Origin of the sequence: Plectonema radiosum NIES-515, assembly GCF_025753815.1 — a bacterium.
GTDB classification, from domain to species: domain Bacteria; phylum Cyanobacteriota; class Cyanobacteriia; order Cyanobacteriales; family Nostocaceae; genus Hassallia; species Hassallia radiosum_A.
The window spans coordinates 1-46,572 of record NZ_JAOWRF010000002.1 but is presented as its reverse complement, the minus strand read 5'-3'; the positions used below and the strand labels follow the sequence as shown (position 1 = coordinate 46,572).

The following is a 46,572-nucleotide window of genomic DNA, read 5'->3' as shown; positions in this document are numbered from 1 at the left end:
TAAAAGCCGTCCCCGACTGGAAGGAACGGCTAAGAGAATTTGTTGATAGTCTCATTGAAAATGTAGACGAATAGTTGTCAATAATAGTCTAGACTTGTCTATGCTATTGAGGTCTTAGGACTAGCTCTACCCCCTCAGCAATGTGTGACAAAGAAGATACAAGCTGACAAACCCATTGCGTGAGAAACGGTTGTCCCCCCGTCCAAAGCAAAATTTCATGAAGCACTGCACGGGGATTGCTGGTGATACCAATAAATCCCTTTTCTAACGGTGTTGCTTCATCCAATTGAAAACCAGTTAATTCGATTGCTTCGCTTTCGATATTAAACGGTGTATGGGATGAATCTGCAATTAAATCAGCCGGAGTTGCTACCCCCAACAGTGCAAAAGTGAGGCGATTATATTTAAGTTTATCAGCACGTTTGTTATAACAGGAGCGAATAAAAGCAAAAAAATCGTCTTGAAAACTTAAATTTAAAACGCTATCAATTTCATCGACAAATATAATAATACTTTGCGTAATTTGTTCTAGTAGTATTTCTTCGATAAACTTAGTTAATCGTTGTCCGGGATGAATTAAATTCTGCCCATACCACCAGCTTTCAAGTTCAATATCTAAATTAAATTCACTTACTAGATAGCTAACAAAACCACCATAAAATTCATCTTCTGTCACTTCATGTAAGCATAATTCACGCATTTCAAATGCCACGCAAGCAACCCCTTCTTTTTTGAGACGTGCCATTGTGTGTACGCGCAAACTCGATTTACCCATTTGTCGGCAATTTAATAAATAGCAGAATTTACCTGTTTTTAACCCTTCATAAAGTTGAGAATCTGCTTGGCGGAGAACATGAGATGAAGCTGATTCGCCGAGGCTTCCTCCTACTTGATATCCGTTACTTTGTTTTGAGTTGGTCATAATTCAATACCGTTCATTTCAGCCCCAAATTCTCGTAGAGACGTAGCAATGCTACGTCTCTACATACAATTTTTACCACCAATTTTTTAACACCAAGCCTATTGGGTCATAATCTTATATACATTAAATATGCTTATGCACTTTGTAATTTCGGGAGCGTCCTGTTTTGCAAAATTGCCCTCAGGCTATAAGCCTGGGGCTACACAGACGAAGTTTGCCGACCCAGGCTTTGTTCGTGTAGCAGTACCCTTAAGAAGGGTATTTCTTCCATTCAGGGAATACACCCTTAATTCCTAACTTCCTAACCGTTCTCGGAAATATAAACGATAGATTTTATAACGTGACACTGCACTATTACTTTGCAGTTCTACCAACCCAAAATCATATAATTTAACTGCATCGTCTAAATTTTAATTTTAATTTAATTCAACCGGACTATCTGCTAAAACTATTGTTTTAAATGCTGTGAAGAGTGGAAGATTTTTCTGTAAATAATGCCAGTGTCTTTCTAAATGGTTACGATAAATTCCCGAAACTGTGGGTGCTGATTGCAACAAGCTTTCTAAAGTCATTTCTTGTCGCGATACTACCTGTATGGCTTTTGTTGCCAGATACGGATGTCCTCCTACCATTGCCATTAGTTGTTCTATTTGAGTATTTTGCAAGTTTAATTTATACTGACGTGACAGAGATTCCACTTGTTCGCGAGTAAAATCTGTTAATTTAATTTCTGTCCCGGCATTAAAGGGTGACTGATTGATATTTAGCTGAGTATAAACTTGTGTGTGCAACATCAATAACCGCAATTGGCGCCAAAGAGGTTTAGTTTTTGCGTCTTCGTGCCAAGTTCGTAGCATTCCTAAAAACTCTCCAGCGATTTCCCCATGTGGGAACAGTCTGTCTACCTCATCTAAAGCGATCGCAACGGCACTATCTCCTGGTAAGAGATACTTTTCAAAGTAGGTTCGGCATTTTATCTTACAATTACCCAAACTTTTGCGCCAGTGTTCTTCTACAGGTTGCTCTAACTCTAATATTTCGGCAATACTGGTAAGCGCTTACTACAAACCAATTTTCAAACTTTATTTTTCTTTACATAGTTCGGTTTATTCTCGCCGACCTACTTAGTAGGTGCAGAAATGCGGATGTAAATGAGGAAACCCAACCAATGCTAGTACAAACCCTAACCACATAAGTAAACCACGCTCTTATTGCCTTTATTTATCTTCGCATGTGTGCTTTTGTCATCCGTGATCAGTAATCAAACATATTAGACAACCTATTTGAAAATGAATGTAGAGACGTAGCAATGCTACGTCTGTTAAGGTTTGGATAACGCATATTTAATTTTGACGACGTTTGTCTATTAGATCGTCCAAGTGGTAATTTTGCGGCTTTAATTTTATGAGAGCGATCGCCCTTCCTGAAAGTAAACTATTTGAGCGATGCATCCACCTAGCCTTATGGTAGTTTAAAGTGACGCACGTACATCGCCATATGACTGGAGAGCTAAACTTTGGGAATAGAACTACGCAGTTTCGTCTTTCTCGACAGCCTGCAACCTCAACACGCAGCATATATAGGAACAGTAGCCCAAGGTTTCTTGCCATTACCAGGAGATACATCGTTGTGGATTGAAATCTCCCCTGGTATCGAAATTAATAAAATTACCGATGTAGCCCTCAAATCGGCTTCTGTCCGTCCGGGAGTCCAAGTAGTCGAACGACTCTACGGCTTATTAGAAGTTCATTCTGCCTCTCAAGGAGAAACGCGAGCTGCTGGTCAAGCGATTTTAGCGATGTTAGGAGTTAAAAAAGAAGATTGTCTGAAACCGCGTGTGGTTTCTACTCAGATTATCCGCAATATTGATGCTTATCAAACACAACTTATCAATCGCACGCGACGCGGACAGTTACTACTTGCGGGACAAACGCTGTATGTTTTAGAAGTTGAACCTGCTGCTTATGCTGCACTTGCCGCGAATGAAGCTGAGAAAGCGGCATCGATTAATATTCTTGAGGTGCAAGCTGTAGGCAGCTTTGGACGGCTTTATTTAGGTGGACATGAACGGGATATTCTCGCAGGTGCTCAAGGAGCGTTAGCAGCGATTGAAAGTGTCCCTGGTCGAGCAAATCTTCAGGGTGGGCGTCAGGAGTAACGAAATATCATGGCAAATCGAGAGCATCTAGCTTTACTCACAGCAGGTGCAGTCACATGGACTGAGTGGAGAAAGAAAAATCCCCAGGTTGAACCAGACCTCAGCGCTGCGAATTTGCTTGGGTATAATCTCAGAGGCGCAAACCTCCAAGGGGTAAACTTGAGCAGGGTGGATTTGAGTAATGCTTTACTTGTGCGAGCAAACCTCAGTGGTGCTAACTTGAGCGGTGCTAACCTTTATAAAGCTAATTTGATTGAAGCTAATTTGAGTGAAGCTAACTTGAGTGTTACGAACTTGAGCGGTGCTACATTGACACAAGCAGATTTGAGTTATGCGAATCTGATTGGAGCGTCTTTGAGTGAGGCAAATCTGAAAGACGCTGCGATCGCTGATGCTAATTTAATTGGGGCTGACTTGAGCAAAGCTAATTTGAGAGGTGCTGATTTGGCTTGTGCAAAGCTTCACCGAGCTAACTTGAGTTTTTCTAACCTGATGGAAGCTAACTTGAATGAAGCTGACTTAAGCCAAGCAAATCTGTATGAAGCGGAAGTAATTGGCGCTTATCTTTATAAAACTGATTTGTACAAAGCTAATTTGAGTTATGCTCACCTGGGTGGTGCATATCTGAGCAAGGCTAACTTGTGTGAAGCTGACATGGGTGGAGCTAACTTGAGATGGACTAACTTGAATGGTGCGAACTTGGCAGGAGCTAACCTCAAAGGCGCTAACCTCAGAGGTGCTAAAATTAGAGGAGCTAACTTCATCGGCGCGAATCTTCACCAAACAATTATGCCTGATTAAAAACAAGATTAGTTGGATTGGATATTATAGTATTAAAATACCAAAATTCAATCTTTCTCTTTGCGTCTCTGCGGCTCTGCGTGATATTTTCATACTTTTATTTATCAACGCCGATATTATCGGACATATTTGATACAATTACGCCCATATGCTTTGGCGGCATACAATGCTTTATCAGCAAGTTCCAACATGTCGTCGCTGGTATTTCCATTATCAGGAAATACGCAAATCCCACCCGAAACTGTTGTATTTATTTCCCTGTCTGCAAATTTAACTCGCGCAGCTTGAAAGGATAACCGAATTTGTTCAGCATATTGAAAGGCATTATTTAGTGTCATACCGGGCAAAGCTAATACAAACTCTTCACCCCCATACCGACACACAATGTCGCTAGAGCGGCTGTATTGGCGCAGCAGTCCTGCAAATAGTTGTAACACGCGATCGCCTGCCTGATGCCCAAATGTATCGTTAATCTTCTTAAAGTAATCAATATCCATTAAAATAACCGCAACTGGATAAGACTCTTGTGTTGCACATACCAGTTCTCTTGGGAATGTCTGGTCAAAATAACGCCGATTGAACAAGCCAGTCAGGTCGTCCTGCATTGCTTGTTCCCGTAGTTGAGCCTGTAAAGTCTCAATTTGCACCACTTGAAGACGCAGACGTTCGTTAGCCTGCCGAAGTTCAACCTCAACCTGATAACGTTGAGTAATGTCACGCAAAATAAGCAGATATCCTGTTAATTGCCTGCGGCGATCGCGTAATGGCGTAATTTGTAGCTCCAGATAACGAAGTGTTGACAAATCCATTAATATCTCTGTGTTAACGCTTTCATATTCGTGGTAGGATATGATTTTTTCTTGCCATTTTGACATAACTTGATCGGCAGATTGTCCAATCAGATGTGCTGTCGTCCCAATCAAATTTTGTGCCGCAGGATTAATGTCAAGAATGCGGTTTTGCACATCCAAGACAAGCACACCATCACTCATTCTGTCAATCAAAATGTCCCGCACTACGGGAACAAGGTCAAACATGCCGAAGCGAAAGACGCTAACAGCATAAATCAGTCCGGTGAGCATGAAGCTCATCGGGGTGATGTTCAAACCCGGGGGAGTCAGACATAGCATATACGCGCTACCCCCAACCAGTGGTATCAACCCACCAACTAATGCTATGGAAGACTGCTGGCTATACAGAACAGAGGGGAGCAAAGCTCTTTTGGCAAGCAGCAATATGCCTGCAAATGTGTAAACATAAACACACCCCATCACCCAAAAAAAGCCAATACCATGTTGGTAAATCATAATATTAGTTTGATGAGGATGGCGCAAAAAGCCAGTCCAAATCAGATTATGCCATTCGTTGGTGGCAACCATTGCCACATTGAAGGCGGGAATAACCCATAACAACGCTATATTCCGAGATGTCAGCCACTGCCTTTTGCTGGTAAAGTGCATTGTGAATATCAAGAAGAGTGTAATTACACTATTCGATGCGACGTATTCGAGCTTTGACCAAAATATTTTATCCTCTAGAGCGATCGCACCAGCTTCCATTGCCGCAACCAAAGCATAAAGTGCGATCGCTAGCATCATCAAAATAAACGGTTTGCTAACAGCAGAAGTTTGACGACGCTGCCAAGCATCAAAAGCAACAATAGCTGAAATAATTGCAGTTAGACTAAGAACGAAAAAGTAGAGATTGTACTGAAAAAGCATTTTGGATGGGCTATTCAAGAATTTATCTTACATTCTTAGAGATAAATTTTAGCTATACCATTAGAATCACCCAAGCCGCATCACATTTTGTAACTAAAGATATATTTTTCCAGCGGTTTCTCTTAACCAAATATGGTCGAATTTGAGTCAAATGAGCAATCCAAAGTCCCGAAAAATGTCATTATAGTTATAGTACGAAAATACTGGAGATAAGACAACGGTTTACGCACGTCCTTTAGCACGGTTAATTGAACAACTGCAACGCTTACCAGGAGTGGGTCCCAAAACTGCCCAACGTCTAGCGCTGCACATCTTGAAGCGTCCAGAATCAGAAGTAGAAGATTTAGCACAAGCTTTAATCGAGGCAAAAAAACAGATAGGCTTGTGTTCTGTCTGCTTTCACCTTTCTTCTGAACCTGTTTGTGAAATCTGCCGCAACTCCAACCGCGACAACAGTACTATCTGTGTAGTGGCTGATTCTCGTGATGTGATTGCACTAGAAAAAACCCGCGAGTATAAAGGCAAGTATCATGTCTTGGGTGGGGTAATTTCTCCCATAGATGGAATTGGTCCAGAACAGTTAACTCTGCAAGCTTTGGTGCGACGGGTAAGTAAAGATAAGCCCAAAGAAGTTATTCTGGCAATCAGTCCCAGTGTCGAAGGGGAAACGACGACATTATATATTGGTCAGCTAATCAAGCCATTTACGAAAGTGACGCGGATTGCTTTTGGTTTGCCTGTGGGTGGCGAATTGGAATACGCTGATGAGGTGACGCTGGCAAGAGCTTTGGAAGGACGCCGAGAGTTAGATTAGTTAATGAACTACCTCTAGCTGGCTTCGCCTGAGCTAGAGGTTTCTACATCCTCTAACTTGTTTTTAGCGAAATTGCTTTGAGATTTCTGACGCTTCTTTTCCCCCAGTTGCCTCATACTTCCTGCTTGGAGCGCTCTTTCGTGAGGTAGAGCTAGCAAGATCAGCGTCTACGAGGCTCGTTCCAAACCCCGGCAGACTACCTTTAGTAAGGTTCTCGAAGACAAAACAAAGCGATAAATCGCTGACTACGAGCTAAAGTTTTATGCAAATCCCATACGCTTTTTGGGCAAGACTAGCGGGTGCAATACTTAAGTTTAACACGAACTCATGCTCAAAGTCCCTACGGTCAAAGAGTGTTTCACGAAAAGTAAGAAGGAAGAAGAAAGACCGAAGTTGTACCCACGTTTTTAAACGTGGGATTGTAACAAGGACGCGACGTTGCCTGCCTCAGAAGCTTCTGTCCGTCGAACCGGCGCGTTTTATACTGGAAGTGCAAGCCATCTTGAGTATAATTATTTATTTTACTTCATCTCTACACTCACAAAGTAAGTTTGTATTTATACTTTTTACTTCTTCCAACTTCGGTCCTAACTTCTTCCTTCTTTGTAATTGCATCTTCCCCTTGATGGGCTAAATCCACCGGAAATTTTTGCTTTCGGTCAAAGCGAGCGCGATTTTTTCGGAAGAAAGTCCTATCACTTTTCAGTCCAGGTTCACCAGTTACAACATTAACGATATCTTTACCATCTGGTCAGATAATTATCTGACTTTTAAATGTACGATCGCTCTTTTTTCCTGAATAATATTTTTCTTGCTCTTAATTGTCCTCAGGTCTTTCACCTCCACCCAAGATAATTCTAATTTTCTTTGATTATAATAAAGCTTGTAATTCAAAAGTGTAATTGTTCGGCGTTTTGAATTAATTATTGTAGATCAGGGTATCCCAGACCAATTAATCGTAGGGTTTCTTGAAAATTCGCTTCGATGCGATCTAGTACGTAACTCATAATTCTGGTGTAAAAAACTTTATTATATTCTTTTACCACAGAACATTACTATTTCGGAGATGTCTATAGACCATGTTTGCCGCGCTCAAACATCTATTCATCTTACTGAACAACAAACGGGGAACCGAAAATTTATCAGATGTACCCTTGGTGATATACTCAATGGCATTGCTCCCCCTTGGAAAGACAATAGTAAAATTGCTGTACTTAGTCCTTTTGGGCTGGTGGGTACACTCGACCTCGCTTTAGGTCAGCTAGCCTACAAATTGGCGTCGGAGCAAAACTTCGGAACTGCGATCGCACAATTTTTCGCAGTTTCTTGGTTACAGCACCAAGAATACGAAGTCACTGGGTGTCAAGATACATGTATTATATATACATAACATTTAAATTATATGGATATATATGGATCTGATTCGTCTTCTTCTAAGTTCCTCCTGGAAAATTCTTATCCTTGCAGGTATTGTTAGCTTAGTAAGCGGAGTAACTACTACAAGTCTAATCGCTTTTATTAATCAAACTGGACTTAATTATTCTACGCTAAATGCATCAGTTATTTGGACATTTTTTGGTCTCTGTTTTTTGCGTTTTATTAGTAACTTTCTTTCTCAAAGTATATTAATTTATATTTCTCAAGAGGCAATTTTAAATCTCCGAATGCTTATAAGTCAAAGACTTCTTGCCTCTCCATTATATCAATTAGAGAAACTTGGCAATAATCGTATTATGGCTACACTGACTGATGATGTTCAATCAATCTCTAACACAGCTCTCATTCTGCCTAGAGTTTGTGTCAACAGTGTTATAGTAATAAGTTGTTTGCTTTACTTATGTTGGCTTTCTCCAACAGTGTTTCTGATTATACTTTTTTTTCTAGTAATAGGAATAACTAGTCATCAGCTAACAGGTAATAAGGCAAGCTCAAACATGACCTTGGCTCGGGAGCAGCAAGATAAACTATTTAAGAATTTTCGCGGGATTACCGACGGAACAAAAGAGCTGATGCTTCACTACAAAAAGCGCGAAACATTTTTCAAAGATCTTCAAGCAAATGCAGAATCTTACAAACATGAAAATGTAGTTGGTATGAGTATCTTTGCACTGGCTTCTAGCTGGGCACAAATCATGTTTTTTGTAGCGATTGGTATCGTTATTTTCATACTACCCGCTCTGAAGAATACTCAGACTCAGGTTTTATCTGGCTACGTACTGACAATTACTTACCTAATTGTGCCTTTAGACGCTATTATTAATTCCCTGTCAGCGTTCAGTAAGGCTTTTGTTGCTCTCGATAAAATTAAATCACTAGATTTGAAATTAACAACTCCAGCTAAAGAGATTGGTTTTGAAGACAATTTGAAATTATTAACTCCATCTCCAGAAAGTGGAGAAGAGAATTTGAAATTATTAACTCCATCTCCAGAAAGTGGAGAAGAGAATTTATTGAGTTTCTCAGATTCAGAACTCTTTTGTCAGCGTCTAGAGCTTTTAGATGTCACTTATAAATATCAGAGTGAAGATAAATATCTCTTTACCGTAGGACCTATTAATTTCACGTTTTCTGCTGGGGAAATTGTTTTTTTAATTGGAGGTAACGGTAGTGGAAAATCTACTTTTATTAAGCTGCTAATTGGTCTGTATATTCCGGATACGGGAAAGATTATTATCAACGGGAAACTAATCACTGCTGAAGAACGCGAGTGGTATCGACAGCATTTTTCAGTTGTGTTCTTCGATTTTTATCTCTTTGAAAACTTGTTAAATTTAGGCAAAACTATTTCTGACGAGCAAATTTCCGATTATCTGGTAAAACTTCAACTTAACAACAAGGTTCAAGTTAAAAATGGTGTACTTTCAACCACAGCGTTATCTCAAGGTCAACGGAAACGTCTAGCTCTACTAACTGCATATTTAGAAGACCGAGCTATCTACGTATTTGATGAATGGGCTTCCGATCAAGATCCTATATTCAAGAATATTTTCTATACACAAATACTACCAGATTTAAAAAGTAAAGGCAAACTTGTAATCGTTGTTACCCATGACGATCAATATTATCACTTATCAGATCGGATTATCAAGTTGAATAATGGAATTGTCGAATATGATAAACTTCAACAACAGCCTTTGTAGGGTTACCCACTTAACCTAAACTCGTTTTATTTATTAGCAGCAAATTTTATGAACCTCTTTGAAAACCAGATTCAAAAGTACGAAGAAGATGGATTGTTATTTTTCTCTGAGTATTTCTTAGATGGAGAAGTCAGCATTCTACAGAGGGAACTTTCACGGTTGCCTGAGGATGCTCCAGGGAAGGTTGTAGAAAACGACAATAAAACGCTGCGTGCTCTTCATCGTTGTCACGAGTACAGCGAAATCTTTAGGAGTGCAGATAATTATTACCTATAGGAGTGTCAAAAATATTCCAATTTCTAAGAGTCAGCCTCCACCAGCATTCTTAGTTTGCCAAGATTATGTTCCATTACAACCAGCGAAAGATGATGTTACTATGCAGCTAAATACGATATAATCTGCTCTTGATGAGAGTTAAAGGAGGGTAGTTCTTACTCTAAATATCTCCAAATTAATAATTACTTATAGATCAACGTGACGGTATGTTTACTCCAACATCAGAAGAAGTTTTCATATTTCCCTTATCTTTTGCTCAGGAACGGCTTTGGTTTCTTTATCAGTTAGATCCAAAGAACACCTCTTACAATATTTCTAGTGCTTTGCAGCTAGACGGTCAACTAAATATCGCTGCTTTAGAAAGAGCAATACAGGAGATACAGCAACGTCACGAAGTTTTGCGAACTACCTTTAAAGTTATTGATGGAGTGCCATTTCAAGTCATTGCTTTTGCTGCCACCCTGAGTTTACCCATACTTAAACTAGACCAGATGGCTCCAGAGGAGCAGTTTGCTTGGGTAGAATGTCAAATAACTGAAGAAGCCAGAAAACCCTTTGACCTTTCCACAGACTCCTTACTGAGAGTTAATCTATTAAAGCTGGCAGAACACTCTCATGTTTTACAAATAACAGTACATCATATAATTGCAGACGTTTGGTCGATAGGGATTTTCATTCAAGAGTTGACAGCACTTTACGAAGCTTTTTGTCAAAGAAAACTTTCTCCCTTGCCAGAGCTACCCATTCAGTATGCAGACTTCGCTCAATGGCAACGGCAGTGGCTGAGTGGAGAAGTGCTAGAGTCGCAACTCAACTACTGGAAACAACAACTGGCAGGAGCACCAGCACTGCTAGAATTGCCTACTGACCGAAATCGTCCTGCTGTGCAAACTGGACGGGGTAGCAGCGAAACTTTTGAACTGAGTGCCGAGTTGACCCAGCAGATCAAACACTTAAGTCAGCTATCGGGATCAACTTTGTTCATGACCCTGTTAGCAGCATTTTCCCTGTTGCTATCGCGTTACAGTCATCAAGAGGACATAGTTGTCGGCTCTGTTATTGCCAACCGCAATCGGCAGGAAATAGAACCAGTCATTGGCTTTTTTGTCAATACCTTAGTTCTCCGGACAAACCTAGAAGGCAACCCCAGTTTCGGTGAGTTGTTGCAGCGGGTGCGGCAAATGACACTAGATGCTTATGCTCACCAAGACTTGCCCTTTGAACAGCTGGTCGAAGTTTTGCAACCAAAACGGTCTTTGAGTCATCATCCGTTGTTTCAGGTGATGTTTGTGCTGCAAAATGCACCAATTAAGACTTTGGAACTGCCAGGGTTGACCTTAAAGCCATTAGAACAAAAGCGGAGCATTGCCAAATTTGATTTAACTTTGACGATGCAAGAGATAGAGTCGAAACTGGTGGGGACTTGGGAGTACAACAGCGACTTGTTTGAAGCCCAAACCGTTCATCGGATGATGGGGCATTTTCAAACGCTTTGTCAAGCGATCGCTAACAATCCAGAACAGCCTGTTAGTCAATTACCGTTGCTAACAGAAGTTGAACGACATCAGTTGTTGGTAGAGTGGAATCAGACAGCAGCGGATTATCCACAAGATAAATGCATCCATCAGCTATTTGAAGAGCAGGTCGAGCGATCGCCTGATTCGGTCGCTGTGGTATTTGAAGACTGCACATTAACCTATCGAGAGCTAAACAGTCGTGCGAATCAATTAGCTCATTACTTGCAGACTTTGGGAGTCGAAGCAGAAGTCCTAGTAGGGATTTGTGTCGAACGCTCCTTAGAAATGGTCATCGGACTTCTTGGTATTCTCAAAGCCGGTGGTGCTTATGTACCCTTAGAACCAGAATATCCCCTAGAAAGATTAGCCTTCATATTGCAGGACACACAAGTACCGATACTGCTGACTGAACAGCACTTAATCAAGAATTTGCCGCAACATCAGACCAGGGTTGTTTGCCTAGATACAGATTGGGAAGATATTGCCACACAAAGCCAACAGAACTTAATGAGTGAGTGTACAACTCAGGACTTGGCTTATATCATCTACACATCAGGCTCAACAGGTCAACCCAAAGGTGTCTTAGTCAATCACAGCAATGTTGTCCGTTTGTTTGCAGCAACGCAGACCTGGTATAATTTCAACCAACAAGATGTTTTTTCACTATTCCATTCAATTGCCTTCGATTTTTCCGTTTGGGAACTTTGGGGTGCGTTAGTGCATGGTGGACGGTTAGTGATAGTACCCTACTGGCTGAGTCGCTCACCCGAAGACTTCTATAAATTATTGTCACAGCAGCAAGTGACAGTACTCAACCAGACACCTTCAGCTTTCCGACAACTCATTCAGGTAGAGGAATCTTTAGAAACTGCCAACCAATTGAGCCTACGACTAGTGATTTTTGGTGGAGAAGCTCTGGAACTTCAGAGTTTAAGACCTTGGTTTGAGCGTCACGGCGATCAGTTTCCACAGTTAGTGAATATGTACGGCATTACGGAAACAACCGTGCATGTGACATATCGTCCATTGACGATGGCAGACTTAGAGATGGCATCAAAAAGTTTTATTGGTCGTCCAATTCCTGATTTGCAAGTTTACTTGCTAGATCAATATGGACAACCAGTACCTATTGGAGTTAAGGGTGAAATGTACATTGGTGGTGCTGGTGTAGCGCAAGGTTATCTAAATCGCCCAGAACTAACTGCCCAAAGATTTATCCCGAATTCCTTTAGTGAGAAACCAAACGCACGCCTTTATAAATCTGGTGACTTAGCCCGCTATTTGCCAAACAAAGACATCGAATACTTAGGACGCATCGATCATCAGGTGAAGATTCGTGGCTTCCGCATTGAACTTGGAGAAATTGAGGCTGTGCTTGGCGAACATCCTCATGTTCGGGAGGTTGTAGTTATAGTACATGAGGATGTACTTAGCAACAAGCGCCTAGTGGCGTATCTAGTTGCCAAGGAGCAGTCAGAACCTTCCATCAGCGAAATCCGCCACTTTCTGAAACAGAAGCTCCCGGAGTATATGGTGCCGTCGGCTTTTGTGCTGCTGGAGGCTCTGCCTCTAACCCCCAATGGCAAGGTTGACCGTCAAGCTCTGAGCGCACCAGAAAGTGAACTGGGACAAAACGAGGACTTGGTAGCACCTCGCACCCCCACTGAAGAAATTATTGCTAATATCTTCGCCTCGGTTTTAGGTCTCCAACAAGTAGGAATTTACAATAACTTCTTTGAACTTGGGGGACATTCTTTACTAGCAACTCAAGTTATATCGAGATTACGGGAAGCTTTCCAAGTTGAGATACCCCTGCGGACTTTGTTTGAAGCCCCCACAGTTGCGGAACTTGACCAAGCCCTTTGCGCGTTGCGTCAGACTGCTTCAGGATTAGTAGTTGCGAATATTAAACCGTTCGCCAGGAATACTGAACCTTTACCTTTATCATGGGCGCAAGAACGGCTGTGGTTTCTGGATCAGTTAGAAGGTTCTAATTCAACTTACAACATATTCGCAGCACTTGAAATTACTGGACAGTTCAATATAGTAGCTTTAGAAATTGCCTTAAGTGAACTTGTCCGACGCCACGAAGTTTTGCGTACCACTTTTGTGACAGTCAACGGTACAGCAGTGCAGGCGATCGCTCCTCCCACACCAATGACCATTCCCGTGATAGACTTGGGCTTGACGAACGCAAGCGAAGCGCGATCGCTACCCACTGTGGAGCAAACTACACAAGTTAAACGTTTGGTCACGGAGGAGGCTGAACGTCCTTTTGATTTAGCTACAGGTCCCTTGCTGCGCGTCACCATACTACAGCTTGGAGAAAACTCCTACGTGCTGCTGGTGACAATGCATCACATTATCTCTGATGGCTGGTCAATTGAGATATTCATCCAAGAGTTGTCTACCTTATATCAAACCTCCTCTCCCTTGCCTGAGCTACCTATTCAGTATGCAGACTTCGCTCAATGGCAACGGCAGTGGCTGAGTGGAGAAGTCCTGGATTCCCAACTCAATTACTGGAAACAACAGTTGGCAGGAGCGCCAGCACTGCTAGAATTGCCTACTGACAGAAACCGTCCTGCTGTGCAAACTGGACGGGGTAGCAGCGAAACTTTTGAACTCAGTGCCGAGTTGACCCAGCAGATCAAACACTTAAGTCAGCTATCGGGATCAACTTTGTTCATGACCCTGTTAGCAGCATTTTCCCTGTTGCTATCGCGTTACAGTCATCAAGAGGACATAGTTGTTGGCTCCCCCATTGCCAACCGCAACCGTCAGGAAATAGAACCCGTCATTGGCTTTTTTGTCAATACCTTAGTTCTCCGCACAAACCTAGAAGGCAACCCCAGTTTCCGGCAGTTGTTGCAGCGGGTGCGACAAATGACACTAGATGCTTATGCTCACCAAGACTTGCCCTTTGAACATCTAGTGGAAGTTTTGCAACCGGAACGGTCTTTGAGTCATCATCCGTTGTTTCAGGTGATGTTTGCGCTGCAAAATGCACCAATTAAGACTTTGGAACTGCCAGGGTTGACCTTGAAGCCACTAGAACAAAAGCGGAGCATTGCCAAATTTGATTTAACTTTGACGATGCAAGAGATAGAGTCGAAACTGGTGGGGACTTGGGAGTACAACAGCGACTTGTTTGAAGCGGACACCATTCGTCGGATGATGGGGCATTTTCAAACACTTTGTTCAGCGATCGCTAACAATCCAGAACAGCCTGTTAGTCAATTACCGTTGCTGAGTGCATCTGAACGACATCATCTGTTGGTAGAGTGGAATCAGACGAGCGCCGACTACCCACAAGATAAATGCATCCATCAACTATTTGAAGAGCAGGTCGAGCATACCCCAGACAATATTGCTGTTGTCTATGAGCAACAACAACTAACCTACCGGGAGCTAAACACTCGTGCCAATCAACTAGCACATCATTTGCAAAAACTGGGAGTCGCTCCCGACGTGCTAGTGGGAATTTGCGTAGAACGTTCTCTGGAAATGGTTGTTGGTTTACTTGGAATTCTTAAAGCTGGCGGTGCATACGTACCAATTGACCCGATGTATCCAAAAGAATGGATAGCTTTGCTCTTGGAGGATTCTCAACCACCTGTTTTGCTGACTCAACGACGACTGTTAGAAATTCTTCCCAAATATCAAGGACAGACAATTTGCTTGGATGCAGACTACGAAATCATTGCCCAAAATAGTCAAGTTAACCCAGTTAGCAATGTTAAGATTGAAAACCTTGCCTATGTAATTTATACATCTGGTTCAACAGGTAAGCCCAAAGGGGTGATGTTAACCCACCGAGCAATTTGCAATCATATGCTCTGGATGCAAACTGACTTCCCCTTGACCGAAACAGATAAAGTTCTCCAAAAAACTCCCTTTAGCTTTGATGCTTCCGCTTGGGAATTTTACCTACCTTTGTTAGCTGGAGCACAATTGGTCATGGCTCGACCAGGAGGACATCAAGATAGCGATCGTCTCATCCAAACAATAGTCGAACAAAAGATTACGACTTTGCAACTTGTGCCCACCTTGTTGCGAATGCTCTTGGAAAATGATAAATTTGCGAACTGTCAATCTCTAAGAAATGTATTTTGTGGCGGAGAACCTTTAACTGTTGAGCTGCAAGAACGCTTCTTTGCTCATCTCAATGCAGAATTGCATAATCTCTATGGTCCCACAGAAACTTGCATTGATGCCACATATTGGACTTGCAAACGTGGACTCAATCAACAAATTGTGCCTATTGGGCGTCCCATTGCCAACGCACAAGCTTATATTCTAGATAAACAACTGCAACTAATACCCGTTGGTGCGATCGGTGAATTGCACATTGGCGGTGCTGGTCTAGGCAAAGGTTACCTCAATCGCCCAGAATTAACTGCCCAGAAATTTATCCTTAACCCCCATAGCAAAAAAGCAGCGCGTCTGTACAAAACAGGTGATTTAGCTCGTTATTTACCGAATGGAGAAATTGAGTACGTTGGTCGCATTGACCACCAAGTGAAAATTCGTGGTTTTCGTATTGAACTGGGAGAAGTTGAAGCACTTTTATCCCAACACCCAGCAGTTCGAGAAACTGTAGTTGTCGTTCGCTCAGATTCAGCAGATTCTCAACGGTTAGTAGCCTATGTCGTCCCTCATACAAAGCAGACACTGACAATTACTGAACTGCGAAACTTCCTAGAATCGAAACTGCCAAACTACATGGTGCCACAGGCTTTTGTGATGCTGGAAGCACTACCACTCACGCCCAATGGTAAGGTGGATCGCAAAGCTCTACCAGCGCCTGAGCGAATACGCCCAGAACTCGAAAAAGCCTTCATTGAACCTCAAACGACTGTTGAAAAGCAATTGGCTGCGATTTGGACGCAGGTACTCGGTTTAGAAAAAATAGGTATAAATGACAACTTTTTTGAATTAGGCGGAGATTCTATCCTCAGTCTGCAAATAATATCCAAGGCAAACCTTGCAGGGCTGCACCTAACTCCGAAGCAATTATTTCAACACCAAACGATCGCTCAACTGGCAGCTGTGGCTGGCACAACTAAGAGCATTCAAGCTGAACAGGGTGCGGTAACTGGCTTATTACCACTAACACCTATTCAGCACTGGTTTTTTGCACAACAGCAACCCGATCCCCATCACTGGAATCAAGCAGTGCTGCTAGAAGTTAAGCAGACCATCGACCCTGTTGTCTTGGAGCAAGTGGTGCGGTCTTTACAAAAGCATCACGATGTCCTACGTTTGCGATTTATACCACAGGAATTTGGCACTCAGGGGATTTTTGCTAGTTTTGATGATGTTGTGCCAATAACACATTCAGATTTATCAACACTGCCAAAAGAGGAACAAGCCGCAGCAATAACAGCGATCGCTACTAAACTCCAAGCCAGTTTAAATCTGTCAACAAAACCATTATTCCAGATTGCCCTTTTTGACCTGGGTAGCGATGAACCAAATCGGTTGTTTTGGGTTATACATCACTTAGTTGTTGATGGGGTTTCTTGGCGGATTTTAATTGAGGATTTTCAAACAGTTTATTGGCAACTTTGTCAAGGCAAGACAATACAATTACCACCGAAAACAACTTCTTTCCAGCAGTGGTCTCATTGTCTGCAAGAATATGCAAATTCATCTTTAGAGTTGCGCTCAGAGCTTGACTACTGGCTGACAACAGCAGGTCAAACTGTTAAGCCTATACCCAGAGATTTTTCACACGGGGATAATACACAAGCAACAGCTTGTCAAGTATCAGTATCGCTGGGTGTGGAGGAAACTCAAGTTTTACTACAACAAGTACCAGCAGTTTACCAAACGCAAATTAATGATATATTACTAACTGCACTGACACAAACATTCGCTCAGTGGACAGGAGAAAATTCTCTACTTCTTGATTTAGAAGGACATGGGCGAGAAGAACTGTTTGAGGATGTAGATTTATCGAGGACTGTGGGCTGGTTCACATCTATATTTCCAGTAAACCTGAGTTTAGAAAACCCGAAGGTGCCAGGAAAAGCCTTGATGGCAATTAAAGAACAACTACGGGCTATTCCCAATCGAGGTATTGGTTATGGAGTGCTGCACTACCTCAGTAAGGAGGAGGAAATTACCGAGCAACTAAGTTCATTGCCTCAAGCAGAAGTTATTTTTAACTATTTAGGACAGTTTGACCAAGTTTTACCAGAATCTTCTTTATTTAGTCTCGCTCAGGAGTCTATTGGTTCTGCTCAGAGTTTAAATAGCAAACGATCTCATTTGTTGGAAATTAATAGTAGTATTACTCAAGGACGGTTGCAGGTGAAGTGGACTTATAGTGAGAAGCTGCATCGGCAAACTACAGTTGAAGCACTTGCTCACGGGTTTATTGAGGCACTGCGATCGCTTATCGCTCATTGTCAATCACCCAATGCAGGCAGTTTCACCCCTTCGGACTTTGCAGAGTTTGAACAAAGCCAATGGAACCAAGCTGATCTTGATGCCATTACACAAGCAATTGAAGGTATGTGAAATGGGTGTGAAAAACAAAAACATTGAAGATTTTTATCCCCTCTCACCGATGCAGCAGGGCATTTTCTTCCATTGTCTTGCAGCTCCTGATGAGAGTATTTATTTTGAGCAATTTAGCTGGACTATCCAAGGAAAGCTGAATATTACAGCATTCCATCGCGCATGGCAATATATTGTAGAACGACACTCAATTCTGCGAACCTGCTTTGTTTGGCAAGGTTTAAAAGAACCAGTGCAAATTGTGCATCGACAGGTGAAGCTACCGTGGGTAGTACACGACTTGCGGGAGATATCTTCAGTTAAACAACAAGAACAGGTGGAAGCTTTTTTGGAGAGCGATCGCTCTGTTGGCTTTGAACTGACACATCCTCCGTTGATGCGGTTCACACTTCATCATCAGAAGGAAAATCTTTATCAGTTTACTTGGAGCCACCATCATATCCTATTAGATGGATGGTCTGCTGCCATCATTTACAAAGAAGTTTTTGACTGTTACCAAGCTTTTAGTAATGGTCAAAATATACACCTAGAACCTATTCTTGCTTATCGTGATTACATCGTCTGGCTACAGCAGCAAAATTTATCTCAGGCTGAAGCATTTTTTAGACAACTGCTCAAGGGTTTTACCTCTCCTACACAGATTAGGTTAAACAAAGGTTTTGGGCAATTGCTCAATTCACAAGATGGTAATAATCAGCAGAAAATTCAGCTTTCAGTAGAACAAACAGCCGCATTACAGTTTTGGGCACAGCAGCACCAGCTAACCGTGAATACAGTGGTACAGGGAGCTTGGGGTTTGCTATTAAGCCGTTATAGTGGTCAGGAAGATGTGGTTTTTGGAGCGACAACTTCTGGTCGTCCTCCTACTCTAGCCTCATCTGAGTCTATGGTGGGATTGCTGATCAACACACTACCACTAAGAGTACAGGTATCATCCGCAGAGTTTCTTTTGCCTTGGCTCAAACAGATTCAAACTCAACAAATAGAAGCACGTCAGTATGAGTATAGTCCGTTACTAAAAATCCAAGGATGGAGTGAAGTTCCCAAAGGTCTGCCCCTGTTCGAGAGTATTGTGGTTTTTGAGAACTACCCTGTAGACGCTTCCTTGCAGAAACTGGATCTAAATTTAGAGATTAAAAGTTTTAGTACCTTTGCAAAGACGAACTATCCCCTGACTTTACTTGCAAGTCCAGGTGAGGAGTTGTCGCTGAGAATTACCTACGATGGTGAACTTTTTGACGCCGATACTATCAGTCAGATGGGAGGGCAGCTTGAGTATTTACTGCAACAAATCGTAACTGAAGGCGATCGCTCCATACAATCCTATTCTCTAGTAACACCACAGTCGCGCTCCATTTTACCAGATCCCAGCGCTGGGCTTGATGAACCTGACTACGAACCAGTACCTACCCTGTTTGCAGCTTGGGCACAGCAAGCACCACAGCAACCTGCTATCCGCCAGAAGGGTAAGATATGGACTTATCAAGAATTGGCTCAAAGTGCCCATGACATTGCCCTGGCTTTATTGAATTGTGGCGTGCAACCCGGTGACGTGGTAGCTTTGTCAGGTCAGAAAAGCTTTGGACTGATTGCCAGTATGCTCGGCGTCTTCAAAAGTGGCGCTGTGTTGCTCATGCTTGAGATGAAAGAGCCAAATCACCGCCAGCAGTTGATGCTAGAAGAGGCTCATGCTAAGTATATCTTGAATGTGGGCAGTGAGTCACCACAAATAGAAAGCTTTTTGAAGATAATTCATGTTGATGCTCAGACTGCTAGAGTAATGACTCCTGCAAAAGATACCCCGGAAATAACTTCCCTACCAACTATTACTCCAAGCGATCGCGCTTACATCTTCTTCACTTCAGGTAGTACAGGGACACCCAAAGGGGTATTGGGTACTCATAAAGGTATTTCGCATTTTCTCCAATGGCAACGGCAAACTTTTGAAATTGGTTCTGGGGATCGAGTAGCTCAATTAACTAGTCTCACTTTTGATGCTGTACTCAGAGATGTGTTTCTGCCTCTAACTAGTGGAGCGACATTATGTTTGCCGAACCAAGAGGATGACTTCGGGATGGATCGGGTTTTAAGCTGGTTGGAGACTGAGCAAATCACTATAGTGCATACAGTTCCGGCACTGGCACAGTCTTGGCTCAAACAAGTCCGAGAGGGAATTCACTTACGGTCATTACGCTGGATTTTCTTCTCAGGAGAACCCTTAACTCAAACTTTAGTGCATCAATGGCGACAGACTTTTCCAGAAGCTGGGGAAGTGGTAAATCTTTACGGGGCAACAGAGACTACGATGGTCAAATGCTTTTACAAAGTGCCTAAAGATATTCCCACAAATGTGATCCCAGGAGGGTGGGGGCTTCCCCAAACCCAAGCATTAGTATTAAATCAAATAAATCAGTTGTGTGGGATTGGTGAAATTGGGGAAATTGTGATCCGCACCCCGTTCCGGACTTTGGGGTATATCAACGCTCCGCAAGAGCAGCAGCAACGGTTTGTACCCAATCCCTTGACTAATGACCAGCAGGATTTATTCTACTATACAGGCGATCGCGGGCGCTATCGTCCTGATGGAACTTTAGAAGTTTTGGGTCGAAAGGATGACCAAATTAAGATTAGAGGCATACGTGTTCAACCAGGAGAGATTTCCACAGCTTTAAATCAGCACCAGGCAGTGGCAGAAAGTGTAATTATTGCAACAGGTGAAACACTAGATAACAAACGCTTAGTTGCCTATGTAGTTCCTAAACAGAATCAGACAATTGACAAAAATGACCTACGCTACTTCCTGAAAAAACAGTTGCCGGAGTATCTGATCCCGTCATTTTTTGTTGTATTAGACGCTTTGCCTCTGACTCCTAATGGCAAAGTTAATCGTCGTGCTTTGCCTGAACCAGAGCAAAATCTGAGCCAGGATGATCGTTTTGTCCCTCCTCGCGATAGACTTGAATTGGATTTGACACAAATCTGGTCAGAAGTACTCAACGTTAATCAAGTTAGTGTCCTTGATAATTTCTTTGAGCTAGGTGGTCACTCCCTGTTGGCAGTTTCCCTGATGACTCGAATTCAGCAGAAATTCGGTCAATCCCTACCCTTGAAGACTCTTTTCCAAGAAGCAACGGTCGAACAGCAAGCAATACTGCTTCGTCAACAAACCGAAAACGTACCTTGGTCTCCCTTGGTGACGATTCAGCCCAGAGGGTCTCAACGTCCTCTGTTCTTGATCCATCCGGCTGGTGGTAGTATATTTGGTTACTTGAATTTGACACAGAATCTTGGCTATTATCGACCAGTCTATGGATTGGAAGCCAGTGGAAGCGATCGCGGACAAGAGCCACATTCGCACATCGAAGAGATGGCAGCGCATTACATTAAAGCAATACAGATAATCCAACCAGAAGATCCTTATCTGTTGGCAGGTTGGTCTATGGGGGGAGCGATCGCATTTGAAATGGCACAGCAACTTCAAGACCAAGGTAAACGAATATCCCTCCTAGCATTAATAGATCCCAGTGATATTTTTGCTGACCGATTCATCCTAGATGAGACAAATCTTTTGGTGTCCTTATTGAGAACTCACCTGTCCTTCTCTGAAGAGCAATTGCAACAAGTAGAAGCTAAGTTGCGACAAAGGTCAGTTGATGAACAGCTTGCTTATGCCATAGAGCAAGCAAGGGAGCATAACCCCCACCTCCTTCCTCCTGGTTTTGGGACAGAACAGCTAAGTCATCTCTTCAAGGTAATAAAATTCCACGATCAGGCTCTAAAGAATTATTCTTTACAACTAGATTATTCTCAAAAATATTATTCCGGAAAAATCACTCTTTTTCAAGCTATAGAGGGATTGGCTGCTAACTCTGACAATAGAATTAAAAATTGGGAAGCACTAGCCGATAAGGTAGAGGTACATTGGGTTCCAGGTAATCATCTAACGATAGTCCAAGAACCTCATGTGAAAGTACTTGCGGAAAAATTGCAAATTTGTCTTGACCAGGCACAGGGAGAAAAATAATGAAATATTTAAATTATCCCCTGGAATCTCCCGATGAGGGTATGACTTTTGTAGATATTCTCCGACAGCGAGCAGAATATCAGCCAGATTCAACAGCTTACATTTTCTTGCAGGACGGGGAAACTGAGGAAATCAAGCTTACTTATCGAGAGTTAGACCAACACTCACGCAGCATAGCCACTCAACTTCAGCATTTGGGAATTAAAGGCGATCGCGCACTACTGCTTTACCCACCGGGTCTGGAATTTATTTCTGCCTTTTTCGGGTGTTTGTATGCAGGGTTTGTAGCTGTTCCGGCTTATCCACCCCGACGCAATCAGCGCATGACACGGTTGCAAGGGATTATGGCTAACGCACAGGCAACTTTTGCGCTAACTACCACATCTATACTAACTAATATTAAAAACAATTTAATAGAAGAACCAGAACTAGCAGCTTTGCGTTGGATAACTACCGACAATATTGCCAGTGACCTAGTAGGGGATTGGCAAATACCAACAATCAGCCATGACACCCTGGCATTTCTCCAGTATACTTCCGGTTCTACAGGGACACCAAAAGGCGTGATGGTGAGTCATGGAAACCTGCTGCACAACGAACAAATGATCCAGCAGGCATTTGGTCATTCTTGGGAAACTATCGTTGTCGGTTGGTTGCCTTTATTCCATGACATGGGACTAATTGGGAATGTACTGCAACCATTGTATTTGGGTATACCAAGCATTATCATGCCCCCAGAGGCTTTCCTGATGAAGCCTTATCGTTGGTTACAAGCGATTTCCCGTTACAAAGCTACCACCAGTGGCGGACCGAATTTTGCTTACGATCTATGTGTGCAAAAGATTAATTCCGAACAACGGGCAAGTCTAGATTTAAGTAGCTGGGAACTCGCTTTCACTGGAGCCGAACCAGTCCGGTGGTCAACAATAGAGCAGTTTACTCGGACTTTCGCTGATTGTGGCTTCTCGGAGCGGGCATTTTACCCCTGCTACGGGATGGCTGAGACAACTTTATTTGTTTCTGGGGGTTTCAAAACAAATCCACCTGTTGTCTACTCAGTTAAAGAGGCAGAACTGGAAAAAAACCGGGTGGTGGAAGCTAAAAGTGAGTCGGGAGCTAGGAAGATAGTTGGCTGTGGACAAGCATGGTTAGACGAGAAAATTGCGATCGCTGACCCGGAAACTTTAACTCAGTGTCCACCAGGGCAAGTGGGAGAAATTTGGGTTTGCGGATCGAGTGTAGCTGGTGGCTATTGGAATCGAGTGGAGCAGACAAAGGAGACTTTCCAAGCTTACACGGCTTCCACAGGCTCTGGTCCGTTTCTACGTACAGGGGACTTGGGATTTTTAAAGGATGGTGAGTTGTTCATTACAGGACGGCTCAAGGATTTGATTATCATTCGCGGTCGCAACCATTATCCTCAAGATATTGAACTAACAGTAGAAAAGTGTCACCCAGCACTTCGTCCTAACTGTGGAGCAGCGTTTTCGGTAACTGTTAACGGTCAAGAAAAACTAGCGATCGCTCAAGAGATACAACGGAGTTTTCTGCGGCAGTTAAACGCTAATGAAGTGATTGGGGCAATTCGTCAAGCATTAGCACAAGAACATGATATAGAAGTTTATGGAGTGCTGCTGCTCAGAACTGCCAGTATCCCCAAAACTTCCAGTGGCAAAGTTCAACGCAGTGCTTGTCGGGCTGGGTTTCTAGCTTCCAACCTAGATGTAGTGGCATCAAGGTTGGAAACGGAAGTAAAAGCCCCTAATCAACAAGTGCAAACAGCATTGAGCCAGAATAAATCTTACAGCATTGAAGATATTCAAGCTTGGTTAATTGCCAAGGTTTCAGAGCAACTGCAAATTCTTCCAGAGGAAATAGACATTCAGCAACCCTTGGCTCAGTATGGTTTAAGTTCAATGGTTGCAGTTAGCCTTGCAGGTGAAGTTGAGGAATGGCTGGGACATAAGGTTTCTCCTACCTTATTGTACGATTACCCCACTATTAAACTTCTAGCCCAGCATCTAACAGAAAATACCTCTTCCCCATTCCCAATTCCCCATTCCCCCCTTCGGGGTTCGCCAGTCGCTCATGGGGGAGACCCCCAAGACCGCGCTGGCTCACCATTCCCCACCAAGACGGATGCGATCGCAATCATTGGTTTAGGCTGCCGTTTCCCCGGAGCCAATGACCCAGAAGCTTTTTGGCAGCTGCTGCAAAATGGAGTGGATGCCATTACAGAAGTGCGATCGCGTTGGGATCTCAACACATTGTATGACTCCAAACCAGTAACCCCAGGGAAAATGAGTACCCGTTGGGGTGGATTTCTAGAGCAAGTAGACCAATTTGACACCCAATTTTTCGAGATTGCTCCACGAGAAGCGGAACGCATAGACCCTCAGCAACGGCTTTTGTTAGAGGTAGCCTGGGAAACATTGGAAAACGCTGGTCAAGCAGTAAATAAGTTAGCTGGCAGCCAAACTGGTGTATTTGTTGGAATCAGTAATAATGACTACTCCCGGTTTCAATGTCAGGAATATACTAGTATTGATGCCTATACTGGTACTGGTAATGCCTTAAGTATTGCCGCCAACCGCCTATCCTATGTACTTGATTTGCGGGGACCTTCTTTAGCAGTAGATACCGCTTGCTCCTCATCCCTAGTCTCCGTACACCTAGCCTGCCAAAGTTTGCAAAATCAAGAATGCAACCAAGCACTAGCTGGTGGGGTAAATTTAATTTTATCCCCAGAGTTGACTATCACCTTTTCCCAAGCCAAGATGATGGCTGCCGATGGTCGTTGTAAGACCTTCGATGCTGATGCCGACGGTTATGTGCGATCGGAGGGCTGCGGCTTGGTGCTTCTCAAGCGTCTTGCTGATGCCCAAAGGGACGGAGACAATATTCTCGCAATTATTAAAGGCTCGGCAATCAACCAGGATGGTCGTAGTAATGGTCTAACAGCCCCCAACGGACTTTCCCAGCAGGCAGTAATTCGGCAGGCACTCTCAAATGCTGGTGTGGCACCATCTGAACTAAGTTATGTGGAAACCCACGGTACCGGTACTGCCCTGGGAGACCCCATTGAGGTAGAGTCTCTCAAAGCAGTACTACAGCAAGACCAATCTGGCAACCAGCCCTGTGCCCTTGGTTCAGTCAAAGCCAATATCGGTCATTTGGAAGCCGCTGCGGGGATCGCCGGTTTAATTAAAGTAGTACTTTCTCTACAACACAAAGAGATTCCACCCCAACTGCACCTAAACCAGTTGAATCCGCATATTTCTTTGAATGATAGTTCATTGTATATTCCCCAGGAGCGACAGCCTTGGGTGGAGGGATCTCGTTTTGCAGGGGTGAGTTCATTTGGCTTCGGTGGCACCAATGCCCATATTGTACTGGAAGAGGCACCAAATGTAGAGACGTTACATGTAACGTCTCTTTTACATGTAACGTCTCTTGAAGCCATCGAACGTCCTCTAAACCTTTTAACGTTGTCAGCCAAAAGTGAAAAAGCACTTTTGGAACTAGCGCAACGTTATGGGGCATTTTTGGAGACGAACCCCACTGCTTCCATTGCAGATATCTGCTTTAGTGCCAATAGTGGGCGATCGCATTTTGACCACCGTCTAGCTGTTGTTGCTGAATCTACCTTACATCTGCGTGAACAGCTAGGTGTTTTTGTTGCTGGCTTTGAGAATAACTGTCTGTTGAGTGGTAAAATTCCTCAAAGGAAACATCCAAAAATCGCATTTTTATTTACAGGACAGGGTTCACAGTATATCGACATGGGACGACAACTTTATGAAACCCAACCTACTTTCCGCAAAACCCTAAATCAGTGTGACGAAATTCTGCGTCCCTATTTAGACTACCCGTTGCTGTGGGTACTTTATCCAGACCTGATAGCAACCGAGGAAAACACCAAAATCCCCAATATTGAATCTCAAATTGATGAGACTGTCTACACTCAGCCGATATTATTTGCCCTAGAATATGCACTCTTCCAGTTATGGAATTCCTGGGGAATAGAACCGACTGTGGTTATGGGACATAGTGTGGGGGAATATGTGGCTGCAACTGTAGCTGGTGTGTTTAGTTTAGAAGATGGTCTCAAGTTCATAGCCAAACGTGCCAGTATAATGCAGAATTTACCCAAAAATGGGAAAATGATGGCAGTAATGGCTCCGGAAGCCAAAGTAAAATTAGCAATTCAACCATATCTTCAAGATATAGCGATCGCCGCGATCAATGGACCAGAAAACATTGTAATATCAGGTAAACAGGATGTTATTGACTTGTTGGGTGTAGCTCTGGAAGCCGAAGGCATAAAAACCAAGCTTTTGCCAGTTTCCCATGCATTTCACTCACCACTGATGCAACCCATATTAGATGAGTTTGCGGCTATTGCTGCGGAAATTAAGTATGCCAAACCTCGTTTCCCTCTCATCTCCAACGTCACTGGACAACTGATCGACGATGATATTACTACTCCCCAATATTGGGTAAATCACTTGTGCCAGCCAGTCAAATTTGCTGACAGTATCCAGACCTTGCAAATGCAAGAATGTGAAGTCTTATTAGAAATTGGACCTAAACCAATTATGCTGGGAATGGCACGGCAGTGTCTCCCCCAAAATACACCATTATGCTTGCCTAGTCTCCAACCAGGACAAGAAGATTGGCTACAGATGCTAGACAGTTTGGGGCAGATGTACCTTCAAGGTGTAGCGGTTGATTGGATTGAGTTTGATCGGGATTATCTAAGACGCAAAGTAGCGTTACCTACCTACCCCTTTCAAAGACAACGATATTGGATAGAAACCAATCATCAACAACCAAGTTGGCAACTACAAAATCAAATTAAACAACATCCCCTTTTAGGTTATAGATTAAAAGACTTAGCCTCTTTACCAAATACTTATATCTGGGAAACAGAGATTGATGAACAATATCTTTTGAATTTCCAAGATTATCAGGTTTGGGACAGCGTGGTTATGCCCCACACGGCTTATATAGAAATTGCTTTGGCTGCCACAGAAGAAGCCTTGGCAGTCAAGTGCAACCATTTAACTAATTTGCAGATTCATCAGCCGCTCTTTTTATCGGAAAAAGGAAACCAAAAAATCCAATTTATCCTCGGCTCTGATTCTGAACAAAAAATTTCTTTTCATGCTTATAGTTGTCAAACAAATCAACAATCACCCTCACAAAATTGGACTTTGTATGCAACTGCCCAGATTCACATTTAGACATATATATGAATTAGGAATGAGCGCAAAATGACCAAAAACTAACCGCAGAGAAGCCGCTTTCTCCGTGCGGGGGTTCCCCCCCGTTGAGGCGACTGGCGCGACGCAGAGGACGCAGAGGAATAGAGTTTGAGAGAGTTTTTGCGCTCATTCCTGTGAATATCAAAAATTCCTGATGAGATATAAAAATCCTATATAATTTATCAGCACCTGTTCGTCTTTACTTCCATGAGGAGTCAGTTCACAACTAAAATAGGATTGTTATAAATTATGAAATTCGGTTTAATGTTTTTTGCTAGTAGTGAAGATGCTCTAGTTGGAGATAAATATAGCCTGATTATTGAAAGTGCTAAATTTGCTGATATTCATGGTTTTTCTAGTATTTGGACACCAGAAAGACACTTTACAAAATTTGGCAGTCTTTATCCCAATCCTGCTGTTTTAAATGCAGCATTGGCTAGAGAGACTCGGCAAATAAGGTTACAAGCTGGAAGTGTTGTTTTGCCTATTCATAATCCTATTAGAATTGCTGAAGACTGGGCTGTTGTTGATAATTTGTCCGCTGGTAGAGTTGGGATATCTTTTGCTTCCGGTTGGAATCCTAATGATTTTGTATTTTTTCCGGAAAAGTTTAAAGACCGTCATCAGGAACTATTTATTGGTATAGATATTATCCAAAAATTTTGGCGGGGTGAATTAATTTCCAGGACCAATGGAAACGGAAATCAGGTTAAAATCAGGATTTATCCAACACCAATTCAACCAGAACTTCCAATTTGGATTACTGCTGCTAGTAACCCTCAAACTTTTATTAAGGCAGGAGAAATTGGTGCTAATCTTTTAACTCATCTGCTCGATCAAGATATAGAAGAATTAGCCGATAAAATTTACCTTTATCGTCAAGCACGAACCAAGCATGGACACAATCCGGAAACAGGGATAGTGTCGATTATGTTACATACTTTTGTCGGTGATGATTTTAATGAAGTTAGGGAGCAAGTGCGTGTCCCTTATTGCGAATATCTCAAGTCTAATATTGGTCTACTTAAAGGTTTAGCCCAAAGTAGGAATTCGAGTATAGATATATCTAGTTTATCTGAAAAAGACCTTGATGATTTTGTTAACTTTTTGTTTGAAAGATTTGCCTCCGCTAGAGGACTAATTGGCACACCAAAAACATGTCTTGATTTACTCAATCAACTGGATAATATTGGAGTAGATGAAGTTTGTTGCTTACTTGACTTTGGAGCAAGTAAAAATCTCATTTTGTCACATCTACCTCATCTCAATCAACTTCGAGAACGCTATAACAATCAGGTAACTGATAAAAAAATCTCAGATGCCAAAACAAATATATTATTAAGTTCTACACCAAATGTTTTGCGAAAAGAGCAACTTCTTCCCCCAACAGAAGAAACACTCGAAGAAATTCGTAGGCGATGTCCAGATAGCAGAAGTGCAAAAGAATACTATAAAATCTTAAATAAGCATGGACTTCGGTTAGGAGTAACTTTTCAAGGTATAGAATATTTGTGGCTTGGGAAAGGAGAAGCTTTAGCACAAATAAAGCTTGATATTACAGAAACCAATTCCAATGACTTGATCAAAATTCGTCCAGTTCTTCTAGAAGCTTGTCATCAAGTTTTGGGTGCAATTTTACTTGATGAAATGCTTTCAAATCATGAGCCATTACTATATTTAGTCGTGGGGATTAGGAATTTTCAAGTCTACGAACCGATGAACGATCAGGTTTGGAGTTATGCAGTTTTGTCTTCTGTAGACACAGTTAAGAAATCAATTCAGGGGGATGTTCGCATATTCGATGAAAACGGAAAATTATTAGTAGAAGTTTCCGGTTTACAGATGCAGCGTGTTGAACATCTGAGCCATCAAACCAAGATTGAAGATAACTATGCAGATTGGTTTTATGAATTGCAATGGCAACCCAAGCCGTTGGAAAAATTAGAGTCTTCCTCGATTCGAGAACCAGGTAGTTGGATCGTCTTTGCCGATCGCCTGGGTATTGGTCAAATTCTTGCAGAACTTTTAGAAGCGGAAGGAGAAACCTGCTTTATAGTACATTATAGCAAAGAAGAGGGAATTTCTCAACCAGGTAAAATACTCCTCGATCCAAACGATCCTCAAGCAATGCAGGAACTAATCGAGCAGATGGGAACACAATACCCCTGCCGAGGTGTAGTGCATCTTTGGAGTTTGAATACTACACCGAGGGAGGAAACAACAATCTCTTCATTAGAGAAGGATTGGACTCTGACATTAACGAGTACGGTACGCTTAGTTCAATCGCTGACTCAAAGAAACGCATCTCATTTGCCCCTGCTTTGGTTAGTAACCCAAGGAACGCAAAAGACTGGTAGTGAAGCTGTTCCGTCAGCAATAGCCCAAGCTTTTACATGGGGACTGGGACGATCGCTTTCTACAGAAATGCCTCATATTTGGGGAGGACTGGTAGATATTGCTCACGAATTTTCTACAGATGCTGCGGCAAAGGCTTTGTTTGAACAAATTTGGCATCAAGATGGAGAGAGCCAAATTGCCCTCCGGTGCGATACTAGGTATGTTGCTCGGCTTGTTCCTAGCCAAAAAGTGCAAACAAATACACAATCGATCAGTTTGCACTCCAATGCAACATATCTGATTACAGGTGGTTTAGGACATTTAGGGCTGAAGACTGCCCGGTGGATGGTTGACAAAGGAGCGCGAAATATAGTATTGGTGGGACGGAGCGATGCTTCGAGTACTGCTCGGCAAGCGATCGCTCAACTAGAAGATAATGGTGCGAAAGTCTTAGTTGTCAAAGCTGATGTTAGCGTTGAAGGAGATATTGTCAGAATATTTGACAAAATTAAGGCATATTATCCACCACTTCGGGGAATTTTTCATGCTGCTGGTGTTGCTGCATTTCACCCCTTGCAGGATATGACACCTGAGTTGATCAAGTCTGTACTCGATCCCAAAGTATTAGGAACATGGAATTTACATCAAATCACATTAGGGATGAAGTTAGACTTTTTTGTTTGTATCTCCTCTATTGCATCAGTTTGGGGTTCTGAAGGACTAGGACATTATGCAGCCGCAAGCCACTTTCTTGATATATTTGCACATTATCGCCATAGTCTGAAATTACCTGCATTGACAGTTAATGTCGGGGCTTTAAGTGGTGGGGGAATGCATCATCACCAAGATTTTACCAGAGCCGAAAAGTTACTTGCTCAAATTGGTTTAAAATACTATTCTCCGGAAGATTTGCTGAAAACCGTGGAATATTGCTTAGAAAGAGGTGCGGCACAGCAAGTCATCATTGATATTGATTGGACTATTTTTAAACAATTATATGAATTACGAGAACGGAGAACCCTGCTGCAACAGATTTCAGTGCGATCGCTAAAGCCGTTTCAACGAGAAATAGGGCAACTGGGGGAGGTGTTACACCAATTAAAGGATGCATCCGGGAGCGATCGCTACGACCTTTTAGTAGCTTATTTACAGAGTAAAGTTGCCCTGATTTTAAAACTTAAAGATTCCCAATTTCCCACACCAGAACGAAATCTGATGGAGATGGGGATGGATTCTTTAACCGCAGTGGAATTAAAAAATCGACTTCAAAAGGAATTAGGCATAGATATTCCCATAATAAAATTTATCGGAGGAACGACTATTGCTGCTTTAGCTACTGAGTTAAACAAGCAGTTAACTCAAGGGGATAGGGAACGAGAAATTGAGTCTACTGGGGACGATAAAGTAAACCAAGCAAGCGAGCAGAATAGCGATTGGATTGAGGGGGAAATATGATTTTATCTGAATTTTTACAAGAAATTTCCATTAAAGGTTGGAAATTATGGAGCGAGGATGGACGGTTGCGTTATCGTGCCCCCAATAATGAAGCAACTTCCTCAGTATTAGAGCAACTTAAAGAGAATAAAGCAGAAATCCTGAATTTGCTGCAAGAGCAGCCTAATCTCTTGCAGGTTTATCCCCTTTCCTGGGGTCAGCGAGCGCTATGGTTCTTGTGGCAATTGGCACCAGAGAGTCCAGCGTATAACGTAGCTTTTAATTGTCGCATTTGCTCGGATGTAGATGTTGCAGCTTTAGAGAAAGTTTTTCAGGTATTGAGCGATCGCTATCCTATTTTACGTAGCAGTTTTCCAAATTTAGGCACAGAACCGATCCAGCAGGTTAATCTCGAACAGGCAGTAGACTTCCAACAGATCGATGCTACCAACAGTAGTGAGGAAGAACTGAAAAGTTTAGTTTTTGCAGCGTATGAATCCCCCTTTGATCTCGAACGGGGACCAGTCATGCGAGTGAGACTGTTTACCCGCTCCCAGCAAGAGCATATCCTGCTACTAGTTATTCACCATATTGTCGGTGAAGGTTGGTCAATCGGAATATTGCTGGATGAATTAAAGGTGCTTTATCCAGCATTCAGAACTGGTCGAGAGGTAACTCTTCCCCCTCCTGTACACTCCCATCAAGATTATGTGCGTTGGCAGAAGACAATAATTGAGAGTGCAGAGGGAGAGCGTCTGTGGAACTACTGGCAGCAACAACTTGCGGGAGAACTACCCGTGCTAAACTTGCCGACAGATAGACCCCGACCGATGGAACAAACCTACAATGGTGCTTCCTATCCCCTTTATCTGAGCGAAACCCTTAGCCAAAAACTAAAGGAACTGGCTCAGTCTGAGAGAACAACATTATACACGATTCTCCTGGCTGCTTTCCAGGTGCTACTGCATCGGTATACCGATCAAAATAATATTTTAGTCGGCTGTCCAACTGCAAGCAGATATCGTCCAGAATTTACGCAGATAGTCGGCTATTTGGTTAATCCTGTAGTCATGCGGGCAGATTTATCGGAAAATCCCAGCTTTAGAGAGTTTCTTGCTCAAGTTCGGAACACGGTTTTAGCAGCAATAGAGCATCAAGATTATCCCTTCCCACTGATTGTAGAACGGCTACAGCCCAGACGCGATATCAGTCGCTCACCGATCTTTCAAGCTTGTTTCGTCCTCCAAAAACTACAGCAAACACCCGATGTCCTCAAATTGTATTCCAGTCAAGTAAGCACCGCCGTAGAATGGGGGGGATTGGTGCTGAAACCTTATGAAATGCCACAACAGGAAGGGCAATTCGATTTGACTCTAGAGATAGCTGATGCGGATGCCTTTTTAGTTGGAGTCCTCAAATATAACGCTGACTTATTTAATGAGGACGCGATCGCTCGGATGACAGGTCATTTCCAAACCCTATTAGAAGGTATTGTAACTCACCCGGAACTATCAATCCGTCAATTACCACTACTGAGTGAGAAGCAGAAATACCAGTTATTAGTGGAGTGGAATGATACTGAGTGTGAATATCCCACTGATAAATGCATTCATCAATTGTTTGAGGAGCAGGTAGAGAAAACCCCCAATGCTCTAGCGGTGGTGTTTGAGAAGCAGCAATTGACCTACCAACAATTAAATCAAAGAGCGAATCAACTAGCATATTACCTGCAAAGCTTGGGAGTCAAACCAGAGGTGCTGGTAGGTATTTGTGTGGAACGTTCTGTGGAGATGGTGGTGGGATTGTTGGGTATACTTAAGGCTGGTGGTGCTTACGTACCATTAGATCCAACATATCCCCAAGAACGGCTGAGTTATATGTTGGCAGATTCGGGTGTTGAGGTGTTGTTAACCCAAGAATCGTTGGTGGAATCTTTACCATCACATACTGCACAAGTGGTTACTTTGGATACAGATTGGGACGCGATCGCTCAACACAGCCAAAATAATCTTGATGCTGGGGTAAGTTCTGATAATTTGGCTTATGTCATCTACACTTCTGGTTCTACTGGACAACCGAAGGGAGTCCAAATTACCCATCAGAATTTAGTCCATTCTACAAGCGATCGCCTTAAATATTATCAAAACTATCAAAAAATTGTTAACGGCTTTTTATTACTTTCTTCTTTTGCCTTTGACAGTTCTGTGGCTGGTATTTTCTGGACTCTTTGCTGTGGAGGAAAATTAATCTTACCTCAGGAAGGCTTGCAGCGAGAAATACCAAAAATCATAGATTTAATTACACATCATGAAGTCTCTCATTTCCTCTGTCTTCCTTCTCTCTATACCCTGATTTTGGCACAGTCTCAAGAAAGAGAATTGGTGCCTTTAAAAGTAATTATTGTTGCTGGTGAAGCTTGTTCCAGCAACCTGGTAAAACAACACTGGCAACAGTTACCAGAAAGTTATTTATTTAATGAATACGGTCCGACAGAAGCAACAGTATGGAGTACAGTCTATTATTGTCAGTCTCCAGATATTATAAAAGTACCAATTGGTTGTGCGATCGCCAATACACAAATTTACATTCTTGATGCTGATCTTCAACCTGTTCCCATAGGTGTCAGGGGAGAAATTTACATTGGTGGTCCTGGTTTAGCACGAGGCTATCTTCACCGTCCCGATTTGACACAAGAGAAATTCATCCCCAACCCCTTCAAAAATTCAAAATATAAACGCTTATATAAAACTGGGGATTTAGCTCGCTACCTCCCAAATCAAAATATCGAGTATTTAGGACGTATAGATAACCAAGTCAAAATTCGCGGATTCCGGATTGAACTTGGAGAAATTGAGGCAGTACTTAATCAACACCCTGATGTCAACTCTTGTGTCACTATCGTTCGTGAAGATATTCCTGGTAACAAACGCTTAGTTGCCTATGTAGTTACTAGAAATGAATCACTCACCACCTACCAACTGCGGGAATTCCTCAGACAAAAACTACCAGAATACATGGTGCCTTCTGCCTTTGTCGTGTTAGACACCCTACCGTTAACACCCAACGGCAAAATAGACCGCTCTTCACTACCAGCAACTGATGGGGAAATCACCAGAGAACATGAATACGTAGCACCAAGTACAGCTATAGAACAAATCTTAACCAACATTTGGCAAGAACTGCTGCTCAAAGAAAAAGTCAGTATCCACGACAACTTTTTTGAAATCGGTGGTGATTCCATCCTGAGCATTCAAGTAGTTTCTCGTGCCAAAAATTCAGGAGTAAAAATTACTCCCAAACAAATATTCCAAAATCAAACCATAGCGGAATTAGCCACAGTTGCCAATACAACAGTTAGCGTAACTGCTCAACAAGGTATAGTGACTGGAGTTGCACCCCTAACACCAATTCAACACTGGTTCTTGGGACAAAATCCCGAAGAAGCACACCATTATAACCAGTCAGTTTTATTGCAGATTCCCAAGAGGGTGCAAAGTGAATTAATCGAATTAGCCTGGAAAAAATTAATAGAGCATCACGATGCGCTGCGTTTACGATTCACATCAGAAGCATCTGAACACAAACAAATAAATCAGAGCAAAGATGATAGAGTACCATTTTCCGTAGTCGATTTATCATCAATACCTAGACTCTCACAACCACAAGCCTTAACAAAAATCGCCACAGAATTTCAAGCCAGTTTAAACTTGTCCACAGGACCGATAATGCAAGTGGTGATGTTTAACTTGGGTAGTGAATGTGATGCCCGTTTACTAATTATTATTCATCACTTAGTAGTAGATGGTGTAAGTTGGCGAATTTTATTATCAGACCTAGAAATAATTTATCAACAACTAGTCGCTCAAAAACCGATACAACTAAGTCCCAAAACAACAGCATTTATTGATTGGGCAGAGCAATTAAACAATTATGCACAATCAGAAATTATCAAACAAGAGTTAGAATATTGGCTTAACCAACCTTGGTCTCAGACAACACCACTACCATTAGATTATGCAGAAAATACAGTTGGTAGTGCTGCTTCTGTGTCAGTGAAATTGAGTGTAGAAGAAACCCGCACTCTGTTATTGTCAGTAAATGAGGCTTACAACACACAAGTTAACGATATACTCGTAAGTGCATTAGTACAAACATTAGCAGAGTGGACGGGAAATTCCACGGTACTAATTGACTTGGAGGGACATGGTAGAGAAGAACTATTTGCGGATGTAGACTTATCACGGACTGTAGGTTGGTTTACCAGTGTGTTTCCCGTATTATTGCAATTACCAAAATTAGACCAACCAGCAGAAGTTATCAAGTCAATTAAAGAACAATTACGAGTCATTCCCAATCGGGGAATTGGCTACGGTATTTTGCGTTACTTGTGTGAAACTCCTACTATTCATGAACAACTACAGACTATTCCGACTCCAGGAATTAGTTTTAACTATCTAGGACAATTTGACCAAGTACAATCACAAACTGGTTGGAAATTTGCACCTGAATCCACTGGAGCTAACAAAAGTTCAAAGCAAACTCGTGACCATCTATTAGATATTGATGCTCTGGTGGTAGAAGGTGAATTACAAATTGATTGGACTTACAGTAGTAATGTTCATACTCGTTCGACAGTGGAGAATTTGGCACAGAGCTATATTCAAGCAATCAGGTCAATAATAGAACATTGTCAGTCAGAAGATGCTTTTGGATATACACCGTCAGATTTCCCAGATGCACAGTTGAATCAATTAGAAGTTGATGAATTACAGCTTTCGATCAAATCTAAAAATATTGATTCAATTTATCCACTTTCTCCCACGCAACAAGGGATGCTGTTCCACAGTCTTTATGCTCCGGAAAGTGGGGTGTATTTTGAACAGTTGACCTTGAATTTGCAGGGTAATATCAATGTTGCTGCTTTTGAATCTGCTTGGCAAAAAGTTGTAGATAGACATTCAATTTTACGTACATTCTTTGTTTGGGAAAATCGCCAAACTCCATTACAAGTGGTGTTGAAACAGGTGGATTTACCTTGGAGTAATCTTAATTGGCTTTCGTTATCACCAACTCTTCAACAACAGCAATTTTTAGAGTTGTTGCAAACACAAAGAGAGCATGGTGTTCAATTCAACCAAGCACCATTGATGAAATGTACGTTAATTAAACTAAGTGATGATAGTTATAAATTTATTTGGAGCTTCCACCACATCCTGATGGATGGATGGTGTTTACCCATTATCTTTAAAGAAGTTTTAAGTTTCTACGAGGCTGAACTTCGAGGTGAAACTTGTTATTTGCCAACACCATCTCCCTACCGTAATTATATCGCGTGGTTGAATTCTCAAGACAAAAAAGCTGCTTCTGAATTTTGGCGACAAACTTTGCACGATTTTAGCGCTCCCACTCCTCTATTAGTAGATAAAACTCAGTATCAAAATCAGCCGCAAGACTCGAATTACTTTGAACTTGAATTACGTTTGTCTGCTGAATTGAGCCGTGAGTTACAATATGCAGCACAACAACATCATGTGACTTTAGCAACTATAATCCAAGCTGCTTGGGCAATACTCTTAAGTCGTTATAGTGGTGAAAAAGATATAGTATTTGGTGTGACTGTTTCTGGTCGGACTCCCAGTTTGTCTGGGGTGGAAAATATGGTGGGATTGTTTATCAATACCTTACCATTACGTCTTTTAATATCCCCCCAGGAGCAACTAATACCTTGGCTGGAACAAATACAACAGTTAATGTTGGAATTACAGCATTACTCTTACACTCCCCTTGTTGATATTCAAGCCATGAGCGAGATATCTGGGGGAATGCCTTTGTTTGAGAGTATTGTGGTGTTTGAGAATTATCCAGTTAATAGTTCTTTGTTCAATCAAAATGGTTCGCTACAGTTAAGCGAGATAAAGAGTTTTGAACAAACGAATTATCCACTGACTGTAGTTGCAGTGCCTGGAGAGCAGTTGTTAATTAAGATTAGTTACGATACTGTTCGGTTTGAAGAAGATGCGATCGCACGGATGTTAGGACATCTGCAAACCATTTTCTCAGCAATTGTCGAAAATCCTCAACAAACTGTGGGTGAATTACCGCTATTAAGTGAAGCAGAACGTCACCAGTTATTAGTGGAGTGGAATGATACTGAGTGTGAATATCCCACTGATAAATGCATTCATCAATTGTTTGAGGAGCAGGTAGAGAAAACCCCCAATGCTCTAGCGGTGGTGTTTGAGAAGGAGCAGTTGACCTACCAGCAATTAAATCAAAGAGCGAATCAACTAGCACATCACCTGCAAAGCTTGGGAGTCAAACCAGAGGTGCTGGTAGGTATTTGTGTGGAACGTTCTGTGGAGATGGTGGTGGGATTATTGGGTATACTTAAGGCTGGTGGTGCTTATGTACCATTAGATCCAACATATCCCCAAGAACGGCTGAGTTATATGTTGGCAGATTCGGATGTTGAGGTGTTGTTAACCCAAGAATCGTTGCTGGAATCTTTGCCATCACATACTGCACAAGTGGTTACTTTGGATACAGATTGGGACGCGATCGCCCAACACAGCCAAAAGAATCTTGATGCTGGGGTAAGTTCTGATAATTTGGCTTATGTTATCTACACTTCTGGTTCTACTGGACAACCAAAGGGTGTTTTAGTTGAGCACAGAAACGTGGTTCGTTTATTCGCAGCCACTCAGCCTTGGTATCACTTTAATGCAAATGATGTTTGGACTAATTTCCACTCCATTGCTTTTGACTTTTCTGTGTGGGAAATTTGGGGAGCCTTATTTTATGGTGGACGCCTTGTAATTGTCCCCTACTGGATAAGTCGAGATCCTAAAACCTTCTACGACTTGTTGTGTTCAGAAAATGTAACAGTACTCAACCAAACCCCATCGGCTTTTTGCCAACTGATTTCAGTAGAACAATCTGACGACACACAACCACAACTAAGTTTACGGCTAGTTATTTTTGGTGGGGAAGCCCTGGAGTTACAAAGCTTAAAACCTTGGTTTGAACGACACGGCGATCAAAGTCCACAATTAGTAAATATGTACGGTATTACAGAAACAACTGTGCATGTTACTTATCGACCCCTAACAATTAAAGACCTTAACAGCAGTACCAGTGTGATTGGTTGTCCAATTGCCGATTTACAAATGTATATCCTCGATGACAACTTACAACCAGTGCCAATTGGGGTTAAAGGGCAAATGTATGTTGGGGGATATGGTTTAGCACGAGGTTACTTGAATCGTCAGCAGTTGACGACAGAACGTTTTATTTCTAATCCATTTAACGATCAACTAGAAGGTCGGCTTTATCAGACGGGAGATTTAGCTCGCTATTTGCCCAATGGTGATATTGAGTATCTCGGTCGCATTGATGACCAGGTGAAGGTTCGCGGCTTCCGCATTGAATTGGGTGAAGTGGAAGCGGTGTTAAACAAACACCCACAGTTAAGCCAAGCGGTGGTAACAGTGCAAGGAAACGCAGCCAATGAAAAGCGACTGGTCGGCTATGTAATTCCAAAACAGTCCGAGATAGTAACAACCGAGCAGTTGCGCTCTTTTCTGTTGCAGAAGTTACCTACTTACATGATTCCGTCAGCATTTGTGACTTTAGAATCTCTGCCCTTGACTCCCAATCAGAAGATCGATCGCCGTGCTTTACCTATACCAGATTTGGAGCCAAGTCGCTCAGATGAGTATGTAGTGCCCCGCAATCCCACAGAAGAAATTATTGCTAATATCTTTGCCTCAGTTTTAAAACTGGAACAGGTGGGAATTTACAACAACTTTTTTGAACTTGGTGGACATTCCCTACTAGCAACTCAAGTTGTCTCTCGCTTGCGGTCAAGCTTCCAAGTTGAGGTGCCCTTACGCACTTTATTTGAAACACCGACCGTTGCCGAACTCGCTCAAGCTATCTGGGCACTGCGTCAGACTGCTTCAGGAATAGTAGTTCCTCGGATTGAGGCAGTAACTATGAATACTGAGAGTTTGCCCCTATCTTGGGCGCAAGAACGGCTATGGTTTTTAGACCAACTAGAATCGGACAGTGCTACCTACAATATGCCAGCTGCGTTGCAAATATCTGGAGCGCTTAATGTAGAAGCCTTGGAGCAGGCTCTAACTGAAATTATCCAACGCCACTCGGTTCTGCGTACAAGTTTTGCAACGGTCAACGGGACTCCAATGCAAGCGATCGCCACTCCCACAGCAGTTACCATTCCCGTTGTAGATTTGCGCCCAGCAACAACTATGGAGCAACCTGCTTGGGTACAATCGGAGGCAACCCAAGAAGCCCAGCAACCCTTTGACCTTGCTAACGGTTCCCCAATCCGCTTTAAACTTTTGCAACTGGCAGAGCAAAGTCACGTACTGCTAGTAACTTTACATCATATAGTTTTCGATGCTTGGTCAATCAGCATTTTTGTTCGAGAACTGATTGCTTTGTATGAAGCAGCCTTGCATCAACAACCTTGTGTGTTGCCCGCCTTACCAATCCAGTATACTGATTTCGCGTGCTGGCAGCGACAATGGCTTCAGGGAGAAATTTTAGAAACCCAACTGAGCTATTGGAAGCAGCAACTTGGTGGTAATTTACCAGTACTACAGCTACCTATTGATTACCCCCATTCACCAACGCAGAATTATCAAGGAGCACAGCAAGTTCTACGTTTGCCCAAGTCTGTTACCACCGCAGTTAAAACTTTGAGCAGGCAAGAGGGAGTCACTGTGTTTATGACCTTGTTGGCTGCATTCAAAGTATTACTGTCCCGGCACACTGGACAGGAAGATATTATTGTCGGTTCACCGATTGCAGGTCGTAACCACTTAGGAACTGAAGAGCTAATTGGCTGTTTTTTAAACACTCTACCCTTACGCACTGACTTGTCAGGAAATCCTAGCTTTCGGCAATTGTTGACAAAAGTGCGTGAAGTTACACTCTCAGCTTATAGCCATCAAGACATTCCTTTTGAAAAGTTGGTAGAAGAACTGCGTCCGGAACGCTCATTAAGTCGGCATCCATTGTTTGATGTTACCTTCAACACGATCAATACGCCGGAGGTAGCACTGGAAATTCCCGGCTTGACTTTTGAGCCGTTGGAGCTAACACAGTTGGAGTCAAAATTCTTTTTGACAGTATACGTTCAAGAGGTGGCAGAGGAACTCAACATAATCGTGGTGTATCGGCAGAACCTTTTCTCATCCGAACGTATGACTGTTTTTTTGGAACAGTTTGAGCATTTAGTGCAACAAATCGTGGCTGAACCTGAGCGTTCCCTTCAATCTTATTCTCTAATTACACCACTGTCGCGCTCCTTGTTGCCAGATCCGAGTGCTGGGCTTGATCAACCTCACTACGAACCAGTGACTGCTCTCTTTGCTGCTTGGGCACAGCAAGCACCAGAGCAATCAGCTATCCGTCAGAATGGTCAGACGTGGACTTATCAGGAATTGTCCCAAAGTGCCCATACTATTGCAGAGGTTCTCTTAAGTTGCGGTGTGCAACCTGGAGATGTCGTAGCTGTGTGCGGTTCGAGGAGCTTCGGACTGATTGCCAGTATGCTTGGGGTATTCTTCAGCGGTGCTGTGTTGCTCCTGCTTGATTTAAACCTTCCAACTCATCGTCAGCAACTGATGATAGAGGAGGCTGAAGCTAAGTATCTCTTGAATGTGGACATTGGGTCAAAACAAGTACATCTGACAGAAAGCTTCTTAGAGATTATTGATGTTGATCCACAGACTGCAACAACAATTTTACCAAAAACCAGCTGCTGTTTGCCAACTCTGACTCCAGAGCATAGAGCTTACATCTTCTTCACCTCTGGTAGCACAGGGACACCGAAAGGAGTGTTGGGGACTCACAAAGGTATTTCCCATTTTCTTGACTGGCAACGCCAAACTTTTGAGATTGGTACTTTTGACCGAGTTGCCCAATTAACTAGTCTCACTTTTGATGCTATCCTCAGAGATGTTTTTCTGCCTTTGACCAGTGGAGCAACACTATGTTTGCCTGACTCGGACTCGGACTTAGGGTCAGATTGGGTGTTAAGCTGGTTGGAAAAAGAGCAAATCACTGTAGTACACACAGTTCCTCCGGTGGCGCAGTCGTGGCTAACACAAGTACCATTCGGAATTCACTTAAGGTCGTTGCGCTGGATTTTCTTTTCTGGAGAACCTTTAACTGGGACGTTCGTTCAACAATGGCGACAGACTTTTCCAGAAGCTGGGCAGGTGGTAAATCTCTATGGAGCAACAGAGACTACAATGGTCAAATGCTTCTACAGAGTGCCTAGTGAGATTCCAACAGGTATTATGCCAGGGGGTTGGGCGCTTCCCTACACGCAAGTATTAGTATTAAATTCAACTAAGCAGTTGTGTGGAATTGGTGAAATAGGGGAAATTATTATACGCACTCCCTTCCGCACTTTAGGCTATATTAATGCGACATCCGAACAACAGCAACGGTTTGTGCCCAACCATGACGGCAGTGACCCAGAGGATTTGTTCTACTATACTGGCGACAAGGGACGCTATCGTCCGGATGGAGCCGTTGAAGTTTTGGGTCGATTGGACGACCAAATTAAGATTCACGGAATACGGATTCAACCTGCGGAAATTGAAACGGTATTGAACGAGCACCCAGCTGTGGCAGAAAGTGTGGTGATTGCCACACAACTCTCAGATGAGGATAAACGCTTAGTTGCCTATGTAGTTGCCAAACTAAATCAAATATTAACTCTTAAAGACCTGCGCTACTTTCTCAAACAGCGGTTGCCGGAGTTTCTGATGCCATCAGCCTTTGTTGTGTTAGACGCTTTGCCACTAACTGCTAGTGGTAAAGTCAATCGTCGTGCTCTACCTACCCCATCTCAAGAAGTAGGTTCGAGTGCTAGCAATATTAAACCTCGTACCCCGACTGAGGAAGTGATTGTCAGTATCTTTGCAGCAATTCTGAAAATTCAGCACCTAAGTGTTGATGATAACTTCTTTGAACTTGGAGGGCATTCTTTACTTGCGACTCAAGTTGCTTCTCGCTTGCGGGAGGCACTCAAAGTAAATCTGCCTCTACGAACTTTATTTGAGGCACCAACTCCTGCTGAACTAGCTGTAGCCATTGAAAAAATTAAAGTGACTGGAGGTGCTGAAATTGACACACCTAAAATCACAAAGATTTCTCGCGATCGACACCGAGTTCAAGTCTCCTCTCAAGAGGAGTTAACACTTCCGGATGCTGTAAGGCAGGAGATTTTCAAACCAGAAAGTAAACATTAATTGTACGAATTTTAGACATGGAAATTATTTTGGTAGAGATATGTTAGGAATCGTAGGTGGAATGGGTCCTTTAGCATCAGCAGAATTTATCAAGACAATATATCAACATAATCTTGGAGAAAGAGAACAAGAAGCACCTAAAGTTATTCTTTATTCCGACCCAACTTTTCCTGATAGAAGTGAGGTCTTACTAAAAGGAGAGTATAGTTTACTACTTGAACACTTAACTAATGCCTTGTACCAATTATGTGAGTTGCAGGTTTCTAAGATCGTCATCTGTTGTATCACATCGCATTACCTCTTACCCCAACTTCCAAGCCATCTGAAAGAGCGACTAATCTCGCTTATAGATATTATTCTGAATGAGGTCTTAGAACGAAAACAAAACTATTTATTATTGTGTACGAATGGAACACGAAAACTAAAAATATTCCAAAACAATAGTCTGTGGGAGCTTGCGGAAAAACGCATTGTCCTTCTTGATGATAAAGACCAAGATACTATCCACAAAACGATTTATCAAATTAAGAACCATAATTATTCGTTTCAATCCGATATTACCTTTTTAGAGAGACTGATGAAAAAGTACAAAACAGATTGTTTGATAGCAGGCTGCACAGAAATTCATTTACTAAATAAATACTTTATATCAGAAGAAAATTCAAGTAATCATATCTTTTTAGATCCTTTGACCATTGTTGCTCAAAAGTTGAGAAGTGCTGTTTTAAATACTCATGACAATAAACAGTATTCTCAAATTAGTTACGGGTTATTAAGTAGGTGGACTGAATAAAATATAGTAGACATCTCCAGAGTCATACGTAGAGACGTAGCTAGCTTACGTCTCTACAAGGGTTTAGGGGATCGTGTACGCACTGACAATCACCGCAGCACTGCCAACAGATGATGTGCAGTAACGGGTCAATTACCCGCACGTCTGCAATTACCATGAAACTGCGGCACCTAACGGTTCTAATGAGACGGGTGTTTTTTTTGTCATTGAATCGTCTTCGCCGATTGGTAAAATAAAAGCGATCGCGATTTTTCAATATCAAGTGCCTGATTTTTAAATGCTTCTGCTGTTGGAAAACATCCTCAGAGACGTAGCAGTGCTACGTCTCTACATTCATTTTCACGACGTTAGTCCACTAGACATCTCCGAAAAAGAATTATTGTGACTTCGGACCATCGCGTCTCTTGGGGTTTGGATAACGCATATTTAATTGTTGGAGATGTCTACTAATTAACATGAGCACAATTAGTACTTACGCACTCCTTCACGAAAGTTTGTAGTAAGCGGTTTTAGGCTTTGAATTTGAGCGATAAATCGCTCACTACAAACGCATTAAAATGAGCCGCTCTGGCAAAACTTGGGAACGGGTTAACCTTGGTAGGGGTTGCCTAATTTATCTATAAACACGTTATGAGAAAATGGCAAACGACCGGGATTAAGACGTGGTTCGGCTGCATAACCAACAGGAACAACAACAGCGATCGCTAAATCTGGTTCGTTCGCAGCACCAATCACTTCTTTTACTTTGTCTTCAATCCAGCCATTCATAAAACAGGTGGACAAACCTAAACTTTCGGCTGCTAATACTAAATGTGTCGCTGCAATCATCGCATCTTTGATGGCGTATTCTCGCCGTTTGTCTCCAAGTGCGCCATGAAACTGAGGAATAGCTGTTTTAAAATAGTTTACCGTGCCTTCATTCCAAGCGCCAGTTTGTAATCCCTGCTCAAAAACTGGGGTTAAGTCTTTTTCCCCTGCGTAGGGATCGCAAGCAAAGACAAAACTAACAGGTGCTTGGATGATTTGTTGTTGATTCCAAGATGCTGCACATAAAGCTGCTCTTTGCGCTTCATCTTGCACAAGCACAATTCGCCAATCTTGAATATTATAGCTGCTGGGTGCGGCTACGGTTAACTCAACTAGTTGATGCAGCAGTTCTTTTGATATGGGGTCTGATTTGAAACTTTTGATCGAACGACGTTGAGCGATCGCGCTCGGTACATCTAGAGATTGAACTTGCGTGATTGGATTCATATATTTATGGGATAATAATCCAGCAAAGTCAGCACAAAGCAAGAAATTAACTAGTTTCCCAGGCTTTGTTTAAAAGTTGCAGCTTTTTACAGCCAACTTGCATATTGTATCGGCAATGTAGCAATATTTTTCTTGCGAAGTTCTTGGGCAGCGTGATAAGCCCAGTAAGGGTCACGTAATGATTCCCTTGCTAATAGTACAATATCTGCACGATTATTGCGGATAATTTCATCGGCTTGCATGGGGCTGGTAATCAAACCCACAGCACCGGTGGCAATGTCGGCATTGTTACGAATCTTTTCAGAAAAGGGAATTTGCCAACCAGAACCAAAGGGAATGTTTTTGTTATCGTTTGTGTTGAAACCCGAACTACAATCAATCAAATCGACACCTTCAACTTTCAGCTTTTTCGACAATTCCACCGAATCATCAATTGTCCAACCGCCTTCTACCCAATCAGAACATGATAATCTGGCAGTTAAGGGCAGGCGATCGGGCCATACTTCCCTGACAGCGCTTGTTGTTTCTAACAAAAAGCGAATTCTATTTTCAAAGCTCCCACCATACTCATCTGTACGTTTGTTAGATAGCGGTGAATAAAAGCTGTGTGCTAAATAACCGTGGGCAAAATGTAATTCTAACCATTCATATCCAGCTTCAAGCGATCGCACTGCCGCACTACGAAAATCATCCTGTATTTGCTGAATATCTTGGCGTGTCATTTCATTGGGAACTCGCCATAATTTATCATCATCAAAGGCGATCGCGCTTGGTGCGATTGTCTCCCAACCACCTTCAGAATCTTTAAGGGAATTATCACCTTCCCACGGACGCGCTGCGCTGGCTTTTCGTCCTGCGTGGGCTAGCTGAATCCCTGGTACTGCACCATGTTCTTTGATAAACTTGTTGATGCGGTGTAGGGGTTCAATGTGTTTGTCTGACCAAATTCCCGCATCTTTTGGTGTGATGCGTCCTCGCGGTTCCACAGCGGTAGCCTCGGCGATAATTAATCCTGCACCACCTACTGCACGCGAACCAAGATGAACTAAATGGAAATCGTTAGCCATTCCATCATCGGAACTATATTGACACATCGGCGAAATCCCGATGCGATTACGTAATTTTACGTCTTTGAGTTGATAAGAATCGAATAAGTGTGGCATGATTTTTCCCCCGTGTTTTTGTTAGTCAAGATGAAGCGATCGCCTGTGCAATCATCACCATGAAAACTTTGTCTGATTCACGTTAGTAGAATAGTTTAACTAGCGATCGCTGGATAGTCTGTGTATCCTTTTTAACCACTACCATAAAAATGGGATGGGGGGATGGGGGGGAGAAAGAATTGTCCCCCTAGTCCTCCTTGTCCCCCTTGTCCTCCCAGTCCCCAGTCCCCAGTCCCTAGTCCCTAGTCCCCAGATACTGTGCTAAAGTTTTAGTCAAAGTTGTTTTGGGTACTGCACCTACAACCGTATCTACTTGCCGACCACCTTTAAAGACTAATAGTGTGGGAATGCTGCGAATTCCATAATGGCTAGCGACGGTGGGATTTTCATCTGTGTTCAGTTTCACCACTTTCACCAGTCCTACATGTTCACCAGCAAACTCATCGACTACTGGAGCCACCATGCGACAAGGACCGCACCAAGGTGCCCAAAAGTCCACTAACACGGGAATTTGACTTTCTAGGACTTCTTGCTTAAAGGTTGCTTCTGTTACGTTTGTAACGGATGACATAGCTGTCCTCCTGTAAGATTCGTTAATTCGATATAATCGAATAACTACAATATAGTTTATTTTCCGAGATAGTGCAACTATGAGATTTCTTTATCACCCAGACCAAAAAGATATTTATTTATCAGGAGTGTTGTATGCTTTAGGCGATCCGGTAAGGCTGGAGATTGTGCGGTTGCTTGCGAGTGTGGGAGCGCAACCGTGTGCGGGGTTTGATTTTGCGATCGCCAAATCTACGATGTCCAATCACTTTAAAATTTTGCGGGAATCGGGGGTAGTCTTCACGCACAAAGAAGGCACACAGCATATTAACACGCTGCGGCGCGAGGAAATAAACGAATTGTTTCCGGGGTTGTTGGATGCGGTATTGCGATCGGCTCAACCGATGCAAATTTGTCAACACGAAACTGCGGTGAAAAGTGTTTCACTTTAGATATGGGGAATTGGGAATTGGGAATTGGGCATGGGGAAGCGTGGTGTGGGGGAATGGGGGAGAGAGTATTAAATTTTGAATTCTCCTTATTTGCTTGTCTGTTTGTCCCCAAGTCCCCAAGTCGTCCCCCC

Annotated in this window: 18 protein-coding genes and 1 pseudogene; 13 read left to right on the top strand and 6 right to left on the bottom strand. The window is 42.6% G+C overall.

All coding sequences use genetic code 11. The annotated features are described in order from the left end of the window. Positions 1–103 precede the first annotated feature (103 nt). Both OGM63_RS00390 and OGM63_RS00385 read right to left on the bottom strand, forming a co-directional pair. On the bottom strand, positions 104–922 hold the full coding sequence (locus tag OGM63_RS00390) for an AAA-like domain-containing protein (RefSeq protein WP_263743512.1): 819 nt from the start codon (positions 920–922) through the stop codon (positions 104–106). 416 nt (positions 923–1,338) lie between these two features. Next, positions 1,339–1,959 carry an AAA-like domain-containing protein gene (locus OGM63_RS00385; protein WP_263743514.1) on the bottom strand — a complete coding sequence of 207 codons (621 nt, stop codon included), beginning with the start codon at positions 1,957–1,959 and terminating at the stop codon, positions 1,339–1,341. Positions 1,960–2,438: 479 nt separating this feature from the next. Between OGM63_RS00385 and ccmP the strand changes: the two genes are divergently transcribed. Both ccmP and OGM63_RS00375 read left to right on the top strand, forming a co-directional pair. Then, entirely contained in the window at positions 2,439–3,080 is a 642-nt protein-coding gene (gene ccmP / locus OGM63_RS00380; protein WP_263743511.1) for a beta-carboxysome protein CcmP, read from the top strand. Positions 3,081–3,089: 9 nt separating this feature from the next. Then, positions 3,090–3,881 (top strand): pentapeptide repeat-containing protein, encoded by a 792-nt coding sequence (locus OGM63_RS00375; RefSeq protein WP_263743510.1) that lies wholly within the window; start codon positions 3,090–3,092, stop codon positions 3,879–3,881. Between the two features lie 116 nt (positions 3,882–3,997). On the opposite strand, the gene OGM63_RS00370 is transcribed toward OGM63_RS00375, so the two are convergent. Then, positions 3,998–5,602, bottom strand: coding sequence for a histidine kinase N-terminal 7TM domain-containing diguanylate cyclase (locus tag OGM63_RS00370; protein WP_263743508.1), 1,605 nt, complete (start codon positions 5,600–5,602; stop codon positions 3,998–4,000). 220 nt (positions 5,603–5,822) lie between these two features. Between OGM63_RS00370 and recR the strand changes: the two are divergent. From recR to OGM63_RS00320, 10 genes and pseudogenes are all read left to right on the top strand, one after another. Beyond that, positions 5,823–6,416, top strand: a pseudogene (recR, locus tag OGM63_RS00365) (recombination mediator RecR); the annotation flags it as partial. Positions 6,417–7,482: 1,066 nt separating this feature from the next. After that, positions 7,483–7,806 carry a hypothetical protein gene (locus OGM63_RS00360; RefSeq protein ID WP_263743507.1) on the top strand — a complete coding sequence of 108 codons (324 nt, stop codon included), beginning with the start codon at positions 7,483–7,485 and terminating at the stop codon, positions 7,804–7,806. A gap of 22 nt (positions 7,807–7,828) precedes the next feature. Continuing rightward, positions 7,829–9,556, top strand: coding sequence for an ATP-binding cassette domain-containing protein (locus OGM63_RS00355; protein WP_263743506.1), 1,728 nt, complete (start codon positions 7,829–7,831; stop codon positions 9,554–9,556). A gap of 48 nt (positions 9,557–9,604) precedes the next feature. After that, positions 9,605–9,832: a hypothetical protein gene (locus OGM63_RS00350; protein ID WP_263743505.1), complete on the top strand. Its 228-nt coding sequence runs from the start codon at positions 9,605–9,607 to the stop codon at positions 9,830–9,832. Between the two features lie 206 nt (positions 9,833–10,038). After that, on the top strand, positions 10,039–17,877 hold the full coding sequence (locus OGM63_RS00345) for a non-ribosomal peptide synthetase (RefSeq protein ID WP_263743504.1): 7,839 nt from the start codon (positions 10,039–10,041) through the stop codon (positions 17,875–17,877). Then, complete coding sequence (locus tag OGM63_RS00340; RefSeq protein WP_318528375.1) at positions 17,777–21,901, top strand: non-ribosomal peptide synthetase; 4,125 nt, start codon at positions 17,777–17,779, stop codon at positions 21,899–21,901. Before OGM63_RS00345 ends, OGM63_RS00340 begins: the two co-directional genes overlap by 101 nt. Beyond that, a complete protein-coding gene (locus tag OGM63_RS00335) occupies positions 21,901–27,147 on the top strand; it encodes a type I polyketide synthase (RefSeq protein WP_263743503.1) in 5,247 nt (1,748 codons plus the stop codon). Before OGM63_RS00340 ends, OGM63_RS00335 begins: the two co-directional genes overlap by 1 nt. Positions 27,148–27,417: 270 nt before the next feature. Then, a complete protein-coding gene (locus OGM63_RS00330) occupies positions 27,418–30,960 on the top strand; it encodes a type I polyketide synthase (RefSeq protein ID WP_263743502.1) in 3,543 nt (1,180 codons plus the stop codon). After that, positions 30,957–42,230, top strand: coding sequence for a non-ribosomal peptide synthetase (locus OGM63_RS00325; protein WP_263743501.1), 11,274 nt, complete (start codon positions 30,957–30,959; stop codon positions 42,228–42,230). The genes OGM63_RS00330 and OGM63_RS00325 overlap by 4 nt, the downstream gene beginning before the upstream one ends. 40 nt (positions 42,231–42,270) lie before the next feature. Further along, positions 42,271–43,023, top strand: a complete 753-nt coding sequence (locus OGM63_RS00320) for an aspartate/glutamate racemase family protein (RefSeq protein WP_263743500.1) — start codon at positions 42,271–42,273, stop codon at positions 43,021–43,023. A 588-nt stretch (positions 43,024–43,611) separates the two neighbouring features. Here OGM63_RS00320 and OGM63_RS00315 read toward each other — a convergent pair. The 3 genes from OGM63_RS00315 to trxA form a co-directional block, all read right to left on the bottom strand. Then, positions 43,612–44,277, bottom strand: coding sequence for a nitroreductase family protein (locus OGM63_RS00315; RefSeq protein WP_263743499.1), 666 nt, complete (start codon positions 44,275–44,277; stop codon positions 43,612–43,614). An 86-nt stretch (positions 44,278–44,363) separates the two neighbouring features. Then, the gene (locus OGM63_RS00310) at positions 44,364–45,440 is read right to left on the bottom strand and encodes an NADH:flavin oxidoreductase/NADH oxidase (RefSeq protein WP_263743498.1); all 1,077 of its coding nucleotides are present in this window, start codon (positions 45,438–45,440) and stop codon (positions 44,364–44,366) included. A 235-nt stretch (positions 45,441–45,675) separates the two neighbouring features. After that, positions 45,676–46,011: a thioredoxin gene (trxA, locus tag OGM63_RS00305; protein ID WP_263743497.1), complete on the bottom strand. Its 336-nt coding sequence runs from the start codon at positions 46,009–46,011 to the stop codon at positions 45,676–45,678. A 79-nt stretch (positions 46,012–46,090) separates the two neighbouring features. Between trxA and OGM63_RS00300 the strand changes: the two genes are divergently transcribed. Then, a complete protein-coding gene (locus OGM63_RS00300; RefSeq protein ID WP_263743496.1) occupies positions 46,091–46,441 on the top strand; it encodes an ArsR/SmtB family transcription factor in 351 nt (116 codons plus the stop codon). Positions 46,442–46,572 lie beyond the last annotated feature (131 nt).

Bases quoted from the DNA above. Each gene is read 5' to 3' on its own strand.
- OGM63_RS00340 (WP_318528375.1), top strand. From the start codon at position 17,777: ATGCAGGCAGTTTCACCCCTTCGGACTTTGCAGAGTTTGAACAAAGCC.
- OGM63_RS00330 (WP_263743502.1), top strand. From the start codon at position 27,418: ATGAAATTCGGTTTAATGTTTTTTGCTAGTAGTGAAGATGCTCTAGTT.
- OGM63_RS00315 (WP_263743499.1), bottom strand. From the start codon at position 44,277: ATGAATCCAATCACGCAAGTTCAATCTCTAGATGTACCGAGCGCGATC.
- trxA (WP_263743497.1), bottom strand. From the start codon at position 46,011: ATGTCATCCGTTACAAACGTAACAGAAGCAACCTTTAAGCAAGAAGTC.
- OGM63_RS00300 (WP_263743496.1), top strand. From the start codon at position 46,091: ATGAGATTTCTTTATCACCCAGACCAAAAAGATATTTATTTATCAGGA.
- OGM63_RS00370 (WP_263743508.1), bottom strand. From the start codon at position 5,602: ATGCTTTTTCAGTACAATCTCTACTTTTTCGTTCTTAGTCTAACTGCA.
- OGM63_RS00390 (WP_263743512.1), bottom strand. From the start codon at position 922: ATGACCAACTCAAAACAAAGTAACGGATATCAAGTAGGAGGAAGCCTC.
- OGM63_RS00350 (WP_263743505.1), top strand. From the start codon at position 9,605: ATGAACCTCTTTGAAAACCAGATTCAAAAGTACGAAGAAGATGGATTG.
- OGM63_RS00355 (WP_263743506.1), top strand. From the start codon at position 7,829: ATGGATCTGATTCGTCTTCTTCTAAGTTCCTCCTGGAAAATTCTTATC.
- OGM63_RS00310 (WP_263743498.1), bottom strand. From the start codon at position 45,440: ATGCCACACTTATTCGATTCTTATCAACTCAAAGACGTAAAATTACGT.
- OGM63_RS00335 (WP_263743503.1), top strand. From the start codon at position 21,901: ATGAAATATTTAAATTATCCCCTGGAATCTCCCGATGAGGGTATGACT.
- OGM63_RS00345 (WP_263743504.1), top strand. From the start codon at position 10,039: ATGTTTACTCCAACATCAGAAGAAGTTTTCATATTTCCCTTATCTTTT.
- OGM63_RS00360 (WP_263743507.1), top strand. From the start codon at position 7,483: ATGTCTATAGACCATGTTTGCCGCGCTCAAACATCTATTCATCTTACT.
- OGM63_RS00375 (WP_263743510.1), top strand. From the start codon at position 3,090: ATGGCAAATCGAGAGCATCTAGCTTTACTCACAGCAGGTGCAGTCACA.
- OGM63_RS00325 (WP_263743501.1), top strand. From the start codon at position 30,957: ATGATTTTATCTGAATTTTTACAAGAAATTTCCATTAAAGGTTGGAAA.
- OGM63_RS00320 (WP_263743500.1), top strand. From the start codon at position 42,271: ATGTTAGGAATCGTAGGTGGAATGGGTCCTTTAGCATCAGCAGAATTT.